This is a genomic window from Bradyrhizobium sp. NBAIM03, assembly GCF_020194055.1.
GTDB lineage: Bacteria > Pseudomonadota > Alphaproteobacteria > Rhizobiales > Xanthobacteraceae > Bradyrhizobium > Bradyrhizobium yuanmingense.
The window spans coordinates 110,892-165,346 of record NZ_JADYVS010000009.1; the positions used below are offsets into that span (position 1 = coordinate 110,892).

The 54,455-nt window shown below is 64.9% G+C and carries 60 protein-coding genes and 1 pseudogene (2 of these 61 cut by a window edge); 27 read left to right on the forward strand and 34 right to left on the reverse strand.

The window, feature by feature from the left end; all coding sequences use genetic code 11:
* On the reverse strand, positions 1-1,082 hold the 5' portion of the coding sequence (locus tag I6F21_RS15940; RefSeq protein ID WP_225139770.1) for an acyltransferase. Its footprint begins 106 nt before the window's first position; 1,082 of the gene's 1,188 nt are visible here — the first part of the coding sequence; it begins with the start codon at positions 1,080-1,082; its stop codon lies off the left edge, out of view.
* Positions 1,083-1,257: 175 nt separating this feature from the next.
* On the opposite strand from I6F21_RS15940, the gene I6F21_RS15945 reads away from it, so the two are divergent.
* On the forward strand, positions 1,258-1,431 hold the full coding sequence (locus tag I6F21_RS15945; protein ID WP_157280741.1) for a DUF1328 domain-containing protein: 174 nt from the start codon (positions 1,258-1,260) through the stop codon (positions 1,429-1,431).
* 105 nt (positions 1,432-1,536) lie between these two features.
* On the opposite strand, the gene I6F21_RS15950 is transcribed toward I6F21_RS15945, so the two are convergent.
* Positions 1,537-1,896, reverse strand: coding sequence for a DUF427 domain-containing protein (locus tag I6F21_RS15950; RefSeq protein WP_225139771.1), 360 nt, complete (start codon positions 1,894-1,896; stop codon positions 1,537-1,539).
* Positions 1,897-2,093: 197 nt separating this feature from the next.
* Here I6F21_RS15950 and I6F21_RS15955 point away from each other — a divergent pair, with 197 nt between their 5' ends.
* Entirely contained in the window at positions 2,094-2,330 is a 237-nt protein-coding gene (locus I6F21_RS15955) for a BolA family transcriptional regulator (RefSeq protein ID WP_011088461.1), read from the forward strand.
* A gap of 41 nt (positions 2,331-2,371) precedes the next feature.
* Positions 2,372-3,565, forward strand: coding sequence for a low temperature requirement protein A (locus I6F21_RS15960; RefSeq protein ID WP_225139948.1), 1,194 nt, complete (start codon positions 2,372-2,374; stop codon positions 3,563-3,565).
* A gap of 9 nt (positions 3,566-3,574) precedes the next feature.
* On the opposite strand, the gene egtD is transcribed toward I6F21_RS15960, so the two are convergent.
* Both egtD and egtB read right to left on the reverse strand, forming a co-directional pair.
* On the reverse strand, positions 3,575-4,546 hold the full coding sequence (egtD, locus tag I6F21_RS15965; RefSeq protein WP_225139772.1) for an L-histidine N(alpha)-methyltransferase: 972 nt from the start codon (positions 4,544-4,546) through the stop codon (positions 3,575-3,577).
* Between the two features lie 48 nt (positions 4,547-4,594).
* Complete coding sequence (egtB, locus tag I6F21_RS15970; protein ID WP_192893155.1) at positions 4,595-5,890, reverse strand: ergothioneine biosynthesis protein EgtB; 1,296 nt, start codon at positions 5,888-5,890, stop codon at positions 4,595-4,597.
* A gap of 238 nt (positions 5,891-6,128) precedes the next feature.
* Here egtB and grxD point away from each other — a divergent pair, with 238 nt between their 5' ends.
* The 4 genes from grxD to I6F21_RS15990 are packed head-to-tail and all read left to right on the forward strand — an operon-like array spanning position 6,129 to position 9,604.
* Positions 6,129-6,455 (forward strand): Grx4 family monothiol glutaredoxin, encoded by a 327-nt coding sequence (gene grxD / locus I6F21_RS15975; RefSeq protein ID WP_018647423.1) that lies wholly within the window; start codon positions 6,129-6,131, stop codon positions 6,453-6,455.
* A gap of 3 nt (positions 6,456-6,458) precedes the next feature.
* Positions 6,459-7,013: an O-acetyl-ADP-ribose deacetylase gene (locus I6F21_RS15980; RefSeq protein ID WP_225139773.1), complete on the forward strand. Its 555-nt coding sequence runs from the start codon at positions 6,459-6,461 to the stop codon at positions 7,011-7,013.
* A gap of 43 nt (positions 7,014-7,056) precedes the next feature.
* Positions 7,057-8,343 (forward strand): serine hydrolase domain-containing protein, encoded by a 1,287-nt coding sequence (locus I6F21_RS15985; protein ID WP_036012922.1) that lies wholly within the window; start codon positions 7,057-7,059, stop codon positions 8,341-8,343.
* 1 nt (position 8,344) lies between these two features.
* Positions 8,345-9,604, forward strand: a complete 1,260-nt coding sequence (locus tag I6F21_RS15990; protein ID WP_225139774.1) for a serine hydrolase domain-containing protein — start codon at positions 8,345-8,347, stop codon at positions 9,602-9,604.
* A gap of 112 nt (positions 9,605-9,716) precedes the next feature.
* Here I6F21_RS15990 and I6F21_RS15995 read toward each other — a convergent pair whose 3' ends face one another.
* From I6F21_RS15995 to I6F21_RS16035, 9 genes are all read right to left on the reverse strand, one after another.
* Complete coding sequence (locus tag I6F21_RS15995; protein WP_036027826.1) at positions 9,717-10,784, reverse strand: threonine aldolase family protein; 1,068 nt, start codon at positions 10,782-10,784, stop codon at positions 9,717-9,719.
* Between the two features lie 38 nt (positions 10,785-10,822).
* A complete protein-coding gene (locus I6F21_RS16000) occupies positions 10,823-11,125 on the reverse strand; it encodes a type II toxin-antitoxin system RelE/ParE family toxin (protein WP_225139775.1) in 303 nt (100 codons plus the stop codon).
* A complete protein-coding gene (locus I6F21_RS16005; protein WP_057029490.1) occupies positions 11,104-11,331 on the reverse strand; it encodes a hypothetical protein in 228 nt (75 codons plus the stop codon). The genes I6F21_RS16000 and I6F21_RS16005 overlap by 22 nt, the downstream gene beginning before the upstream one ends.
* A gap of 115 nt (positions 11,332-11,446) precedes the next feature.
* Positions 11,447-12,064, reverse strand: coding sequence for a 30S ribosomal protein S4 (rpsD, locus tag I6F21_RS16010; RefSeq protein WP_036012915.1), 618 nt, complete (start codon positions 12,062-12,064; stop codon positions 11,447-11,449).
* 222 nt (positions 12,065-12,286) lie between these two features.
* Positions 12,287-13,054: an acyltransferase gene (locus I6F21_RS16015; RefSeq protein WP_225139776.1), complete on the reverse strand. Its 768-nt coding sequence runs from the start codon at positions 13,052-13,054 to the stop codon at positions 12,287-12,289.
* Positions 13,055-13,275: 221 nt separating this feature from the next.
* Positions 13,276-14,049 (reverse strand): aldolase/citrate lyase family protein, encoded by a 774-nt coding sequence (locus I6F21_RS16020; protein ID WP_225139777.1) that lies wholly within the window; start codon positions 14,047-14,049, stop codon positions 13,276-13,278.
* Between the two features lie 61 nt (positions 14,050-14,110).
* Entirely contained in the window at positions 14,111-14,908 is a 798-nt protein-coding gene (murI, locus tag I6F21_RS16025; protein ID WP_036027824.1) for a glutamate racemase, read from the reverse strand.
* 136 nt (positions 14,909-15,044) lie between these two features.
* Entirely contained in the window at positions 15,045-15,851 is an 807-nt protein-coding gene (locus I6F21_RS16030; RefSeq protein ID WP_036012905.1) for a cyclic nucleotide-binding domain-containing protein, read from the reverse strand.
* A 229-nt stretch (positions 15,852-16,080) separates the two neighbouring features.
* Positions 16,081-17,160, reverse strand: a complete 1,080-nt coding sequence (locus I6F21_RS16035) for a preprotein translocase subunit SecD (RefSeq protein ID WP_225139778.1) — start codon at positions 17,158-17,160, stop codon at positions 16,081-16,083.
* 227 nt (positions 17,161-17,387) lie between these two features.
* Between I6F21_RS16035 and I6F21_RS16040 the strand changes: the two genes are divergently transcribed.
* Positions 17,388-19,295 (forward strand): acyl-CoA synthetase, encoded by a 1,908-nt coding sequence (locus I6F21_RS16040; RefSeq protein ID WP_225139779.1) that lies wholly within the window; start codon positions 17,388-17,390, stop codon positions 19,293-19,295.
* 168 nt (positions 19,296-19,463) lie between these two features.
* Positions 19,464-21,296 (forward strand): caspase family protein, encoded by a 1,833-nt coding sequence (locus I6F21_RS16045; RefSeq protein WP_225139780.1) that lies wholly within the window; start codon positions 19,464-19,466, stop codon positions 21,294-21,296.
* A 19-nt stretch (positions 21,297-21,315) separates the two neighbouring features.
* Here I6F21_RS16045 and I6F21_RS16050 read toward each other — a convergent pair whose 3' ends face one another.
* A complete protein-coding gene (locus I6F21_RS16050) occupies positions 21,316-22,488 on the reverse strand; it encodes a M20 aminoacylase family protein (protein WP_036012899.1) in 1,173 nt (390 codons plus the stop codon).
* 164 nt (positions 22,489-22,652) lie between these two features.
* A complete protein-coding gene (gene purB, locus I6F21_RS16055; protein ID WP_225139781.1) occupies positions 22,653-23,960 on the reverse strand; it encodes an adenylosuccinate lyase in 1,308 nt (435 codons plus the stop codon).
* Positions 23,961-24,523: 563 nt separating this feature from the next.
* On the opposite strand from purB, the gene I6F21_RS16060 reads away from it, so the two are divergent.
* Positions 24,524-25,111 (forward strand): TetR family transcriptional regulator, encoded by a 588-nt coding sequence (locus tag I6F21_RS16060; RefSeq protein WP_225183339.1) that lies wholly within the window; start codon positions 24,524-24,526, stop codon positions 25,109-25,111.
* Positions 25,112-25,146: 35 nt separating this feature from the next.
* Here I6F21_RS16060 and I6F21_RS16065 read toward each other — a convergent pair whose 3' ends face one another.
* The 3 genes from I6F21_RS16065 to I6F21_RS16075 form a co-directional block, all read right to left on the reverse strand.
* On the reverse strand, positions 25,147-25,452 hold the full coding sequence (locus tag I6F21_RS16065) for a hypothetical protein (RefSeq protein WP_074448241.1): 306 nt from the start codon (positions 25,450-25,452) through the stop codon (positions 25,147-25,149).
* A 110-nt stretch (positions 25,453-25,562) separates the two neighbouring features.
* Positions 25,563-26,216, reverse strand: a complete 654-nt coding sequence (locus I6F21_RS16070; protein WP_036027820.1) for a response regulator transcription factor — start codon at positions 26,214-26,216, stop codon at positions 25,563-25,565.
* A 7-nt stretch (positions 26,217-26,223) separates the two neighbouring features.
* Entirely contained in the window at positions 26,224-27,594 is a 1,371-nt protein-coding gene (locus I6F21_RS16075) for a histidine kinase (protein WP_036027819.1), read from the reverse strand.
* A 198-nt stretch (positions 27,595-27,792) separates the two neighbouring features.
* Between I6F21_RS16075 and I6F21_RS16080 the strand changes: the two genes are divergently transcribed.
* The 5 genes from I6F21_RS16080 to I6F21_RS16100 all read left to right on the forward strand — a co-directional run bounded on the left by I6F21_RS16080 (position 27,793) and on the right by I6F21_RS16100 (position 32,140).
* Positions 27,793-28,563 carry a MotA/TolQ/ExbB proton channel family protein gene (locus I6F21_RS16080; protein WP_057029496.1) on the forward strand — a complete coding sequence of 257 codons (771 nt, stop codon included), beginning with the start codon at positions 27,793-27,795 and terminating at the stop codon, positions 28,561-28,563.
* The gene (locus I6F21_RS16085) at positions 28,560-29,246 is read left to right on the forward strand and encodes a hypothetical protein (RefSeq protein WP_036012886.1); all 687 of its coding nucleotides are present in this window, start codon (positions 28,560-28,562) and stop codon (positions 29,244-29,246) included. Before I6F21_RS16080 ends, I6F21_RS16085 begins: the two co-directional genes overlap by 4 nt.
* Positions 29,239-29,844 carry a hypothetical protein gene (locus I6F21_RS16090; RefSeq protein ID WP_036027815.1) on the forward strand — a complete coding sequence of 202 codons (606 nt, stop codon included), beginning with the start codon at positions 29,239-29,241 and terminating at the stop codon, positions 29,842-29,844. Before I6F21_RS16085 ends, I6F21_RS16090 begins: the two co-directional genes overlap by 8 nt.
* 118 nt (positions 29,845-29,962) lie before the next feature.
* Entirely contained in the window at positions 29,963-30,703 is a 741-nt protein-coding gene (locus I6F21_RS16095; protein ID WP_057029497.1) for a metallophosphoesterase family protein, read from the forward strand.
* 3 nt (positions 30,704-30,706) lie between these two features.
* Positions 30,707-32,140 carry a bifunctional serine/threonine-protein kinase/universal stress protein gene (locus I6F21_RS16100; RefSeq protein ID WP_225139783.1) on the forward strand — a complete coding sequence of 478 codons (1,434 nt, stop codon included), beginning with the start codon at positions 30,707-30,709 and terminating at the stop codon, positions 32,138-32,140.
* Between the two features lie 27 nt (positions 32,141-32,167).
* Here the strand turns inward: I6F21_RS16100 and I6F21_RS16105 are convergent, their stop codons facing one another.
* The 5 genes from I6F21_RS16105 to rpe form a co-directional block, all read right to left on the reverse strand.
* Positions 32,168-32,356 carry a hypothetical protein gene (locus I6F21_RS16105; RefSeq protein WP_109143246.1) on the reverse strand — a complete coding sequence of 63 codons (189 nt, stop codon included), beginning with the start codon at positions 32,354-32,356 and terminating at the stop codon, positions 32,168-32,170.
* A gap of 20 nt (positions 32,357-32,376) precedes the next feature.
* Entirely contained in the window at positions 32,377-32,556 is a 180-nt protein-coding gene (locus I6F21_RS16110) for a hypothetical protein (RefSeq protein WP_036012879.1), read from the reverse strand.
* Between the two features lie 5 nt (positions 32,557-32,561).
* Complete coding sequence (locus I6F21_RS16115) at positions 32,562-32,702, reverse strand: hypothetical protein (RefSeq protein WP_167361692.1); 141 nt, start codon at positions 32,700-32,702, stop codon at positions 32,562-32,564.
* A gap of 89 nt (positions 32,703-32,791) precedes the next feature.
* Entirely contained in the window at positions 32,792-33,391 is a 600-nt protein-coding gene (locus I6F21_RS16120) for a hypothetical protein (protein WP_225114379.1), read from the reverse strand.
* Between the two features lie 47 nt (positions 33,392-33,438).
* Positions 33,439-34,140: a ribulose-phosphate 3-epimerase gene (rpe, locus tag I6F21_RS16125; RefSeq protein WP_036012875.1), complete on the reverse strand. Its 702-nt coding sequence runs from the start codon at positions 34,138-34,140 to the stop codon at positions 33,439-33,441.
* Positions 34,141-34,394: 254 nt separating this feature from the next.
* On the opposite strand from rpe, the gene I6F21_RS16130 reads away from it, so the two are divergent.
* Positions 34,395-35,144, forward strand: a complete 750-nt coding sequence (locus I6F21_RS16130; RefSeq protein WP_225139784.1) for an EF-hand domain-containing protein — start codon at positions 34,395-34,397, stop codon at positions 35,142-35,144.
* A gap of 13 nt (positions 35,145-35,157) precedes the next feature.
* On the opposite strand, the gene I6F21_RS16135 is transcribed toward I6F21_RS16130, so the two are convergent.
* From I6F21_RS16135 to I6F21_RS16145, 3 genes are read right to left on the reverse strand one after another with little or no spacing between them, the layout of a single operon-like run.
* Entirely contained in the window at positions 35,158-35,370 is a 213-nt protein-coding gene (locus I6F21_RS16135) for a KTSC domain-containing protein (RefSeq protein ID WP_036027804.1), read from the reverse strand.
* A 48-nt stretch (positions 35,371-35,418) separates the two neighbouring features.
* Positions 35,419-36,417, reverse strand: coding sequence for a P1 family peptidase (locus I6F21_RS16140; RefSeq protein WP_128264564.1), 999 nt, complete (start codon positions 36,415-36,417; stop codon positions 35,419-35,421).
* 55 nt (positions 36,418-36,472) lie between these two features.
* Positions 36,473-39,286, reverse strand: coding sequence for a PAS domain S-box protein (locus I6F21_RS16145; RefSeq protein WP_036012869.1), 2,814 nt, complete (start codon positions 39,284-39,286; stop codon positions 36,473-36,475).
* Between the two features lie 233 nt (positions 39,287-39,519).
* On the opposite strand from I6F21_RS16145, the pseudogene I6F21_RS16150 reads away from it, so the two are divergent.
* Positions 39,520-39,904, forward strand: a pseudogene (locus I6F21_RS16150) (response regulator).
* Positions 39,905-39,998: 94 nt separating this feature from the next.
* Here I6F21_RS16150 and I6F21_RS16155 read toward each other — a convergent pair.
* From I6F21_RS16155 to I6F21_RS16175, 5 genes are all read right to left on the reverse strand, one after another.
* Positions 39,999-41,117 (reverse strand): branched-chain amino acid ABC transporter substrate-binding protein, encoded by a 1,119-nt coding sequence (locus I6F21_RS16155; RefSeq protein WP_036012868.1) that lies wholly within the window; start codon positions 41,115-41,117, stop codon positions 39,999-40,001.
* A gap of 151 nt (positions 41,118-41,268) precedes the next feature.
* Entirely contained in the window at positions 41,269-42,006 is a 738-nt protein-coding gene (locus I6F21_RS16160; protein ID WP_025037253.1) for an ABC transporter ATP-binding protein, read from the reverse strand.
* Positions 42,003-42,836, reverse strand: a complete 834-nt coding sequence (locus I6F21_RS16165; protein WP_225139785.1) for an ATP-binding cassette domain-containing protein — start codon at positions 42,834-42,836, stop codon at positions 42,003-42,005. Before I6F21_RS16165 ends, I6F21_RS16160 begins: the two co-directional genes overlap by 4 nt.
* Positions 42,833-44,152: a high-affinity branched-chain amino acid ABC transporter permease LivM gene (livM, locus tag I6F21_RS16170; RefSeq protein ID WP_346656734.1), complete on the reverse strand. Its 1,320-nt coding sequence runs from the start codon at positions 44,150-44,152 to the stop codon at positions 42,833-42,835. Before livM ends, I6F21_RS16165 begins: the two co-directional genes overlap by 4 nt.
* Before the next feature lie 5 nt (positions 44,153-44,157).
* Positions 44,158-45,075 carry a branched-chain amino acid ABC transporter permease gene (locus I6F21_RS16175; protein ID WP_057029507.1) on the reverse strand — a complete coding sequence of 306 codons (918 nt, stop codon included), beginning with the start codon at positions 45,073-45,075 and terminating at the stop codon, positions 44,158-44,160.
* A gap of 262 nt (positions 45,076-45,337) precedes the next feature.
* Between I6F21_RS16175 and I6F21_RS16180 the strand changes: the two genes are divergently transcribed.
* Complete coding sequence (locus tag I6F21_RS16180) at positions 45,338-45,499, forward strand: hypothetical protein (protein ID WP_192893160.1); 162 nt, start codon at positions 45,338-45,340, stop codon at positions 45,497-45,499.
* 230 nt (positions 45,500-45,729) lie between these two features.
* Entirely contained in the window at positions 45,730-46,269 is a 540-nt protein-coding gene (locus I6F21_RS16185) for a hypothetical protein (RefSeq protein ID WP_057029508.1), read from the forward strand.
* Here I6F21_RS16185 and I6F21_RS16190 read toward each other — a convergent pair.
* From I6F21_RS16190 to I6F21_RS16200, 3 genes are all read right to left on the reverse strand, one after another.
* Entirely contained in the window at positions 46,231-46,623 is a 393-nt protein-coding gene (locus I6F21_RS16190) for a carboxymuconolactone decarboxylase family protein (RefSeq protein ID WP_225139786.1), read from the reverse strand. The genes I6F21_RS16185 and I6F21_RS16190 overlap by 39 nt on opposite strands.
* A gap of 110 nt (positions 46,624-46,733) precedes the next feature.
* The gene (pcaD, locus tag I6F21_RS16195) at positions 46,734-47,516 is read right to left on the reverse strand and encodes a 3-oxoadipate enol-lactonase (protein ID WP_197951564.1); all 783 of its coding nucleotides are present in this window, start codon (positions 47,514-47,516) and stop codon (positions 46,734-46,736) included.
* 15 nt (positions 47,517-47,531) lie between these two features.
* Positions 47,532-48,887: a 3-carboxy-cis,cis-muconate cycloisomerase gene (locus I6F21_RS16200; protein ID WP_225139787.1), complete on the reverse strand. Its 1,356-nt coding sequence runs from the start codon at positions 48,885-48,887 to the stop codon at positions 47,532-47,534.
* A 172-nt stretch (positions 48,888-49,059) separates the two neighbouring features.
* On the opposite strand from I6F21_RS16200, the gene I6F21_RS16205 reads away from it, so the two are divergent.
* From I6F21_RS16205 to I6F21_RS16240, 8 genes are all read left to right on the forward strand, one after another.
* Positions 49,060-49,506 carry a carbon monoxide dehydrogenase subunit G gene (locus I6F21_RS16205; protein WP_036043583.1) on the forward strand — a complete coding sequence of 149 codons (447 nt, stop codon included), beginning with the start codon at positions 49,060-49,062 and terminating at the stop codon, positions 49,504-49,506.
* A 149-nt stretch (positions 49,507-49,655) separates the two neighbouring features.
* Complete coding sequence (locus I6F21_RS16210) at positions 49,656-50,141, forward strand: (2Fe-2S)-binding protein (protein WP_014494194.1); 486 nt, start codon at positions 49,656-49,658, stop codon at positions 50,139-50,141.
* A 27-nt stretch (positions 50,142-50,168) separates the two neighbouring features.
* Positions 50,169-50,975: a xanthine dehydrogenase family protein subunit M gene (locus I6F21_RS16215; protein WP_036012847.1), complete on the forward strand. Its 807-nt coding sequence runs from the start codon at positions 50,169-50,171 to the stop codon at positions 50,973-50,975.
* Between the two features lie 62 nt (positions 50,976-51,037).
* Complete coding sequence (locus I6F21_RS16220; protein ID WP_225139788.1) at positions 51,038-51,961, forward strand: MoxR family ATPase; 924 nt, start codon at positions 51,038-51,040, stop codon at positions 51,959-51,961.
* A 130-nt stretch (positions 51,962-52,091) separates the two neighbouring features.
* The gene (locus I6F21_RS16225; protein WP_225139789.1) at positions 52,092-53,294 is read left to right on the forward strand and encodes a VWA domain-containing protein; all 1,203 of its coding nucleotides are present in this window, start codon (positions 52,092-52,094) and stop codon (positions 53,292-53,294) included.
* 10 nt (positions 53,295-53,304) lie between these two features.
* The gene (locus I6F21_RS16230) at positions 53,305-53,628 is read left to right on the forward strand and encodes an XdhC family protein (RefSeq protein ID WP_025037240.1); all 324 of its coding nucleotides are present in this window, start codon (positions 53,305-53,307) and stop codon (positions 53,626-53,628) included.
* A 2-nt stretch (positions 53,629-53,630) separates the two neighbouring features.
* On the forward strand, positions 53,631-54,332 hold the full coding sequence (locus tag I6F21_RS16235; RefSeq protein ID WP_225139790.1) for an XdhC family protein: 702 nt from the start codon (positions 53,631-53,633) through the stop codon (positions 54,330-54,332).
* Positions 54,329-54,455 carry the 5' end (the start) of a molybdopterin-binding/glycosyltransferase family 2 protein gene (locus I6F21_RS16240; RefSeq protein ID WP_225139791.1) on the forward strand. 1,478 nt of this gene lie beyond the right edge of the window, so only the first 127 of its 1,605 coding nucleotides appear in the window; its start codon is at positions 54,329-54,331; its stop codon lies beyond the right edge, outside the window. The genes I6F21_RS16235 and I6F21_RS16240 overlap by 4 nt, the downstream gene beginning before the upstream one ends.

Below are 54,455 nucleotides of genomic sequence, written 5' to 3' on the forward strand. Positions count from 1 at the left end.
AGGTCATAGTCGAACAGCCAGTATTGCAGCCACAGCGCGATCGGATAGTGCACAAGGAACATGCCGAACGCGTCGCCCTGCATTGGATCGAGCAGCCTGGCTGAGCCTGATTGCTTGAATCTCTGGAAAAGGGCCAGGATCAGAAACATGATGGCCACGCTGAAGACGGTGAAGCAGATGGCATAAAGCGCTTCATACCAATCCGGCAACGGCGACGGGTTGCCCAGTATTTCGCGCTTGATGAAGATCAGGCCCCACAACAGGCAATACGGGACGATCGCCAGGACCATCCAGTCCCAGCTGACCTTTGCCATGCGACCGTCGACAGAGAGCAGCCCACGATCCATTTGCGCAACGCCGATGCCGGCACCGAAAAAGAAATAGGTCGCGTACAGCATCACGCGCCCGTGCTGGACCGAGAACGGCCCGAACTCGAACCAGCTGCTGTGTCCGTAGTGAACCAGCCCGGGAATGTAGAACGCGGCGGTGACCGCCAGCATGACCGCAAAGAACACGGCGGGCCGGCGGCGACCATGTAGCGAGAGGCGATTGATCGGATCGAGCAGGTTGGGTGACAGCCGGTACAAAAGGCAGGCAACCAGGTCGAAGGCGAACAAGACCCACAGGAACCAGATCGGCCCGCTCGGCCACGGGCCCTTCGTGACCATATTCCACCAGAATTCCGCAAAACCGATCTCGGGATGGTGCCGCAGGGAGATCGCGTAATACGCGAGCGGAATGACTGTAAAGGCGCAGATCGCGAAGGGTAGGCCAAGCCGAAGCAGGCGATCTGCCAAATAGCTCCGGACTCCCTTCCGGGCGATGCCGGACCAGGCGAACAGTCCCGACAGGAAGAAGAACATCGCCATGAAGAAGCTGTCGGTGGCGAGCACGATCATGTCGAAGCCGAAGAAATAACTCGGATCGGTATGCCCGAAATAGGTATAGGGGATCACCGCGTGATGCAGCAGCACCACCAGAGTGAGGAAGGTGCGGGCGCGATCGATCGCCAAATTGCGCACCTTGCTCGTGGGCGCGGCATGCACCTCCGCGCCGATCGTCGCTGAATGTGACATCGTCATCGTGGCCGCCCCGATCCTGACCTCGGCTGGACTCTGCCGCCGGGAACTCGATTCAGCAAGGGCCGTTTGTTTCGGAGGTCGCCCCCGACTACCTCTAGGAACCAGTTCCTCGCAGCAATGTTAGCGTTCGCCGAAAACAGCGTAGGCCGTGAGACGCGGCAGTTCGGAGCTGGCGATGTCGATCCTGAAATGGGCGCTGATCTTCCTCCTTGTCTCGATCGTGGCCGGCGTGCTCGGCTTCACCGGCATCTCGGCCGCCTCGGCCGACATCGCCCGCTTCCTGTTCTACGTCTTCGTCGTGATCTTCCTGGTGCTGCTGATATTGGGACTCACGATCTTCAGGGCGTAGCTGATTCAGCCCTCTCCGCCGTCATGGCCGGCTCGACCCGGCCATCCACGCCTTACCGCGTGCAGAACGTGGATGCCCGGGCATGACGGTCGTGGGTTGCGGCGCTTATTCCACTTCCTCGATCTTCACCTTGTCCGGATAGAACGCGAGATGGCCTGAAATCTCCGTCATCGCGGGGAAGGGTGTCTCGTAGGTCCAGATCGCGTTGTCCAGCGTCTTGCCGTCGGCCTTGACGCTGTAATAGTTCGCGTCCCCCTTGTAGGGGCAATGGGTGACGCGGTCGGTACGCTCCAACAGGGCCATGTTGGCGTCCTCCCGCGGTACATATTGCACTGCCGGATATCTGGCCTCCTTCAAGGTCAGCGCCTTGCTGGTCTCGGCGATCACGATGTCGCCCGCCGTGACGCGGACGCGCCGGGGATTTGGGGTGATGGTGATCGGGTGGTCGGGCCCTGGAAGCTTCATGATTTCACGCCTTTTCGATCAATCTGCCGCGCGCGGCACTTTGTCGTGCCTTTGTCCTGATGGGATCAGGGATATAGTGCCGGAAAGCGTGACGTAGAAGGCCGTTCACGCTAAGTTTGACCTTGCCGGCGAGGGGACCCCCGGCAGCGATTCGATGATGAGGCTGCTTTGCAGCCGAGATAAGGAGCAAGACCCGAATGCCCATGGACGCCCACGATATCGAGGCGATGATCAAGGCAGCGATCCCCGATGCCGAGGTGACCATCCGTGACCTCGCCGGCGACGGCGACCACTATGCCGCGACCGTGATCTCGGAATCCTTCCGTGGCAAATCGCGCGTCCAGCAGCACCAGATCGTCTACCAGTCCCTGCGTGGCCAGATGGGCGGCGTGCTGCACGCGCTGGCGCTGCAAACCGGCGTACCAGGTACCTGAGAAGCTGCACCTGACCTGACCAGCGCCACGAGGGGACGATGATGGCTGCGGACAATCCGCACGGCGCGATGTTCCGCGTCATTGTGCCGAACCAGCACAGCCGCGTCACTTTCGTCGAGCTGTTCTTCGACCTTGTCTTCGTCTTCGCCGTCACGCAGATTTCGCACACGCTGCTGCACCATTTCACGCCGCTCGGCGCCGTGCACGTCGCGGTGCTGTTTCTCGCGGTGTGGTGGCTGTGGGTTTTCACCGCCTGGGTTACCAACTGGCTCAATCCCGAGCTGACCCCGGTCCGGCTCCTGCTCTTTGCGATGATGTTGGGCGGCCTCGTGCTGTCGACCACGATCCCGACCGCCTTCGAGGGCCGTGGCCTGTGGTTCGCGATTGCCTATGCGGCCATGCAGGTGGGGCGTACCGCGTTCTGGCTGCTCGCAACGCCGCTGCATCGAACAGCGGTGCGGCATAACGCAATCCGCATCCTGACCTGGCTGTCGATCTCCGCGGCGTTGTGGATCGCGGGCGGCCTGGCCGAGGGCGAGAGGCGGCTATGGCTGTGGATCGCGGCGGTTACCTGGGAATACATCTCGCCGGCCGCGCGGTTCTGGGTGCCGAAGCTGGGCTTTTCTTCCGTTGAGGCCTGGGCGGTCGAAGGCGGCCATATGGCCGAGCGTTGCGGTCTATTCGTCATCATCGCGCTCGGCGAGGCCATTATCGTCAACGGCGCGACCTTCGCTGAACTGGAGTGGACCGCGAGCAACATTCTCGCCTTCGTCTCAGCGCTGGTCGGCGCCATCGCGATGTGGTGGATCTATTTCCACAAGGGCGCGGAGGCCGGCTTGGAGCGGATCTCGAAGTCAAGCGAGTCCGGCCGCCTGGCGCGGCTCGCCTACACCTATCTGCATATGCCGATCATCGCCGGCATCATCCTGACCGCGGTCTCGGACGAACTGGTGCTGAAGCATCCGTCCGGCCATTCCGACGCCCGCACGGTTCTGAGCACGATCGGCGGCCCGCTGGTGTTTCTGATCGGCACCATCCTGTTCAAGCACGCGGTCCGCGGCTTCCTCCAGCTCTCGCACGGCATCGGCATCATCGCGCTATTGGTGCTGTGGTGGTTCGCGTCGGAACTGTCGCCGCTGTGGCTGTCAATGGCGACGAGCGCCATCTTAATCGTGGTGGCGGTGTGGGAGTCGGTGTCGCTGGGGTCGAAGGTGGAGGAGGCCGGGGAGCATTGAAGCCCGGCCTTACTCCGCGACCTCCAGCGCGTGCACCGAGAACATCTTCGCCGCATCCGTCCAGCTCTCGCGGACCCGCCAGCCCGCGCCCTGGGCCAGCGCGGCAAAACGCGCGATGCTGTATTTGTAGCTGTTCTCTGTGTGGATGCTTTCGCCCGGGCGGAACGAGAAGCTGGTGCCCAGCAGGCGCACGGTCTGGCTCTTCCTGCTGATCAGGTGCATCTCGATGCGGTGCCGCTCGCGGTTGTAGATCGCGCGATGGGTGAAGGCGGACAGGTCGAAATTGCCGCCGAGCTCGCGGTTGATGCGCACCAGCACATTGAGGTTGAAGCGCGCGGTGACGCCGGCCGCATCGTTATAGGCGTCGAAGAGGATCCGCTCGTCCTTCTCGAGATCGGCGCCGATGATCATCTGCGCGCCCTTGCCGAGGATCTTGCGCGCGCTTTTCAGGAAGGCCTGCGCTTCCTGCGGCTCGAAATTGCCGATGGTGGAGCCGGGGAAGAAGCCGACCTTCGGCATGGCTGCAACCTGCTTGGGCAGCTCGAACGGCGTGGTGAAATCGGCCGCCACCGGATAGATGCCGAGCGCCGGGAAATCCCGCTTCAGGCCGCTCGCCTGTGCCTTCAGGAAGTCGCCGGAGATGTCGACGGGGACATAGGCTGCGAATTTGCAATGATCGAGCAGCAGGCGCACCTTCGTGGTCGCGCCGGCGCCGAACTCCACCAGCGCGGCGTGCTCCGGGATGATGCTTGCGATCTCGCTTCCGCGCTCCTTCAGGATCGATAGCTCGGTGCGCGTCGGATAATATTCCGGCAGCTTGGTGATCGCCTCGAACAGCTCCGATCCGGTCGCGTCGTAGAAGTATTTCGGCGACAGCTTTTTCGGCTGCTGCGAGAGGTCCTCGATGGCCTCGCGGGCAAAGGCGGTGGTCTGCTCGTCGGGAAGATGGGCCTCGGCCAAAGCGCTGGCGTGCACATTCATGATACTCTCCTGAACGCGCTGTCCGGCGCGCATCTGTCGTCGGAATACTTAGTCGTAATCGGCAAGCCGCAACCCGGTGAACTGCCAGCGGTGGTGCGGATAGAAGAAGTTGCGATAGGTGGTACGACTGTGGCCCTGCGGAGTTGCAAGCGAGGAGCCGCGCAGCACCAGCTGGTTGACCATGAACTTGCCGTTGTACTCGCCGAGCGCGCCTTCGACGGCGCGATAGCCGGGGTAGGGCGCGTAGGAGCTGCGGGTCCATTGCCAGACGAGGCCGAAGGCGTCGTTGAGCTGGCCAGCGCGGGCCGCGACCTCCCATTCCATCTCGGTCGGCAGGTGTTTTCCGGACCAGCGCGCGAACGCATCCGCTTCGTAATAGCTGATGTGGCAGACCGGCGCGTCTGGATCGACCGGCTTGAGGCCGGCCAGCGTCATCACCTGCCATGCGCCGTCGACCTCGCGCCAATAGCCGGGGGCTTGCCAGTCTTCCTTGCTGGCCGCGGCAAAGCCGTCCATCAGCCACAGGGTTGCGGTCCGGTAGCCGCCGTCCTGCATGAAGGCGAGCCACTCGGCATTGGTGACCAGATTGCGGGCGATCCTGACCGGGCCGACCAGGGCGCGGTGCGCCGGCTTCTCGTTGTCGAAATGAAAGCCGTCGTCGACATGGCCGACGGTGTGGATGCCTTCGTTCAGCGTCAGCCAGTCATCGCCGCCGCGCGTTGCGGCCGGGAAGCGCCAGGCCGGGTCATACGCCGGATAGATCGGGTTCTGCGCAAAGGCATGCAGGATGTCGGTGAACATCAGCTCCTGATGCTGCTGCTCGTGATTGAGCCCGACCTCGACCAGCGGCGCGATTGCGCGGAGCTTGTCCGCGCCCGCCTCGCGGAAGAATTTGCTGACCGCCGTATCGACGTATTTGCGATAGGCGCCGACCTCGTCGGCGCTGGGGCGGGTGATGTCGCCGCGATGATTGCGAGCATGTCGCGGGCCGGCGCTGACGTAGTAGGAATTGAACAGGAACGCGAAATCGGGGTGGAAGGGCCGGTAGCCCGCAGCATGCTCGCCGAGCAGGAATTGCTCCCAGAACCAGGTCGTATGGGCCCGGTGCCATTTGGTCGGGCTGGCATCCGGCATGGACTGGATCTGCTGGTCCTCGGGCGACAGCGGTGCGGCCCGGCGTTCGGTCTCATTGCGGACAGTCGAGAACGCCGCTTCCAGCCGCTGGGCGAGTTCGTCCTCGCGGGAGGACGGTGACGAACGCAGGGAGGCCGTGGCTGAGGCTTGTTTCGTCACGTTTTTCTCCAGACAGGACAAGAGAACGTTGTTCGCACGACCCGGTTCCATGAACAGGGTTCGTCCTAGATAGGGGCTCCGTTACGGTATGAAAGTCCTCTGCGGCGATGATATTGATGTCATCAGCCTATGGACCCGGCTGGGGTCAATCCGGCCGCGGGGACCCGTCGCCGCCATTTTACTTTGGATGCACAACGGTTTGGGCTACATATATGGGCAGGTATCGGGTTAAATCGGCTGAGCCGGCCCGAAGCAATTGGTGAGGGCTCTGCCCCAGAAGGACACGGATATGAGCATCGCGGAATTCATCGACAATGAAGTGAAGTCGAACGACGTGGTTCTGTTCATGAAGGGGACGCCGCAATTTCCGCAGTGCGGTTTCTCCGGCCAGGTGGTCCAGATTCTCGACCATATCGGTGTCGGCTATAAGGGGCTCAACGTTCTCGAATCCGCCGAGCTGCGCAACGGCATCAAGGAATATTCGAACTGGCCGACCATCCCGCAGCTCTACGTGAAGGGCGAGTTCATCGGCGGTTGCGACATCGTCCGTGAGATGTTCCAGGCCGGCGAATTGCAGCAGCTCTTCTCCGAGAAGGGCGTCGTCGTCGCGGCCTGACACGTGACCCTGCTGACGCGCCGGATTGGCGGCGCGGAGCTCGAGGTTATCGTCGCCGATATCACCACGCTCGGCGTCGACGCCATCGTCAACGCCGCGAACACGTCGCTCCTTGGCGGGGGCGGCGTGGATGGCGCGATCCACCGGGCAGCCGGGCCCGAGCTCGTCGACGAATGCCGCATGCTCCACGGTTGCAAGACGGGCGACGCGAAGATCACCAGGGGCTATCGGCTCAAGGCCGCGCATGTCATCCACACCGTCGGTCCGGTGTGGAATGGCGGCACGCTCGGCGAGGACGATCTGCTCGCCTCCTGCTATCGGCGGTCCATGGAGCTTTGCGGGAAGCACAAGCTGACCTCGGTGGCATTTCCCGCGATTTCGACCGGCATCTACCGTTTTCCTGCCGACCGGGCGGCCGATATCGCCGTGCGCACGACGATCGAAGGGCTGGCTTTGGCGCCGACCGTCGCTCGCGTCGTGTTTTGCTGCCTCTCTGAGCCGAGCGCCGGGCTCCATGCCGAGGCGCTTGCGCGACAGGGCGGCCCTTGTGCCGATTGAGCTGGTCGGTACACTCTGAGGCGCCATGTTCCGGGGAGGGGATATGATTTCACAATTTGGACTGCGTGCGCTCGCCTGCGGCGCGTTGGTGTCGCTTGCCGCGATCTCGCCGGCGCGCGCGGAGGGCACTTACGAGATTCCGGCCGGCGCACGTTTCAACCAGGAGAAGCTCGGCAGGATCACCGAGTTCTTCAAGAACGAGGTTGCGACGGGCAAGATCGCCGGTGCAAACGTGCTGATCCAGCAGCATGGCAAGCCGGTCTATCACGAAGTCTTCGGCGTTCAGGACGTGGTCAGCAAGGCTCCGATCACGGACAAGACCATCTTCCGCCTGTTCTCGATGACCAAGGCGATCACTGCGGTGGTCTCGATGCAATTGGTCGAGGAGGGCAAGATCAAGCTGGACGATCCCGTCTCGAAATACATTCCCTCCTTCGCCAATGTGAAGGTCGGTGTCGAGAAGAAGGCGGAGGACGGCACGAAATCGCTCGAGCTGGTGCCGCCGAAGCGGCCGATGACCGTGCACGATCTGATGACGCACACCTCGGGCATCACCTACGGCTTCTACGGCGACAGCCTGGTCCGCAAGGCCTATCGCGAGGCCAACATCTATGCCGGCGACTTCGATCTGGCCGAGTTCGCCGAACGAATCGCCAAGCTGCCGTTGCACAACCAGCCGGGCGCGCTCTGGCAATACGGCCACTCGACCGACGTGCTGGCGCGTGTGATGGAGGTCGCCGCCGGCAAGCCGCTGATCGACATCATGCGCGAGAAGCTGCTCGATCCTCTCGGCATGGTCGATACCGGCTTCTTGGTCACGGACCCCGCGAAGCAGAAGCTTCTGGCCCAGCCCGTGCCGAACGATGCCGATTTCCGCGTCGGCCGCATCAATGATCCGACGGTCGTCAAGAAGATCCAGTTCGCCAGCGGCGGCATGGTCACGACCATGGCGGATTACAGGCGCTTTTCGCAGATGCTGCTCAATGGCGGCAGTCTCGACGGCAAGACCATCCTCAAGCCCGAGACGTTCAAGCTGATGACCACTGATCAGGTCGGCCCCGGCTCCGGCGTCGAGCGCGACTATTTCTATTTCCCCGGCGACGGCTTTGGCTTCGGCCTTGGGCTTGCGGTCCGTACCGAGCCCGGCAATGCCAAGCCGCCGCCGCCCGGCAACCTCGGCGAACTCAAATGGGACGGCGCCTCCGGCTGCTATTTCGTGATCGACCCCAAGCAGGACATGTTCTTCGTGCTGCTGGAGCAGACCCCGAGCGAGCGCCAGCGCGTGCAGCGGACATTGAAGCAGCTGGTTTATGAAGCCATGGAGAAGTGACATGAACGGGCGCCGCGCGCTGTTCGCGGCGCTCGTTCTTTTGTTCGGCGCCGTAAGTGCGCGGGCGGGCTCGGAGGGCCGCGCGCACAGATTCACGCCCGAAGGCCTGGCAAAAGTCTCCGACTACATCAGGAATGAGATCGCGACCGGCAAATTTCCGGGAGCGATTCTGCTGCTCCAGCAACACGGCAAGCCGGTCTACTGCGAGAATTTCGGCGTCCGCGACGTCGCGACCCAACTTTCGATGAGTGCGGACACGATCTTCCGCCTCTATTCGATGACCAAGCCGATCACCTCGGTCCTGGCGATGATGCTGGTCGAGGAGGGTAAGCTTGCGATCAGCGATCCCGTCTCGAAATACATTCCGGCCTTTGCCGGCATGAAGGTCGGCGTCGAGAAGAAGGCCGAGGACGACAAGGTCTCACTGGAGTTGGAGCCGCTCAAACGTCCGGTGACGATCGAGGATTTGATGCGGCATACCGCCGGGATCCCTTACGGCTATTATGGCGGGGACCTGGTGAACAAGCTCTATGCCGACGCCGGACTGTTCGACAGGAATTCGACCAATGCCGAATTCGTCGCGAAGATCACCACGCTTCCGCTCGCCGAACAGCCCGGCACGATCTGGGACTACGGCCACTCCACCGACGTGCTCGGGCGCATCATCGAGGTGATCTCGGGGACATCGCTGCTCGAGTTCGCGAAGACGCGGCTGCTCGATCCACTCGGGATGAAGGACACGGCGTTCTACGTCGCCGATTCCGCCCAATGGCCGCGTATCGCCGAGCCGATGCCGCAGGATCGGGCGATCAGCCCGATCACGCAGGTTCGCGATATCAGGAAACCGCTGCGATGGGAGTCGGGCGGCGGCGGCCTCGTCGGCACGGTCGGCGATTATGCCCGCTTCTCGCAAATGCTGCTCAACGGCGGCACGCTTGAAGGTCGACGCTATTTGAAGCCGGAAACCATCGCCTTGATGGCGAGGGATCATATCGGTCCCGAAACCCGCGTCGAGCGCGACAAGCACTACTATCCGGGTGAGACCAGCGGCTACGGCCTCGGCTTCGCCGTACGTACCGCAGTGCCGCCGGGCACGAACTGGCCGCTTGGCGAATATCGCTGGGACGGCGTTGGCGGCACCTTCTTCTTCATCGATCCCGAAGACGACCTGTTCGGAATCTTCATGGTGCAGACCCCCTCGCAGCGCGGCCGGATCCAGCTCGAGCTGAAGACGCTGATCTATCAGGCGATGGGGCGGTGAGACCTCTCCCCCTTTGCGTAGCCGGATGGAGCGAAGCGCAATCCGGGACGTCCTCACCGCGTGGATAGATCCCGGATTTCGCTGCGCTCCATCCGGGCTACGGGGCTGAGCTTTACGCCCCGCGCACGATCTCGCGCACGTACCCGATCGTCTCCTCGATCTGGCTCGCATTGACGTCCAGATGGGTGCAGGCGCGGATGCGGCCGTCCATCATCGCGAGCGTCACGCCGCGCTGACGGAGGGCCGAGACCATCTTGTCGCCGGGAATGCCGGCGCCGTCGGGCTTGAAGAACACGAGATTGGTCTCGGGCTCCTGCACCTCCATGCCCGAGATCTGCGACAGGCCGCGGGCGAGCGCGCGCGCATTGGCGTGGTCGTCGGCCAGGCGCTCGACGTGGTGGTCGAGAGCATAGATGCACGCTGCGGCGCAGATGCCGGCCTGCCGCATCGAGCCGCCGAGCCGCTGCTTCCACTGCCAGACCGCGTCGATGAAGGCGCGCGAGCCTGCGAGCACGCCGCCGATCGGTGCGCCCAGGCCCTTGGAGAAGTCGATCCAGGCCGAGTCCCAGCCCGCGGTCATGTCGCGTGGCGAGATGCCGCTCGCGACCGTGGCGTTGAGCAGGCGCGCGCCGTCCATATGGGTGACGAGGTCGTGCTGCCTGGCGATCGCGACGATCTCGTCGAGCACCGCCTTCTTCCAGATCGTGCCGCCGCCGATATTGGCGGTCTGCTCGACGCTGACGACGGTCTGCGGCGGCTGGTACCGCGTGCGCGGATGCAGCGCCTTGCGAAGGGTCTCCGGCGTGAACTGGCCATCGGGGCCCTTGAGCTGGGTGACCTGGAAACCGCCGATTGCGGCATGCGCGCCGCCTTCGCGCGCGATGATATGCGCGGTCTCATGGGCGAGGATCTCGTCGCCGGGGCGGCAATGCACCAGCGTCGCGGTGACGTTGCACATCGTGCCCGAGGGCATGTAGACCGCAGCTTCCTTGCCGAGCAGATCGGCCACGCGCTCGCACAGCGCGTTCACGGTCGGATCGTCGCCGACCTGTTCGTCGCCGACTTCCGCCCGCGCCATCGCCTCCCGCATCCCTGCCGTCGGCTTGGTCTGCGTGTCCGAGAGCAGATTGATGCGCACCGGCGGCGCCTTGGGATCGACGGGGGGAGGGGTGTAGAGCATCAACTTGCTCCTCGAATGGAATGGCACTCTCTCGCGGGTCAGCGAGCTTTGGGTGGACGCCGGGCGGCGTGACGAAACCGCATAATAACGATTTCTGTCGCGGTCACACGATAATCGATCAGATAGGGATAAGGGTTGACCGGCAAGCGACGGACGTATGCACGCGTAGTTGTTCGCCCTGCGTAGGGGTAGTTCTCTAGCAATGCTATGAGAGCGACAATGCGGTCGCGCACATGGCCTGCGCCTTGGGGTGAGCGCACCTCGATGTAAGTTAGAACTTGGTCGATTTGGGCGAGCGCCCGCTTCGTATAACGGACCTTCACAGCCCGTGCTTGGCCCACATTGCGCGGACCTCGTCGGCGCTGGCCAACTCACCGCGCGCGATTTCTGCTTCGGCCTCGGCGAGATCCGCCTCTTCCGCCGCCGTCAGCTGGATCGGTGGCTGATCGATCCCGGCAAGCTCGAGCAGGGCCCGCGCCAGATCGTCCTGCTCTGAATCAGGCAGGCTGGAAACCTTGCTGAAGGCCTCTTCCAGAAGACGAGTCATGCTCAACTCCGCGATGTGGCGACCATAGCACAGATGGCCTGCGACATGGGAATGGCCCGTTCAAACAAAAAGGCCCCGGAGAACCGGGGCCTTTGAACGTCGATATGCCCAATAATCAGCGCGAATAGAATTCGACGACCAGATGCGGCTCCATCTGCACCGGGAACGGCACGTCGGAGAGGCCGGGGATGCGGGCGTACTTCGCGGTCATCTTGCCGTGGTCGACTTCGAGATAGTCGGGGACCTCGCGCTCGGGAAGCTGGCTGGCTTCGAGCACGTGGGCGAGCTGCTTGGAGGCTTCCTTGACCTCGACCACGTCGCCGACCTTGAGCTGATAGCTCGAAATGTTGACCTTGCGGCCGTTCACCTTGATGTGGCCGTGGTTGATGAACTGGCGTGCGGCGAAGATCGTGGAGACGAACTTGGCGCGGTACACGACCGCGTCGAGACGACGCTCCAGCAGGCCGATCAGGTTCTCGCCGGTGTCACCCTTGAGGCGGCTGGCCTCGACATAGATGCCGTGGAACTGGCGCTCGGAGATGTTGGCGTAATAGCCCTTCAGCTTCTGCTTGGCGCGCAGCTGCACGCCGAAGTCGGAGAGCTTGCCCTTGCGGCGCTGGCCATGCTGGCCGGGGCCGTATTCGCGGCGGTTGACGGGACTCTTCGGGCGGCCCCAGATGTTCTGGCCCATACGGCGATCGATCTTGTACTTCGCCTCACTGCGCTTAGTCATCGCGTCCTCTTCAGGTCATGGTTTGAGGAAACGCGCCCTCCTGTGTGACGGGATGATCCCGGCACCGACAGGTCCGATCCCCAAAGCTTAAGGGAGAGGACCACGGGTCGCGAAACGCTTCGCGGGCCGAAATCGGCCCGCGAGCAGGCGGCTTTTAGGGGACTTTGGGGTTGGCTGTCAATTCTTTAGCCTGTCATTCCGGGACCTGCGACGACGGTATTCTTATGTCCTGACCGCCCGGACCGGCTTTGACCCCGCCGCCCGCAATTCGCCAGCAATTTCAGTGTTCAGGACCTGTTCCAGCCGGGTCAGGACCCGCGCGATCGGGGCGGCGTCGGTGACGCGGTGGTCCCAGCGGATCACGACATGGATGGTCTGATCCGGCTCGACCAGCCCATAGCTCAGGACAAAGGGGCCCGGCGTGATCGGGTGGAGCTCGCCGCCGCCGTAGGCGGCGACCGAGCTTACCGCAAAGCTGCCGAACCAGTTACCGCGCTGACGGCCGAAATTCAGACCGATGGCCAAGGACAGGCGCCGCAATGGCAACGGCAGGCGGGTCGCCCGCATGATCTTGCGGTACATCGGAACATCCTCGATCGGGGCCGTCTTGCCGCGTCGGATTTCCGCATCGACTTCTGCCAGCGAAAGAGCCTCGGGACCCGCGATTCGCTGCAGCAGCACGCATTCCTCGCCATCCTCGACCCGCGCGATCGCGACCGTCGCCACGCTCTTTGGAAGCTCATACAGAGCCGGCCAGGGCCATTTGACGTAAAGGGTGCGCAGGATCGGCTCGTCCTTTGCAACCAGGGCGAAAGCCTTGACGAACATCGCGGCCCAGCCGGCGGGCGCGGCCGCGTCCGCGCGGGCCTCCAGCAGGGGGCGGATATTGAGCGAACGGGCCAATGAAACGAAAGGTACGCCCTTCGAGGCGTGCATGAGGTCGCAGATCACACGACGACGCAGCGAAATGGTCTTGGGCGTCCCGCGCATAGGCCTCCGGTTCCAAATCAAAAGATCAAAATATGTGCAACGAGCGGGGCCCGCCTGCTCGCTCTAGCACGAACCAACCCGCTTGGGGCCGGTCGGTTCGCCGCACTGGGCAGCGCCAAAGATGGACCCCCTTTAGACCAAAAAATCATCCATTTTCAATGATTTATATCTCGATCAGGCGCTCTTGGTCGCGTCGGTCGGTCATGCGTCGATCGGCCCGATCAGCGCCTGACCCCCTCGTAGGCCGCCATGATGCCGCGCTGGAACAGCGACCAGTCGAAGCCCAGCGCAATCGCGCGGTAGCCGCGGTCGATCAGCGCATTGGCCTGATCGGCGGTGCGCGCCACCCCGCCGATCGGCACCCCGCTCTTGAGGATGCCCGCCTCGGCGCGCGCGATCAGGTCCAGCAATTGCGGATCATCCATCTGGCCGCGCTTGTTGATGGAGGTGGCGAGATCGCCGGGACCGATGACCGCGACATCGATACCGGGCGTTGCCATGATCTCGTCGATGCGATTGACCGCGTCGACGTGCTCGATCGTGATCATGCAGATCATCTCGTCGTCGGCAGAGGCCATGTAATCAGGCATCGACTGGCCCCAGCGGAACGGCGCGTGGAAGGGACCCCAGAGCCGATCGCCGCGCGGCGGGTAGCGCACGCTGCGCACCGCTTTCTCGGCATCCGCGCGGCTCGTGATCATCGGGAAGTTGATGCCGAAGGCACCGATGTCCATCGGCGCTTTCGCCAGCCACGGCTCGTTGGCGGCGATCCGCACCAGAGGCGTGCACGGCGTGCCCGTGGTCGCGGCGATCATCGCGTGGGCTTCGGTCAATCCGATCGGGCCGTGCTCGAGATCGACGATGATCCAATCGAGCGAGCGCGCCATGATCTGCACCATCTGCACGCTCGGGATGGTCGCGATCGCACCGAAGGCGGGGCGACCCTCGCGCCAGAGCTGACGGAGACGGTTCAGCGGCTTTGCGGGGACCGACATGGAAAATCCTGCGGGACGATGGCGACGGCAAAGCCTAGCAGCGCGCCGCCAGTGCGCAAGCTCAGGCCACCGCGCGTCCGCCGAAGAACGGCGTCAGCGTGGCGCTGAGACCATGCACGCGGTTCGATGTAAAAATCATCTCGGCGCCGGACTGCGCGATGCCGCCGGTCGGCGGGCCGAGCAGGTCGGAGACGCGGCGGGCGATCGCGGGCGCTGGATCGATCCAGTCGACCGGCCAGGGCGCGAGCTTCTTCATCCGGTCGAGCAGAAGCGGGTAGTGCGTGCAGGCGAGCACCACAGTGTCGGTGCGCGCGCTCGCATCCGAGGCGTCGCCGACGAAGCAGGGAGCGAGCTCGGCGAGGATGGCTTCGTCGCTGATCGGGCTACCGCCGAGCGCGGCTTCGGCCAGCGAAGCGAGCTCGGGCGAGCCGACCAGCGTCACCTCGCATCCTTGTGCGAAATCGCGGATCAGCGCCTTGGTGTACTCGCGCTTCACCGTGCCCTTGGTGCCGAGCACCGAAACGCGGCGGGTCCTGGACTGCGCACAGGCCGGCTTGATCGCCGGCACCGTGCCGACGAAGGCTACGGAATAGGCGGCGCGCAAGTGAGACAGGACCAGGGTGGACGCCGTGTTGCAGGCGATGACGACGAGGTCTGGACTATGCCGGCCGATCAGCTCCCCCATCAGCGGCACGACGCGGGCGATGATCTCGTCCTCGCTGTGGTGGCCATAGGGGAAGAAGGCGTCGTCGGCGACGTAGACGTAATGCGCGTCGGGCCGCGCCGCCACGACCTCGCGGAGCACCGTGAGCCCGCCAAGGCCGGAATCGAACACCAGGATCGTCGGAGAATTGGTCACGTCGCCACCCTAGCCCGGCATGGTTACCATTCGGTTTTTAGGGCGATTTTGCGGCGATCCCGCAAAGACCGGGGGGCGTCTCGTGTCACGGACGCGCTGCGTCGTCATCCCCGGCGTCAGATCGGCCGCGCGGCGCTCACGCGATCCTGTTGGTGGTGGTCCCGCGCTCGGTTGCCAGCTGCTTCTGCAGGCGATCGATGTTCTGCAACAGGCGCTGGCTGGTCAGCACCAGGAAGTAATAGCCGAATTGCGGATCCTGGAAGTAGATCTCGAGCAGCCGGTCATAGGTGATGGTCAGCACCTGGCCGTCCTCGATGCATTCGACCGTCCCCGTGCGCCGGTTGTCCGGCGTGAGGAAGCCGAGCTCGCCCATCAGCGCCCCGGGCCCGATCTCGACGTTGATCTCCTTGACCAGGAACTTGCCGGTGACGGTGAGGAACATTTCGTTGGCTGGGTCACGCATCTTGAAGAGGATGTCGCCGCGCCGGTATCTGCGCTCGGTCATGAATGGCTTGAGCCATTCGATCGACATGTCCCCTTCGGCCGCATGGCGCGCCTTCTTGACCAGCTTCAGCATCTGCCGCAGGCGCAGCGCGTTGATCGGAAGCATCAGGAGATAGAGCAGGAACGTCGCGACGTTGGCGGAGAGCGCGCCGAAGAGAGCGAAGAACGCGCAGCCGATCATGTTGGCGACGCGCAGCGGCACCATTGTCCGCATCAAGAGGGTGGCGACGAAGAAGACCGCCCCGACCACGGCGAACAGATTGGCGAGCGTGATGTTGTGGACGAAGATCTCCAGGAGCCGGTTGAAGATCGCCTCGTAGGTGACGCTGTCGGGATCGAGCCCCATCTGGACCAGGATTTTCGCGATCCTGAGGTTGTCCGTGGCCGCTTCGAGGATGCGGTCGAGGATCGACGAAACGTCTGCGCTGCCGGACGGCATGGTACTAACCCCACGTAAGGCATTCAGTCCTGGTCGGCACCCGTATAGCCGAAATCGAATGACGACCGCTTGAATGACGCTTCCGGCCATCGTGCCGCAAGGGGCAAATTTTAGCCTGATCGGGCGTTTCGGCAATTGCCCGTTGGTTGCGCGTCCGACCGCGCAGGCCCGTGATTCGGGCCAGCCGTGCGGGCTTGAGCGTCGCTGACGGGCCCGAAGCGACCTTCGTTTACGGCTTGGCGGCGGGTTGCACGACCCGCTGCTCGACGAGGCCGAGCCGCCCCGGCAGAGAGCCGGCGCGCAGCAGCATGGCGACGCTGTTGGCCTCTTCCAGGGTGAAATTGCCGGAAATCTGGCCGGAGCCGCCGGTGATGGGCTCGCGGATCACGGGCGCGGAGATCACCTTGTCGTCGAGCACGATGGCAAAGGGCTTTCCGACATTCTCTGCCGTGATATGGGCAAAGCGCCGCGTGCCGCGGCCGTTGAAGCGGAACGATGCGATCGGCTCCTTGCTGTCGCCGGTCAATCCCGGGCCGGCATAGCTGATCTCGCCGCCCTCGAGGGCGCTGTCCTTGGCGACGAGATAAGGAAGCTTGTCCTTGAAGCCGAGCAGGACTTCCGTGCCCGCCGGCGGCGTGCCCGATTGCGCCTGCTCCGCGGACATCGAGAGGTCGATCAGGCGGAAGCCGACCTTGACCTTCCTGGCGAAGATCGCGGTGATTTGCTCGGGCTCCATCAATCCGGGCAGGAAGATGCGGATACGGTCCATTCCCTCGGGCTGGACGCTGGCGAGCTTGACGCCGGCGTCCTTGAGGCGCTGCTCGATCATGGCGATGGAATCTTCAACGAGATCGCGCAGCCGCGCGGCGGATGCGGCATCGGTCGGCGCGAGCCTGAGCAGCCCGTCGCCGGCGTCGGTGACGTTGAGCGCGTGTGTCGGCAACCCCTCCGCCGCCGCGACGAGCTTGCGCGTGAGCTGTTCGCTGCCTTTGCCGTCAGCGATCTTCACGTCGACGCCGCCGTCGCGGATCGCAAGTCCGGAGAACGCGATGCGGCCCTCGCGCAGGATCTTGTAGACGTCGTCGCGCAAATCCGTGACGACCGCCTCCCGCAAGGCATCGGTGTCGACCCTGTAGACGATCCGCGATCCGCCCAGCTTCTCCATCTTGTCGGCGATGAAGGCGGCGACCTTGACCCGCACCTTGTCGAGCTGGCTGTCGGCAAGCGAGGCACCGGGCAGGGCGATCGCGGATACCATTGTGAACGCAGCGACCAGCCGTGCGATCCGGTTCCGCAGGGGCGTCGTCATGATGACCTCTTGTCTTGCGGGAGGGCGCTGGCGAGTGAAGTCAGCGGCAGTTCTTGGTCCCTCGATCAGGCGCAGAGGTTCAAGTGGCGCAGCCGGTAGGCAATGGACGAACGGCAAATCATCCATCATTCTGGTCCGGCTCGGCCGAACACGGCCGAGACCTCGCCGAACCAAAACTGTCAAAAGATACGGCGGCGGGGACATGCATCTGAGGGAGGACGGAATTCATGGCGGGCATCCACGCGCTCGATCGGTTGATCGGCAACGACTATCCGGAACTGTTGACGGACGAGGAGGTCCGGGCGTTCGAGCAGGTCCCCTACGCCGACCGCGTCGCGGCCGAGAGCACCTATGACGCCATCAGGCTTGGTGCCGAGCGCAATCCCGACGGGGCGGCGATCCAGTTCCTGCAAAATGCCGATCCCGCCGACGCGCCGCTGGTCGTCACGCACCGCGATTTCATCGCGCGCGTCACCCAGGCCGCCAACATGTTTCACGCGCTCGGCGCCGAGAAGGGCGACGTCATCAGCTTCATGCTGCCCTTGGTGCCGGATGCGTTCGTCACTCTGTTCGGCGCCGAGGCCGCCGGCATCGCCAATCCCGTCAATCCGCTGCTCGAGCCGCACCAGCTCGCCGAAATCCTGGAAGCTGCGAACACCAAGATACTGGTGGCGCTCGGGCCGATGCCGGGCACCGACATCTGGCAGAAGGTCGAGCAGATCCGCCCGCATCTGAAGCATCTGAAAGCCATCGTGCAGGTGTTCGGCGGCGGCGATCCGGCCAATGGCATCTTCGCCTTCAGCGACCTGATCAAGCAGCAGCCGTCGGATCGGCTGGTCAGCGGGCGCAAGATTCGCGGCAGCGACATCGCAGCCTATTTCCACACCGGCGGCACCACGGGTACGCCCAAGCTGGTGCGGCATACCCATGCCAACCAGGTCTATCAGGCCTGGGCACTCAATCTGCTGTTGAAGGGCAAGCCCGGCGCCAACCTGCTGTTCGGCATGCCGCTGTTTCACGTCGGTGGATCGCTGACCCAGGTGCTGACGACGCTGTCGGGCGGGGGCTCGCTGGTCGTGCTGTCGCCGAGCGGCTGGCGCAACCCGAATGCGGTGAAGAACATCTGGCAGCTCGTCGAGCGCTTCAAGCCCGAAGCGCTGTCGAGCGTGCCGACCGTGCTCGCCGCGACGCTCGCGGTGCCGCCGGGGAATGCGGATATCTCGAGCCTGAAATATGCGGCCGGCGGCGGCTCGGCGATTCCGGTCGCGGTCGGCTCGGCGATTCAGGAGACGCTGAAGCTGCCGGTGGTCGAGGTCTACGGCATGACCGAGACCTCGAGCGTGCACACGCTCGCTTATCCGGGCCGGCCGATCCGGCTCGGCTCGGTTGGCCTTCCCATGCCCTATGCGCGCGTGCGCATCGTGCAGCTCGACGCCGACGGCCGCCTGATCCGCGACTGCAAGCCGGACGAGATTGGTGTCGTCATCATGGCCGGGCCCGGCGTGTTCGGCGGCTATCTCAACGACGAGCACAACAAGGGTGCCTTCATTGACGGGGTCTGGGTCAATTCCGGCGATCTCGGGCGGCTCGATGCCGACGGCTATCTGTGGATCACCGGCCGCGCCAAGGATCTCGTGATCCGCGGCGGCCACAACATCGATCCGGCGCCGATCGAGGAGATCATGTTCCGCCATCCCGCCGTCGGCTTCGCCGCGGTGGTCGGCCAGCCCGACGCCTATGCCGGCGAATTGCCGGTAGGCTACGTGCAGTTGAAGCCCGGCGCAAAGGTTGAGCCGGGCGAGCTGGAAGCCTGGGTGCGCGAGCGCACCCCGGAGCGCGCCGCCGTTCCTGTGCAGGTCATCCCGATCGATCCAATGCCGGTGACGGGCGTCGGCAAGGTGTTCAAGCCGCAGCTGCGCTGGGACGCGGCCGCGCGCGTGTTCACCAAGGTGCTGGCGCCGCTGGTCGAGCGCGGCATCGATTGCAAGGTGAAGGTCGGCCCGCACGGCAGCCACGGCTCGATCGCGACCGTGACGCTGACGGGCCTGCCGGCTGGGCAGCGCGAAGCGGTGGAGGGGGAGGTGCACGCACTGCTCGCACCCTTCGTGATGCGCCACGAGGTGGTGCAGGTGTAGGTCCGCGCCTGCGGGGCGAGGGCTGACTGCATTAGCTATAAGCCGCGATCGAGGAGTTTATGTGATGGGCCTCACATAGAAAAATTTGGCTTTCATCGACGCTCCGAATAGTCTCAGGGAATTGCATCCGAGGGGGCTGCAGTGATTCCGTTTCGGCTATTTGGTTTATTGATTTTTGCGACCTTACTGGCCTGCGGATCGGCACACGCCGATCGGCGGGTCGCGCTCGTCATCGGCAATTCCGCCTACAAGAGCGCGCCCAAGCTCACCAATCCCGCGAACGATGCCACGCTGATTGGCGGCATGTTCAAGAAGGCGGGCTTCGATTCCGTCGACGTCAGGCTGGATCTCAGTGCGAGCGAGATGAGGCGCATGTTGCGCGAGTTCGCCGGCAGGTCACGCGATGCGGACATGGCGGTGATCTACTATGCCGGCCACGGCATCGAGCTCGACGGCAACAATTATCTCATTCCGACCGACGCGACGCTGGAGACGGATGGCGACGTTCTCGACGAAACCATTCCTGTCGAGCGCGCATTGTTCGCGGTCGAGCCGGCCAAGCAGCTGCGCCTGATCATCCTCGATGCCTGCCGCGACAACCCCTTTGCGAAGACGATGAAGCGCACGCTGGCCTCGCGGGCGATCGGACGCGGCCTCGCTAAGGTCGAGCCAACCAGCCCGAACACGATGATCGCCTTCGCCGCGAAGGCCGGCTCGACCGCATCCGACGGCGATTCTCGCAATAGTCCGTTTGCTGCCGCGCTGGTCGAGCACCTGCCGAAGCCGGGCCTCGATCTGCGCAAGGCGTTCGGCTTCGTGCGCGACGACGTGCTCAAGACCACCGGCTACAAGCAGGAGCCTTATGTCTATGGCTCGCTCGGCGGCGACGACGTGCCGCTCGTAATGAAGCCGGCCGCAACCGGTCCGCAGGCAAATCCCCAGGACGCGGTTCGCAGGGACTACGAGCTCGCGCTCCAGCTTGCGACGCGCGATGCCTGGGAAGCCTTTTTGGCGACCTATCCGGACGGCTTCTATGCCAGCCTCGCCAAGGGGCAGTTGAACAAGATCGGTGCCGAAGAGACGCGTCTGGCTGCCGAGCAAAAGGCCAAGGCGGCCGAGCAGGAAAAGGCAAGGCTGATCGCCGAGCGCGCCCAGAAAGCCGAGCAGGAGAAGGCGGCTGCTGCGGCCAAAGCCGCTGAAGAGGCGCGGATCGCTGCGGAGAAGCAAAAGCAGATCGAACAGGCCAGGGCGGAAGCGGCCGAGCAGCAGCGCAAGGCCGCCGAGGCGGCGGCCGCGAAAGCGCTGGCCGAGAAACAGGCGGCAGAGAAGGCCAAGGCCGAGTTGGCGGCCAAGCAGGCGGCAGAGAAAGCGGAGCAGGCTGCAAAGCCGGCCGCCGATCGGCAGATGCCCGAGGTCGAGAACCAGAAAGTGGCCGCGCTCGCGCCCGGGCCCGGGCCGAAGACGACCTTATCCCCGGCCGAACTCACGAAATCCGTGCAGAGCGAATTGCGCCGCGTCGGTTGCCTGACCTCGTCTGCGGAAAGCGAGTGGAGCTCGGCCGCGCAGCGCTCGCTGACGCTGTTCAACAAATATTCCGGCACCAAGTTCGACGTGAAGCTGGCCAGCGTCGACGCACTCGATGCTTTGAAGGCCAAGCCGGGACGGGTTTGTCCGCTGGTGTGCAATTTCGGATTCAAGGCCGACGGCGACCAATGCGTGAAGATCACCTGCCGGGCCGGTTATCGTGTCAACGACGATAACGAATGCGAAAAGGTGCAGGAGAAGAAGCCGGTTGCGACGCGCGAGAATTCCAGACCGCGAGACGATGAGCGGAAGGCAAGCGAGTCCGCGCCGTCAAAACCGCAGGCGACCGGTCAGGTCTTTTGCAACAGTGCAGGGTGCCGGCCGGTCCGGCAGGGTTGTCGGCTCGAGACGTGGGGCAATAGGACTGCCGGCCAAACGGCCGGCGGCGGCACCAGCATGGTCGAAGTCTGCAACTGAGCTGGTGATTGCCCGCCTGCTACCCCGCAGGCATTCGTGTTTCCACCAGCCGCGCCCAGAACGAGGCGCCGTGACCCAGAATGTTGTCGTTGAAGACGTAAGCCGGGTGGTGACACTCGTTGCCGTCGCCCATGCCGACCAGCACCATCGCGCCGGGGCGTGCTTCCAGCATGAACGAAAAGTCCTCGGCGCCCATCATCGGGACGAACTTGTCGTTGACGCGCTCAGTGCCGACGATGTCGCGCGCGACGTCGGCGGCGAGTGCGGCCTCGCGGGCATGGTTCATCGTCACCGGATACATCCGCGTGTATTTCGTTTCGGCCGAGCCACCATAGGCGCGGGCGATGCTGTCGGCGACTTCGCCGATGCGGCGTTCGACGAGATCGCGCACTTCGGGGTCGAGCGTGCGCACGGTGCCGGCGAGCTCGGCGACCTCCGGGATGATGTTGAAGGCGGTGCCGGAGTGGAATTGTGTGATCGAGATCACCGCCGATTTCAGCGGATCGACGTTGCGCGCCACGATCGATTGCAGCGCGTTCACGATTTGCGAGCCGATCAGCACGCTGTCGACAGATTTGTGCGGACCGGCGCCGGCGTGGCCACCCTTGCCGCGGACCGTGATCTGGATGTTGTCGGAGGAGGCGAGCATCGCACCCGGCGTGGTGGCGAAATGGCCCTCGGGCAGGTTCGGCATGTTGTGCATGCCGTAGACCTCCTGGATGTTCCAGCGCGTCATCAGTCCGTCCTCGACCATCGCCTTGCCGCCGCCACCGCCTTCCTCGGCGGGCTGGAAGATCATCACGGCCGTGCCGTCGAAATTGCGCGTCTCGGCGAGATATTTGGCCGCGCCCAGCAGCATCGCGGTGTGGCCGTCATGGCCGCAGGCGTGCATCTTGCCGGGGACCTTCGAGGCATAAGACACGCCCGACGTCTCCATGATCGGCAGCGCGTCCATGTCGGCGCGCAGGCCGATGGTCTTGCCGGAGGCCGACTTGCGGCCGCGGATCACGCCGACCACGCCGGTGCGGCCGATGCCCGTCACCACCTCGTCGCAGCCGAATTCGCGCAAGCGATCGGCGACGATGCCGGCGGTGCGGTGGACTTCGTAGAGCAGCTCGGGGTTCTCGTGGAAGTCATGGCGCCAGGCAGCCATTTCGTCGGAGAGGGCGGCGACGCGATTGACGATGGGCATGAGGGAATCCGCTTTCTGGTTGTCGTTTGTAGGGTGGGTTAGCCCCGATGCGCAAGCGCATCCACTTGGCGTAACCCACCACGATTTCCGTGGGAGCGAAAGAGGTGGGTACGCCCAGCGGACTGCGCTTCGCGCAGGCCGCAAGGCTAACCCACCCTACGATCCTACGCTTCCCCGAACACGCGCCTGAAGATCGTGTCGACGTGCTTGAGGTGATAGCCGAGGTCGAACTGCTCCTCGATCTCGGCGTCGGTGAGATATGTCTTCACCTCACTGTCCTTCTTCAGCAGCTGAAGGAAGTCGCCTTCGCCGCGCCAGACCGGCATGGCGTTGCGCTGCACGAGCTTGTAGGCGTCCTCGCGGCTGGCGCCCTTCTGCGTCAGCGCCAGCAGCACGCGCTGCGAATGCACGAGGCCGCCGAGGCGGTCGAGGTTCTTTTGCATGTTGGCGGGATAGACCAGCAGCTTGTCGATCAGGCCGGCGAGGCGCACCAGCGCGAAGTCGAGCGTCACGGTGGCGTCCGGGCCCATCATGCGTTCGGCCGAGGAGTGCGAGATGTCGCGCTCGTGCCAGAGCACGACGTTCTCCAGTGCCGGCGTCACATAGGCGCGCACCATGCGGGAGAGGCCGGTGAGGTTTTCCGACAGTACCGGGTTGCGCTTGTGCGGCATGGCGGAGGAGCCCTTTTGTCCCTCCGAGAAGAACTCTTCGGCCTCGAGCACCTCGGTGCGCTGCATGTGGCGGATCTCCACGGCGATGCGCTCGATCGAGGAGGCGATCACGCCGAGGGTCGAGAAATACATCGCGTGACGGTCGCGCGGGATCACCTGGGTCGAGATCGGCTCCGGCACCAGGCCCATGGCCTTGGCGACATGCTCTTCGACGCGCGGATCGATCTGCGCGAAGGTGCCGACGGCTCCGGAGATCGCGCAGGTCGCGACCTCCTTGCGCGCCGCGATCAGACGTTCCTTGGCACGGGTGAATTCGGCATAGGCATAAGCGAGCTTGAGGCCGAAGGTCACGGGCTCGGCATGGATGCCGTGGCTGCGGCCGATGGTCGGCGACATCTTGTGCTCGAAGGCGCGCTTCTTCAGCGCGGCCAGCACCTTGTCGAGGTCGGCGAGCAGCAGGTCGGCGGCGCGGGTGAGCTGGACGTTGAGGCAGGTATCGAGCACGTCGGAGGAGGTCATGCCCTGGTGCACAAAGCGCGCCTCGGGGCCGACGATCTCGGCGAGGTGGGTGAGGAAGGCGATGACGTCGTGCTTGGTCTCGCGCTCGATCTCGTCGATGCGGGCGACGTCGAAGATGGCGTCCTTGGCCTTGGCCCAGACCGTCCGGGCGGCCTCCTTGGGGATGCTCCCGAGCTCGGCGAGGGCGTCCGCCGCATGCGCCTCGATCTCGAACCAGATCTTGAACCGGGTCTGCGGCTCCCAGATCGAGGCCATTTCCGGGCGGGTGTAGCGGGGGATCATGGGGCGGCTCCAGGAAGGTGGGCGGGCGGTCCCGAGAACGGCGGCGCCGGCCAAAATGCTTTTTACGCCGTGATGTAACAGAGCAGGCAGGGCGAAACAAACGGTCTGGGCCCCGGAAGAAGGGCATCGCCGACCTTTCCACCGGACCGGCCGGCCGGGATGGCGGCGCCTGGCCGCAGATATTAACTGTCAATCACGGATCATTGACTGACAGATATTGAAATTTGTCAGCGGGACGTGTATATCCGTTCTCGGACGCTCCGATTGGGCGTCCCGCGACAAGCCCCGGGGAGCCCGACATCCGAGCCACGCTCGGATCGGAGGGCGGATTGAAGAGCGGGGACCGCGGACGAATGGAGACTTAGACAATGACGACCGAAATCCTCAATTTCACCGGCGTGATTGGGCATTGGCTCAATTTGCTGGTGGCGCGCCAGATCGCGGCGCAGGCTGCAAAACTGCCGCATTAAGGCATAGGCTTTCCGAAACGACCGGCCAGGGCGCTTCGGAAGCAGCCCTACTGCCGGAGTAAACTGAGCCCTGAACGGGAACATGGTGCTGGCATGAATGAAGCTGTTGTCTTGACGCCGGAGCGGATCCTCGAAGTCACCGAGGACGTGCTCAGGCGTTACGGACTTGCCAAGGCCACCGTGGTCGACGTTGCCCGTGCGCTCGATGTGAGCCACAGCAGCGTCTACCGTCATTTCCCCAGCAAGGCCTCGCTGCGCGAGGCCGTTGCCAAGCGCTGGCTGGACCGCATCGACGCCCCGCTGCTGGCGATCGCCAGGGAGCAGGGCTCGGCGCCCGACAGGCTCGACCGTTGGCTGCGCACGCTGTTCGCGGCCAAGCGTTCGCGTGTGCTCGACGATCCTGAAATGTTCGAGACTTATCTGACTCTGGCGCGTGAGGCCTGCGCGGCCGTCAAGTGCCACAAGGACACTATGATCGACCAGATCGCCGCGATCCTGACCGACGGCGTGCAGCAGGGCGAGTTCGCCGTAGGCGACATCAAGGTGACCGCGCGCGCGATCTTCGATGCGACCGTCCGCTTCCACCATCCGGCCCATGCCGAGGAATGGAAGGACGCCGATCTCCCCGCGCGCCTCGATGCGACGCTGGCGCTGCTGCTGCGTGGGCTGAAGGCGGCCTAAGGCCGCAGAACCCGTTCAGCCCTGGGTGCTGTCAATCAACCTCGCGTTTTCTGGAGAGCGGCGCCGTCGCGGGGCAAGGGTGCGGATGCCGAATGTCTGCGCGTGTGGAAGGCAGGATCGGACGATGGCACGACCGGCGGACTATCCGGATAAGCGTTGACCGCGATTTCGACGGCATCCTTCGATCGCCTTCGAAGCCGGTAGAATGTCAGCTCCTGATCGAACATCGGGCAGCGAAAGTGGACGATGGCGGTGTCCGGCAGACGGCAAAGTTCGTCGATGAGCTCGCCTACTGTGATGATGGGGGGATGGTCGACTGCTTTGGGGTGACCCTTACTCATGACCCTTTACTCCTTGTCTGCCGTACTAACCGGAGCCGGATCGGAACCGTTCCAATTTCGTTCGGCAGATTGAGGATCGCGAGGGATGAGCCTGTGCGGCAGCTTTGCTGCTAGATCCTCGTCAGCCCGCAGGTCGCGGCGAGCCGCACCAGCTGCGCATCGGTGCGCGCGCCGGTCTTCGACTTGATCAGGTAGTGATAGTTCTGCACGGTCTTGACGCTGAGATTGAGATGCGCCGCGATCTCTTCGGTGGTGGCGCCGCCGGCGAACTGGCGCAAAATCTCGATCTCGCGCTCGCCCAACTGGTCCAGCACCGAGCCGGTCGGCGACAGGCTGTCCTCCGCCAGCACATGTGCGATGTCATCGCTCATGGCGCGCTCGCCGCGGGCGACGCTGCGAATGGCGTTCACGACCGCGGACGGCTCGCTGCTCTTGGTGACGAAGCCGGAGGCGCCAGCGCCGAAGGCCGCCTTCACCAGCACGGCCTCATTGTGCATGGTGAAGACGAGAATGCGGGCCCGCGGGCTGCGGGCGCGGATGTTGCGGATCGCCTCCAGCCCGCTCGCGCCGGGCATCGAAATGTCGAGCACCACCACGTCGGGGTCATGCGCCTTGAACGCGCCGTAGGCGTCGGCGGCGTTGTCGGCTTCCGCCACGACATGCAAATCGCCCTGGCTCTCCAGCACGCGCCGATAGCCTTGCCGCACGATCGGATGGTCGTCGACCAGCAGCACGGAGATGCCTGTTGCCGCCACCTCGTTCATTCCGGCCTCATGCAGCGAGCGGAATGGTGGCGGCGATGCTGAGGCCGCGGTTCGCGGGCAGGATCGACAGCGATCCGCCGGCGGCCGTGACGCGCTCGCGGATTCCGGTGAGGCCGAAGCCGGCCGATTGCGCGACACGCTCCGCATCGCCGCCGCCGTCGTCCTCGACGCGGATCAGCAGCGCATCGTCCTCGCCGGCGCGCCGCTCGACGCGGAGCGAGATCTCGCGCGCTGCACTGTGGCGCAGCGCGTTGGTCAGGCATTCCTGTGCGACTCGATAGGCGGTGGTGGCGGCCGGGCCGCTGATATCGGTGAGGTCGCCCCTGAGATCGAGCTGGATCGCCGGCCGCGCGGCGCTGTGCGAGCGCCAGCTGTCGACGAGATTGACCAGGCTCGCCTCGAGCCCGAGCTCCTCCGGCAGCGGATTGCGCAGCCGGTTCAGCGCGTCGCGCAGCGAAGCCATCAGATGGTGCGTCGCCTGCGAGATCATGCGCGCGTCTTGCGCGATCCCATCATCCTTGTGCCGCTTCGTGCTCGCCGTCTCGATCGTGTTGGCGAAGGCGAGAATGGCGGACAGATTCTGCCCGAACTCGTCGTGCAGCTCGCGGGCGAGCGCGCGGCGCTCGTCGTCGCGGATCTCGATCAGGCGGCGCGTCAGCGCGGCGCGCTGCTCGGTCGCTTCCTCCAGCCGGCCGCCGAGCTCGCCGACGGCGCTGCCGATCATCGCCAGCTCCATCGAGCGGAAGCGCGGCAGCCTGGTGCGATACTGACCGCGCGCCATGCGCTGAAGCGCGGTGACGATCGCGCGCGCCGGCGCCAGCGCGTGCGCGATGGCGAGCGAAGCAAGCAGGGCGATCGCCGCCGCCATCAGCAGCGCGACGTCGATGACGTTGAGGACGTAGTCCCAGGCGAGCGCGATCGCGGCGGCCGCATGGGGCGTCGCAACGACGGCGCCGGCGGCTGCGGCGCGGGGACTGACGGGCCGCACCACCTCGGCGTGGCTGCCGAGGAAGCTCGGCACGATGGCGGCGAACCAGCGCGGCGGCGTCTTGCCCAGCCCCTCGCTCTGGCCGCAGAGCGGCTTCTCGAAGGCCGCCGCGGGCTGGAACTCGACGCAGACGCCGGGCGAGATCAGCTTCATCGTCTCCAGCGTGCGCCACTCCGGAACCGGCAGGAGATGCTCGCGCGCCCTGCTGCTGCGCAACAACAGCTCGCGCCAATACAGCGCCTGAAGCGCCTGCGCGACCCGCTGCGCCGACGCCGCCGTCGCCCGATCGACGCTGCGATAGGCATCGAACGTGGCCCATACGGTCGCGGCTCCCAGGCACAGCGCTACGATTAGAAGCAGGCGAGCTACAAGCTGAAGCACGAGGCGCATGCGATCACCCCCGACGTTTGCTAAGGTCAGCCTAACAACGCCGCCGTGCCTTGCCAATCGCAGAACGCTAGGGATTGCAGCTCGGGCAAATTTCCCAAGCCGGATTGGGCATGGGTCTTTGGACCTGAAGCGGCGGCTTTGATCTAATCGGTGAGGACACGTTGCAGGCCGGCGCCTGCAAGCCAGGAGCGGTGCAGCATGAGTTCGATGACGATTGGACCAATCGCAAGCCAGGCTGCCGATCCATCCGAGCGCAGCGCGCTGCTGTTCTGGATGATCTTCACCGGGCTGTCGATCTTCGCTGTCGTGCTGCTGTGGCGCTTCGGCCTGATTCACCTGATGCTGACCTCGGATCGCACCTACATTTCAGCGGTGATCGCGGCGCTCTACGTCCTCACCTGCGGCCACTGCTTCCTGCGGACCCGGGCCATCGCGCGGGAAGGGGCGGCGACGCGGCGCTGCCGCGCGGTGCTGTCGGCAGCGGGCGGCAGCAAGGCGCTCGATGCGAGCGCCGTGGCGCTGCCGCGCGGTCTGGTGCGCGACCACATCGAAAGCCTGGTGACCAAGGCCGCGGCGCAGGACTACCGGCCGGTCGACCAGACGCTGCTGCTACGTAATCTCGCCGATCGCTTGCGCGGCTCCAACGGGTTCGGCGCCTTCGTCTCCGATACGCTGATGAAGCTCGGTCTGCTCGGCACCATCATCGGCTTCATCATCATGCTGGCGCCGATCGCGGGGCTGGACGCCGCCGACAAGGTCGCGATGCGCTCCTCGATGGGCTTGATGAGCGACGGCATGGCGATCGCGATGTACACGACGCTGGCCGGCCTTGTCGGCTCGATCCTGATCCGCATCCAGTACTACATGCTCGACGCCGCGACCCAGCGGGTGTTCTCGGACGCGGTGGTGCTGACCGAGACTTATGTGACGCCGGTGCTGGAGCGCAAGGGTTCGGGAACGCCGTCATGATGGATGATTTCGGTCTCTATCCGCGCGAGGAGCCGTTCGACCCGCTGGGCGTGATGCTGTTCAAGGCGCTCCAGGTGATCGCCTTCCTGTTCTTCCTGGCGCTGCTGGCGGTCTCCCCCGACGCCAAGGACGGCAAGATCGATTCCAAGGCGGAGTTCATGATCACGCTGGACTGGCCGGACAACCACCCCGACGATCTCGACCTGTTCGTGCAGGATCCCGCCGGCAACATCGCCTGGTATCGCCACCGCGAGGCCGGCTTCCTCACGCTCGACCGCGACGACCGCGGCGGGGCCAACAATTTCATCATCGTCAACGGCAAGAAGATCGCCTCGCCGATCCGCGAGGAGATCGTCACCGTGCGTGGCATCCTCGCCGGCGAGTACGTCGTGAACGTCTCGCATTTCGTCGCCACCACGGGCGAGCCTGTGACGGCCGGTGTGAAGGTGCAGAAGCTCAATCCGACCGCGCAGGTGATCTTCGACAACAAGTTCACGCTGGACCACACCGGCGACGAGAAGACCGCGGTCCGATTCCGGATCGATGCGGAAGGCAAGGTCGTCGATGTCGATCAGCGGCCGAAATCGCTGTTGGAGACGTTCCGCAGCAGCTGGCGCAACGGCGGCGATCTCGATGCCAGGACCGGTGTGAGCAGGAACGCTACGAGGGTACGCCGTGAGTAACCTGCAAACGGTCATCCTGACGCTATCGGTCGCGTATGCCGTCATCGGCGCGCTGCTGCTGGTCGTTCTGGTCTATGCGCGGCTGCACTGGTCGCTGAAGGCGGTCGCCGTGGTCGTGACCAGCACCTTCTACATCGTCAGCTTCACCGAAATGCGCGGCCTGCTCGGTTGGGCCAGCACGGAGCGGCTGCCGACCACCTTCAAGCTGCTGAAGGCCCGCATCGTCGAGCCGCATTCGCTTGAGGGCGATCCCGGCTCGATCTATCTCTGGGTCGAGGCGCTGGACGAGGACAATCGCCCGAGCGGCATCCCGCGCGCTTTTCGTGTGCCCTACAATGACCGGCTGGCCGACAAGACCCACGCCGCCGAGAACGAGATCGCGGCCGGACATCCGCAAGGAGGGCGCGCGGCGGATTTCGGCGGCGGCGACGGCAGCCTGATCGACTTGGTTCGAGAATATGTGACGCCGAAGACCATCCTGGAGACCAGCGGCGGCGATTCCTCGACCGGCGAGTTCACTGCGCCGCCGGCCGGTGCCCAGGACGCGGTGTTCACGCCGATTCCGCCGCCCCGGATGCCGCCGAAGGACGAGCAATAGGCCCATCACCATCATCGTAGAGCAGCGCTGGCAAACGGCCCAGTGCTGGCGCATCCTGTTGACCTCCCTCAATTTGGCCTCATCGGCCCCGAATAAGAATTTGAGGGGTGGAGGGTGCGTGCTTCTCGCTGTCTTCTCGGATATCCATGGCAACAGGCAGGCGTTCGAGGCCTGCCTGAAGATCGCGCATGCGAAGGGCGCAGAGGGCTTCGTCCTGCTCGGCGACTTCGTCGGCTATGGCGCCGATCCGGAATGGGTGGTGGACACCGCGATGGAGCTGGTCGCGCAGGGTGCCGTCGCGGTGCGCGGCAATCATGACCAGGCGATCAATTCCACGGCCGAGACGATGAACGCCGAGGCGCAGATCGCGATCGAATGGACCCGCGGCCGCCTCGACACGGCGCAGCGGCGGTTTCTGGCCGAATTGCCGATGCAGGTGGAGGACGATGGCCGCCTGTTCGTGCATGCGGAAGCCTCGCATCCCCAGCGCTGGCACTATGTCCGCTCGACCGTGGACGCCGCCAAGAGCCTGATTGCGACACGGGCCCACGTCACCTTTTGCGGCCACATCCACAGGCCGGCGCTCTATTCGATGTCGGTGACGGCGAAGATGACGAGCTTCGTGCCGAAGACCGACGTCCCCGTGCAGCTCCTGCGCGGACGGCAATGGCTCGCCGTGCTCGGCTCGGTCGGCCAGCCCCGCGACGGCGATCCGTCGGCGGCCTTCGTGCTGTTCGACACCGAGTCGTGCCAGATCACCTATTGCCGCGCGCCCTATGACGTCGAGACCGCAGCGAGCAGGATCCGCGACAACGGCCTGCCGCCTTGGCTTGCCGACCGCTTGTTGCAGGGGCGCTGACGGATGCCGAAACCCCTGGTCAAGTCAGGCGCGGAGATCGACGGTTTTACGATCGGCGAATGCGTTCATGCCGGCGGCATGGCGACGCTGTGGACCGTCACCCATCCCGGCATCGACGTCCCCTTGCTGATGAAGATCCCGCGGGTGTCGGAGGGCGAGGACGCCGCCGCGATCGTTTCCTTCGAGATGGAGATGATGATCCTGCCGCGGCTGGCGGGGCCGCACGTGCCGGCCTGCTTCGGCACCGGTGATTTCGCCCGCCAAGCCTATGTCGTGATCGAGCGCATTCCAGGTGCCACGCTGTACAAGCGGCTCCCCGACCTGCCGCTGCCCTATGACGAGGCGCGGCAGCTCGTCGCCAGGATCGCCACGGCGCTTGCGGATCTGCACCGGCAGAACGTGATCCACCACGACATCAAGCCGAGCAGCATCATGTTCCGCGAGAGCGGCGAAGCGGTGCTGATCGACTACGGCCTGTCGCATCACAACCACCTGCCGGACCTGTTGCAGGAGGAATTCCGCCTGCCTTACGGCACCGCGCCCTATATGGCACCCGAGCGGCTGCTCGGGGTGCGCGACGATCCGCGCAGCGATGTGTTTTCGCTCGGCGTGCTGCTCTATTTCTTCACCACCGGCGAGCGGCCGTTCGGCGAGGGCGAGACGCTGCGGGCGATGCGGCGCCGGCTGTGGCGCGATCCGCATCCGCCGCGGAAGCTTCGTGCGGATTATCCGCCCTGGCTTCAGGAGGTGGTGTTGCGCTGTCTGGAGATCGAGCCGGTGTGGCGCTATCCGACCGCGGCCCAGCTTGCCTTCGATCTCGCTTATCCGGACCAGGTCAAGCTCACCGCGCGCTCGGAGCGGGTGAAGCGCGATTCCCTCGGCATCGCCTGGCGCCGGCGCTTCAACCAGGGTGTCATGGCGCCGCGCGCGAAATCGGATGTCGCAGCCCAGATCGCATCGAGCCCGATCCTCGCCGTTGCGCTCGACACGGCGGAGGGCGCTCCGGAGCTGAACGAGGCGCTGCGCGTGACCACCGAGCGCATCCTCGCCACCTTGCCCTCGGCGCGGCTTGCCTGCGTCAACGTGCTCAAGCTGAACCGGATTGCGATCGATCGGACGTTGGACGAGCAGGGCTCCAACAAGCATATCGATCGTCTGGTCGCGCTCAGGCATTGGGCAACGCCGCTCAAGCTGGACGAGAGCCGGCTGTCGGCTCATGTGCTGGAGGCGGTCGATCCCGCCGCCGCGATCCTGGAGTTTGCCAAGGCCAACCAGGTCGACCACGTCATCATCGGCGCGCGACAGAGCTCGTTCCGGCGCATGCTGCTCGGCAGCGTGTCGGCCAAGGTGGCCTCGGAGGCGAGCTGCACCGTCACCGTGGTGCGGCCGCCGCGATTGGCGGGGGACGGCGGCGGGCCGGAGGCCGGCGAAGGTTAGGCCGGCCGGGGCGATTTGCGGGCCGGATCAGGCCGCGTGGACGGCAAACGCGCGCTTGCGGCGGATCGGCCAGGCGAATTGCGGTCCCGGCTCGCCGTGATCGGCGCTGCCGCCGAAATACTGGATGATCTCGCGGCAGGGCTCGCAATTGAACAGGTTACGCGACGCGGACGCCTTGGTCATTTCCTTCAGGCAGTTCGGGCAATGCGGTTTCATGGGTGGTCCGGAAAGGAGTCTCAGTGTCGGCGCGGCGAGCCAAGCGAACGGTCGAGGTCCGAATTGTCGAGCCCGGCATCGTCGTCCAGCGTGCCATCGGCGCGCTCGAGGCGGCCGAAGAAATAATCGAGGCTCGGATGCGGGCGCCGTGGAATCCGGCACCGGCGCTTCGGCTGACGCCTCACGAGTGCGATCTGCATGGACGTCAGCCCCTGGTGCGGTCGCGGCGGATGTTGCGGGCCGGACGTGCCGGGGCCTCGACCGGTCCGGCCGAGGGACCGAACACCACAAACGCACTGAAACCAATCCACAACGCCACGCCAGTCCAAACCAGGGTCGTCGTCATGATGTGCTCCCGCGAAACAGGCAGGAATCACTTGCAGTGATTTGCGCGAATCAGGGAAGTCCGGATGAGTACGGACCAAGGCTACAATTTTAAGCTTTGCGCCTTGCAGAACCCGTGGAAGCCGCAGTTCTTCCCGCGTGCGACCGACGTACTTTGCCGGTGCGCGCATGATCGAGGATATCCCGGATGCGCCTTGCGTCTCGAACACAGCGAAACCCATAGCGCCCGGTGTAGTCGGTATCGGGCGAACGGGTCGAGCGCCCTGACGCAAAGTTCAGGTGGCCGACGCCGCCGCCGATGTCGAGGATTTCGAACACTTCATCCATGGCGTCGAACGAAGTAGCGGTCACGCTGCGTCTGCTCCAGGCCGTGCGCACGATCAGCGCGCGGCGGTCGGTGATCACATAAAGCGTCTGCAGGTCTTGCAGCAGCATCACGAACGGAGCTGCAATCATCCCAACTCCAATCATTGCCAGAGGTTGGGTCGCTTGGTCGATCCAATCGTTGCTGACGGCGATGACGGTCAGCAACAACCAGGGAAATCCGATCCACCAGAGAAATCGCCACATTGTCGCGTTGGCGATGGCGTCGGGCTGCCCCTGCCAGACCACTTGCTCTCCATCCTGAAGGGACTCGGCGAGAAGACGAAGCAGGCCGGCAGTAAACGGAGTGGCGCGGAGTTTATCCATTCCACTTGGTCGTAGCGGCCGCGGCTCCGGTTCGGATAGCGATGATCTCAGATCGCCTCGCCGCGTGCCCCAAGTGCCGCGTTGCGGATCGCGGCGATGTTGGTCTTGTAGGCCTCCTGCGTGCCGCCTTTGAACACCGAGGTGCCCGCGACGAAAGCGTTGGCGCCGGCCGCGGCGAGCGCACCCGCAACATCGGGGCCGACGCCGCCGTCGACCTCGATATCGATCGGGCGGCCCGCAACCATCGCGCGGATGTCCCGGATCTTGTTGATCGCGGAGGGGATGAAGGCCTGGCCGCCGAAGCCGGGATTGACCGACATCACCAGCACGAGGTCGACGAGGTCGAGGACGTATTCGAGCGCGCTGATCGGCGTCGCCGGATTGAGCGAGACGCCGGCCTTCTTGCCGAGCGCGCGGATCGCCTGGAGCGAGCGGTGCAAATGGGGACCTGCCTCCGCGTGCACGGTGACGTGGTCGCAGCCGGCCTTCGCGAAGGCCTCGAGATAGGGATCGCAGGGCGAGATCATCAGATGCGCGTCGAAGATCTTCTTGGTGTGCGGGCGCATCGCCCTGATGACGTCAGGGCCGTAGGAGATGTTCGGAACGAAGTGCCCGTCCATCACGTCGAGATGGATCCAGTCGGCGCCCGCGGCGTCGACGCTGCGCACCTCCTCGCCGAGCTTCGAGAAATCCGAGGCCAGGATCGAGGGCGCGATGGCCAGGGGGCGGGGGGCGAAAGCTTGGGTCATGGCGCGTTTTCCCGGGGGCGTACGGACGACGAATGGCCTCGCCTAACATGGGCCCTTGTGCCGGGCAATGCAGGAGGGCGGGCTTCCTGTGGGCGGAAATTTCTGCCGCCGGCGGCATGAATTGCCGATGTTCCCGCGGCCTGCACGACCCGACGGATGCGGAATTCGTTGAGATTTTCGCGATGGCACGGCGCTTGCTGACTTCAGCCGCAGAACATTGGTCGCGGCATGCCGCATCCTGTTGGAGTTGTGCAATGTTGTTCGCCCTTGGTGCGGTATCGAGCGCGCTCGACGCGATCCAGTCGCTGACGAACGCGAAATCGTCGTCGGCGGCGCACAAGTCGGGCTCCTCGCAGAGCGCGCCGACCAATCCGTTCGCAACCGACAGCGGCAGCAGCACGACCGGCGCGACCTCATCGGTCAATGCAGGTAAATATCCGCAGATCTCGGCGGAGACGATGAATGCGCTGTTCGCGGCGCAGGGCCAGTCGGCCAACGGCACATCCTCGTCGTCGAAGAGCCGGGAGGCTGCGCTGAAGGATCTGTTCTCGCAGATCGACGCTGACGCCGACGGCAAGATCACCAAGTCCGAGTTCGAGGACGCGCTCGGCGCGGGCGGCACCAACCTGGCCCAGGCCGACGACGTGTTCTCGAAGATGGACGCGAATGCGGATGGCAGCGTCAATCTCGGCGACATGACGAAGGCGCTGAGGGGCGGTCACGGCCGTGATCACGCGGAAGGCGCGGGCGATGGCTCGGATTCCTCGTCGCAATCCAGCCGCGGCTCGACGTCGACCACGACGACCAATGCCGACGGCTCGACCACCACCACCGTCACCTATGCCGACGGCTTCAAGATGTCGACCACGGTGCCGGGCGCCGCCAGCTCGTCGAATGCGAAAAGTGGCGGCAATTCGCCTTATGATTGGTTCGGGCAGATGATGCAGCGCCAGGCGCAGGCCACTGCGGGATCAGCAGCTTCATCGATGTCGATCAGCGTGTGAGCGCGTCCCGAAGTTACCCGGCAAGTTCGTGCGTGATGTCACGACAGGCATAGCGGTCGCGGATCTCGCGATTGAAGAACGTTCCTTTTGCGCGCGCATCCCTGAACGCAGCAGCGATCTCGGGCGGAACATCCTCATAGACATAGAGGCGCCCGCTGACGAACGTCACCTTCAGTTCGCGTCTCTCTGGCGCATAGCGAAAAAAGCGGATCACGGAAGAGGGCATGGCCGCGCACCTTGTCCGCCGGGTAACGCTTGGGTGACGGTTTCGTTTCTAGCCGAACCGGTCCTTCCAAGCCGCCTGCGCGCCCGGAAACGGTAGGGCCGTCGCGCTGTAGACGCCGCGGGCGATCGCGCGGGCGACCACGTTGGCGGCGATCGTGCCGAGCTCGGTGAGGCCAACCAGCGGCTCGATCGGCTTTTCGCACGTGGCGGCGGCGAACAGCACGTCGCCGTCGGTCGGCGCATGCACCGGATAGATCGCGCGGGCGAAGCCGGTATGCGCGATCATCGCCAGCCGCTTGGCCTGGGGCTTGGTCAGCACCGCGTTGGTCACGACGGCGCCGATGGTGGTGTTCTCGCGCGCGCTCGCGGCAGGACCGCCCTTGATGCGCATGCGGAGCATGTCCTCGGTGAACTTGTCCGGCAGGCCGCGTCCACCGAATTCGCTGTCCACCTCGAACGGCGCCGCCCAGAACCACGGGCCATTGCCGACGGTGACGCTGCCCACGGCGTTGACGGCGACGATCGCCGCGACCTTGATTCCGCTCGGCGTCACGGCCGATGCCGAGCCAAGCCCGCCCTTGAACGTCGCGGTGGTGGCGCCGAAACCGGCGCCGGCGCTGCCAAGCGCGAAATCCGCGCTGGTGGCGGCAGTCGCCGCGGCATAGCCGAGGTCGCGATACGGCGAGAAGCGTCCCCAGGCCTTGTCGCCGCCATTGAGCAGGTCGAACAGGATCGCCCCCGGCACGATCGGGATCAGCGCTTCGCGAACCCGGTGGCCGCGGCCCTGCTCGGCGAGCCAGGCCTGCACGCCGCCGCCGGTGTCGAGGCCGAAGGCCGAGCCGCCCGACAGCGCGATAGCGTCGACGCGCTCGACCGTGTTGGCGAGATCGAGCAGTGCATCCTCGCGCGTGCCGGGGCCGCCGCCGCGCACGTCGATCGCGGCGATCGCAGGAGAATCGAAGATGATCGCGGTCGCACCGGAACCGACTTTCGGATCTTCGGCGTGGCCGACCCGGACGCCGGCGATATCGGTGAGAAGGTTCTTCAAGGCGGCCTCGTGTTTGAGAATTCACGATCTGCGATAGCGCAGCAATGCCGCAGGCTCAACCGGCGAGCGCGGTCCTCAGCATCTTGGCGAGCTCGGACTTGCGGTAGGGCTTGGCCAGCAGCAGCACGCCGGAATCGAGCCGGCCGTGATGGACGATGGCGTTCTCGGTGTAGCCCGAGGTGAACAGCGTCTTCAGGTCGGGGCGGCGCTTGTGGGCTTCGTCGGCCAGCTGGCGGCCATTCATGTTGCCGGGCATGATGATGTCGGTGAACAGCAGGTCGATGGTCTCGTCGCTGTCGATGATATTGAGCGCCTCGGCGCCGTTGGCGGCCTCGAGCGCGGTATAGCCGAGGCTCTTGACCTGCGTCACGACATACTGCCGCACCAAGGCATCGTCCTCGACGATCAAGATCTTCTCGTTACCGCCGGTGATTGGCGCATTCTGGAGCGATTCGAACTCGGTCTCCTGCACACCGGTCGAGCGCGGCAGGTAGATCTTCACGCTCGTGCCGTGGCCTTCCTCACTGTAGATCTTGATGTGCCCGCCCGATTGCTTGACGAAGCCAAACACCATGCTGAGGCCGAGGCCAGTGCCCTTGCCAACCTCCTTGGTCGTGAAGAAGGGATCGAATACCCGGTCGATCAGCTCGGCAGGAATTCCGGTGCCGGTGTCGCTGACCGCGATCATCACGTAATTGCCGGCAACGACGTCGGGGTTCATGCTGGCATAGCCGTCGTCGAGGAAGATGTTGCGGGTCTCCAGCACCAGGGTGCCGCCCTCGGGCATGGCGTCGCGCGCGTTCAGCGCGAGATTGAGGATCGCGGTGGAGAGCTGGCCCGGGTCGACCAGTGTCGGCCAGGCATCCTCGGTGAGCTGCGGCATGATGGTGATCTGCTCGCCGAGCGTCGGATGCAAGAGCTTGGCGGCTTCGAGCGCCAGTGCGTTGACGTCGATCTCGCGCGGCTGCAGCGGCTGCTTGCGGGCGAAGGCGAGCAGGTGCTTGGTCAGCTGCGCGCCGCGCTCGGCGGCGTCGTCGATCAGCTTGGTGATCGCGGCAAGATCGGGCCGGTCGGCGACCGCGTCGCTGAGAATGCCGATCGTGCCCGTGATCACGGTCAGCACGTTGTTGAAGTCGTGGGCGACGCCGCCGGTCAATTGGCCGATCGAGTCCATTTTCTGGACCTGCCGGAGCTGGGCTTCGGCGGCCTGCTTGTCGGTGAGGTCGCGGCCAATGAAGAAGTGGCGTTTCACCGGCTCGGACCAGGTGCCCATCCAGTTCAGCGTGACCTCGTGACCGTCGTAATGGTAGTAGCGCGCCTCGAAGCTGCGCTTGACCGCGCCGCGACGGGCCGCCCGCATCTCGCTCCGCGTCTTCTCGAGGTCGTCGGGATGGATGAACTCGATCGCGCTGTGCCCGACCATGTCCTCGGGGCTGTAGCCGAGAATGTTCTGCACGCTCGGGCTGACCTGGACGAAATTGCCGTAGCCGTCGGTGACCAGGATCAGGTCCTGCGATGTCTCGAAAATCCGCTGGCGTTCCTCGGTCTCGCGGCGCAGCTTCTCTCTAGCCTGCTTTTCTTCCGTGATGTCGTGGGCGATCTTGGAAGCGCCGATGATCTCTCCATCGTCGGTCCGCAGCGGCGAGACGTTCAGGACGACGTCGAGCGGGCGGCCGTCTTTGCGGATTCGGACCGTCTCGTGCTGGGCGATCGATTCATTGCTGGCGATCTGGTTGAGGGTGCTTCTGATCTCGCCCTTGCGATCCGGCGGCACGATGATGTCGATCGGCTTGCCGACGGCCTCGGCGGCGGAGTAGCCGAATAGGTTTTCGGCGGCCTTGTTCCAGCTGGTGATGATGCCGTCGAGCGACTTGGTGATGATCGCGTCATTGGAGGATTCGACCACGGCGCCGTACAGCGCGAGGCGCTTGCCGAAATAGTCGCGTTGCGAGGCCGATTGCTGGCGCAGCTTTCCGACGAGGCCCACTGTATGCGCCTGGAGGCGGACATTCTCGATCAGAAGCACCGCGAGCACGAAGGTCGCCGCGGCGAGGCCGTAGAGCCGGCCGGCATAGAATCCGAGATCGAAGCGCGCGACGTTGACGATCGCCGACAGGGCGATGTCGAACAGCCAGGCGCACATGACCACCATGAGCCAGATGTCGATTACCGTATGTGGCCTGCGGAACCAGAGCGAGACCAGCGCGGCAAAGCTCAGCGACCACACGAAGGACACGACGCCGATCATGGTCGCCGTGTAGCGGCCCTCGCTCAACAGGACCGGCAACAGATCGTGCTGCGCGGTGACGATCCAGGCGAAGACCGCCATCGCGGCGACGACGCCGAGCCCGCAGGCATAAATCGCGGTGCTTACCGCGCCGCGGATCCGGGGCCCACCGTCTTTCTCCTTCAGCCAGGCATATGCCATCACGCAGAGCGGAAAGCCGGCGTGCCAGATCATGTAGAGCCACACCGTGGTCTGTCGGCCCGCGCCCAGGAGTCCGGTCGGGGTGAACAGCCCTGGGAAGGTGAGGGCATGAACCAGCGCCGCCGCGGCGGTGAAGAGATAGCCGCTGGCGAGCCACAGCAGCGCGCGGGTGCGCAGGATCGCAAATTGCGACAGCAGCAGCACTGCCGTGACGATGTCGCTCACGGCCAGCGCGGATTGATAGCTGGCGACGAAGGCTGGCACCGGCAGGAGCGGGGTACCGGCGAAGGGCACGGCTGCGGCGAACAGGAGCGAGGACACACCGACAATCGTCAATGCTGCAGTGCGGTCGGCCGACGTGGCCGGCAGGGTCGACAGAAATGTGCTTCGGTCGATCGGCGCAGGCACGTCCATTTCGCGCGAGTAGATGGGCTTGAGCATCTCCGCTAGTCTCATTCGCCGGCAGTCCGTTTATCGTAGCGGGTTCTGGGCGCAGGTGGTCACGGAACCGGTTTACGACTCAACCGAGGGTTACAGCTTACCTAATTTCGGTGAGAGCACGGAACAGGGATTGGTAAGGGGCACTTTACTGGGCGGTGTCATAATGCCCTGCCGCTGCGGCCGGTTCCAGGCTTGAAACAGGCGATTTTGATTTCGAGATCGGGAGTTTGCCCATGCCCCGCGTTCTCATCATCGACGACCAGAAGGACGTCCGCGCGATGGTGGCGATCGTGCTTCGGGTACCATTTCGAGGTCGTGGAGGCCGAAACCGGCGCGGCGGGGCTGAAGGCCTTTGCGGAAAGCCGCTTTGACGCGGCGATTGTGGACATCTTCCTCGGTGATACCAGCGGCGTCGACGTCATCACCGCCTTGCGCGAACGCGCGCCGGCGCTGCCGGTGATTGCGGTATCCGGGATGACGGCACTCGATTTCATGGACCAATCGCCCCACCTCGCCAACGTGGTCGGCCTGCAAAAGCCGTTTCGGCCGAACGATCTGCTGCAGGCCCTGCGGAAGGCCCAGGCCGCGGCCGGCGACGAGATTTCGGCCGCGGTCTGACCGGCAAAAGAACGCCCCGGCAAGCCGGGGCGTGGTCGCGATGGCGGGAGCCTTCGGGCGATCGCTGATCGGGATCCCCGAAGAGCATTCTCGATCAAGAGCCCTTGGCGCCGAGCTCGGCGTAATTGCCCTTGGCGTCCCACTTGTAGACGACATAGTCGATCTGCTTGAGGTCGCCCTTGGCGTCAATTTCGATCGGGCCGAGCACCGTGTCCCACTTGCCGGCCTTGATGGTCTCCATGACCTTCTTGGCGTCGGTGGTGCCGGCCTTCTTGACCGCCTGCGTCCAGACCTGCAGCGCAGCGTAGGTATAGAGCGTATAGCCTTCCGGATCGATGCCCTTGGCCTTGAACGCCTCGACGATCTTCTTCGCGGTCGGCTTGTTGCGCGGGTCGGGACCGAAGGTGAACAGCGTGCCTTCGCCGGCGGGACCGGTGATGGAGGCGTACTCCTTGTCCGCGAGCGCGTCGCCCGACATCAGCACCGTCTTCATGCCCTGATCGCGCATCTGGCGGAGGATGAGGCCGGCTTCCTGATGGTAACCGCCGACATAGACGAGCTCGACATTGTCCTTCTTCAGGCGCGAGACGATCGCGTTGAAGTCCTTGTCGCCCTTGTTGTAGGATTCGTACATCTTCTCGGTGATGCCGGCCTTGTTGAGCGCCTTCTTGGTCTCGTCGGCAAGACCCTTGCCGTAAGTGGTCTTGTCGTTGAGGATCGCGATGTTCTTGCCCTTGTAGTTCTTGGCGATGTACTGCGCGGCGATCAGGCCCTGCTGGTCGTCGCGGCCGCAGACTCGCGCCACGTTCCACAGCTTGCGCTCGGTGAAGAGCGGGTTGGTCGAAGCCGGGGTGATTTGCAGGACGTTGCCGTCCGCATAGGCTTCAGAGGCCGGGATCGAAGACGACGAGCAGAAATGGCCGGCGACGAACGGGATCTTGGCGCCGGCGATCTTTTCCGCGATCGAGCGGGCCTGTTTCGGATCGCAGGCGTCGTCCTCGGCGTTGAGCGCGAGCTTCTTGCCGTTGACGCCACCGGCGGCGTTGATGTCGGCGACGGCCATCTCGGCGCCGTTCTTCATCTGGCGGCCGAAGGCGGACTCGCCGCCGGTCATCGGGCCTGCGACTGCGACGGTGACATCCTGCGCGAATGCCGCGCTCGATAGCGCGAGCGATGCGCCGAATGCCAGACCGATGAGCTTCAGTGATTTCATGAGATACCTCGCGGGTGGTCGCCTGTGGAAGTTGCCGGGCATGCCCGGTTCAAACCGGCGCCATTCTTGAATGAATTCGAGGAGAAGTCACCGGCAAAATACGGGCATACGCCAAGATATCTAGCCGCATTCTCGCGCAGGGCGGGGCCGGTCAGTGCCGGCCGCCTTCCAGATAAGCGGCGCGGATTTCGGGGCGCTGCAGCAATTCGGCGCCGCTGCCGGCCAGCGTGATCAGGCCGTTGACCATGACATAGCCGCGATGGGCCAGCTTGAGGGCGTGGTTGGCGTTCTGCTCGACGATCAGCACGGTCAGGCCGTCCTGCCGGTTCAGTGTGCGGATGGCGTCGAAAATCTGCCGCGCGATGAGCGGGGCGAGCCCCAGCGAGGGTTCATCGAGCAGGAGCAGGCGAGGGCGGCTCATCAAGGCGCGGCCGATGGCCAGCATCTGCTGCTCGCCGCCGGACAGGGTTCCGCCGCGCTGGGCGAAACGTTCCTTCAGGCGGGGAAACAGGGCGAACACGCGCTCGAGTGTGCTCTCCCGTTCCGCCGGCGTGCTCTCGGTGACGTCGGCCCCCATCTGGAGGTTCTCGGCGACGCTCATGCGCGGGAAGATGCGGCGGCCTTCGGGCGACTGCGCGATGCGCAAATGGGCGATCTCGTGGGTCGGGACGGCCGTGATGTCCTTGCCCTCGTACAGGATCTGCCCGGCGCGGGCGCGCGGCTTGCCGAAGATCGTCATCATCAGCGTCGACTTGCCGGCGCCGTTGGCGCCGATCAGCGCCACGATCTCGCCGGAATTGATGTCGACGTCGACGCCCTTCAAGGCCTCGATCTTGCCGTAGGCCGCGCGCAGGCCCCGGATCGCGAGCAGGGGGGATGCCGCCGTCACGATCCGCTCTCCATGACGGCCACGGCCTCTTCCTCGTCGGCGCCGAGATAGGCGGCGATCACCTTGGGATCGTCGCGCACCTCGCGCGGCGTGCCTTGTGCGATCTTCACCCCGTGATCCATCACCACGATGTGGTCGGAGATCTCCATCACCACCGACATGTCATGCTCGATCAGGAGGATCGACGTTCCCAGGTCGTTGCGGATCGAAAGCAGGAGCTCGTTCAACGCGGCGCTCTCTCGCGCGTTGAGGCCGGCAGCCGGTTCGTCGAGGCACAGAAGTGCGGGCTCGGTGCACATCGCGCGCGCGATCTCGAGGCGGCGCTGATCGCCATAGGCGAGATTGCCGGCGGCGTCGTCGGCGCGGTCCAGCAGGTTGACCCGCTTCAGCCAGTCGGAGGCGAGATCAATCGCGCGCTTTTCTGCGTCGCGATAGGCGGGCGCGCCGACAAGGCCGAGCAAGGTGAAGCCCGAGGCGCGCATCAGCATATTGTGCTGCGCCACCATCAGGTTTTCGAGCACGGTCATCCCGGGAAACAGGCGGATGTTCTGGAACGTGCGCGCGACCTTGGCCTGTTTGGCGATACGGAAGTCGTTGAGCCGCTGGAGCGCGATTTCCTTGCCGTCATCGTGGGTGAGGCGGATGGCGCCGCCGGTCGGCTTGTAGAAGCCGGTGATGCAGTTGAACACCGTGGTCTTGCCGGCGCCGTTCGGCCCGATCAGCGCGGTGATCTTCTTCCGCTCGGCGGCGAACGAGAGATCCTGCACGGCGACGATGCCGCCGAAGCGCATCGTCAGCCGGTCGACGCTGAGGATCTTGTCGCCGCTCATCCGTGTCCTTCCTTGACGAGGTCGGAGGAGATGGCCTGCGCCTTCTTCAGATAAACGGTCGGCGCGCGATGGCCGACCAGGCCGCGTGGCCGCCAGATCATGATCAGCACCATGGTCCAGCCGAACACCAGCATACGATAGGTCTCGAGGCCGCGGAACAGCTCGAAGCCGCCGATCATCGCCAGCGCGGCGAGCGCGACGCCCAGCTGCGAGCCCATGCCGCCGAGCACGACGATGGCGAGCACCAGCGCCGATTCCTGGAAGGTAAAGGATTCCGGGCTGATGAAGCCCTGGCGGGTGGCGAAGAACGCACCGGCGAAGCCGCCGAACATGGCGCCGGTCGCAAATGCCGTGAGCTTGGTCGTCGTGGTGTTGATGCCGAGCGCGCGGCAGGCGACCTCGTCCTCGCGCAAGGCTTCCCAGGCACGCCCGATCGGCAGCCGGCGCAGGCGGATCGTCGCCCAATTGGTGAGCAGCGCCAGCGCCAGGATCAGATAGAACAGGAAGACGATACGGTGGGTCGGCGAAAACTCGATGCCGAGCTTGGCGGCCAGCCCATCGTCGCTCCTGTCGAGCGGAATGCCGAACAGGGTCGGACGCGGAATACCGGACACGCCGTTCGGTCCGCCGGTCAGATCCTGCCAGTTGATCAGGACGAGGCGGATGATCTCGCCGAAGGCGAGCGTCACGATGGCGAGATAGTCGCCGCGCAGGCGCAGCACGGGAAAGCCGAGCAACACGCCCCAGAATGCGGCGAGGATGCCGGCGAGCGGCAGGCAGATCCAGAACGACCAGCCGAAATTGGTGGCGAGCAGCGCGTAGGAATAGGCGCCGACGGCATAGAATGCGACGTAGCCGAGATCGAGCAGGCCGGCGAGCCCGACCACGACGTTGAGGCCCCAGCCCAGCATCACATAGGTCAGCACGAGAATGGCGAGATCGAGGATATAGCGCTGGTCATAGAAGATCACGGGCACCAGCAGCGTGAAGATCAGCAGCGCGGGCGCAAGGTAGCGGCCGACCAGCGACACGCCCTTCTGCACCACTGGCGGCACCAGCTGCTCGGTGCCGGCCGGGCCGATCCATTGCCTGAGCAGCTCGATCACGATCGAGCCGCCGAACACCGCGGCGACGAGGGAGGCGAGCTCGCCGAATCGCGTCCAATAGGTGAGCTGGCCGTCGGAGCCCGCCTCGGTGCGGACGCCGACCATCAGCGAGAACAGCACCAGCGCGATCACTGCGTTGATGAAGGCGGTCTTGAGGAGAGCGGGGATGCCCGTTGCAGGTTTGGTCGTGTGGGTGGAGGGAGCTGTCACGCGCGTCAGACTTTTTCGACTTCGGGACGGCCGAGCAGGCCGGTCGGCATGAAGATCAGCACGACGATCAGGATCGAGAACGCCGCAACGTCCTTGTACTCGACCGAGAAATAGGCCGACCAGAACGTCTCGATCAGGCCGATCGCAAGGCCGCCGAGCATGGCGCCGGGCAGCGAGCCGATGCCGCCGAGCACCGCGGCGGTGAAGGCCTTGATCCCGGCGACGAAGCCCATGAAGAAGTCGACCAGGCCGTAATAGAGCAGGTACATCAGACCCGCAACGGCGGCGAGCGCCGCGCCGATCACGAAGGTCATGGAGATGGTGCGGTCGACGTTGACGCCGAGCAGCGCTGCCATGGTCTGATCCTGCTCGCAGGCGCGCATGTCGCGCCCGAGCCGGGTGTTCGACACCAGCCAGGTGAAGATCGCCAGCAGCACGATGGTGGTGATGACGACGATGATCTGGATGTTGGAAAGCTGGATGACGAAGCCGTCCGCGCTTTCATGCAGCGTATAGCCGCCGGTGATGACCGGCGGGATCGGCTTGACCCGGGCGCCTTGCGCCACTTGCGAATAATTCGTCAGCACGAAAGACATGCCGATGGCCGACAGCATCGGGGCGAGGCGGAAGGAATGGCGCAGCGGCCGGTAGGCGATGCGCTCGATGGTCCAGCCATAGAGCGCGGTGATCGCCATTGAGACCAGCAGCACCACGAGCAGGATCAGGGGAATGGCCGTGAGGCCGAGCGAGATCAGGATCAGGAAGGTGATGAGGGCGATGAAGCCGCCGATCATGAAGACGTCGCCATGGGCGAAGTTGATCATGCCGACGATGCCGTAGACCATCGTGTAGCCGATCGCGATCAGGCCGTAGATCGAGCCGAGCACGAGGCCGTTGATGAGCTGCTGGGCGAAATAATCCATAAGCTGCCGTACCCAAACTTGACGCGGCTCAAAGGGAGCTCTTGCAGAGAGTTCTTGGGCCCCGGCAGCCCTTGAGCATTTGGGTTTTGTAACAGGAGGGAACTGGCGGCTGCAACTGGCCCGGGCTCCACCTTAAGGCTTGTACAGAGATCATTTCGGCGCCGGGTTCCCTGGGTCCTGCGAGGAACCCGGTTCCCGAGGCAACCAAAGTGGATGCCGGCCGTTGTCTCCCCTCTGACGTCCAATAAGGGAGTTTCCCCGAATGACGAAGCAGCAGAACCAGAATCCGGGTCAGCAGAATCAGAATCCCGGCCAGCGCAATCCGCAGCAGGGTGGTGGCCAGAAACCCGGACAGCAGCAGCAGGACCCGCGCCAGGGCGATCGCCCGGGCCAGCAGCAGGGCGGCCAGCGCGATCAGGAATAGCGAGTTTGGGAGCCCGGTAGTGAGGAGAGGTCCCGCCGCGAGGCGGGGCCTTTTTCTTTGCGGAAGAGTCATTCCGCGTCTGGTGCTGCGCACCACCCCGGAATGACGCCGCGCGAGAGGGCAGTTAAGGTAAACAAAGGGTTTAAATTGCCGCCACAGTCTGATGCGAGTTAGCTCCGGCATGGCCGCCGCCTTCCATCGAAGGCTCGGCAAATCAGGCGGGAAGCGGCATGTTCAGGAATTGGCGGATCGGCTCGGTCAACGGCGCGCTGCTGGCGGCCTATTTCATTCCCGTCTGGAGCCTCATAGCCTTCAGCATCATCGTCGCGCCCGTGCGCGGCCTCTACGAGCGGCCGAGCGTCGCGGTGGCGCTGTACCTGAGCGACCATCTGCAGATGGCGGGCATGGACACGGTGCGTGCCGCCTGGCTGCTGGCGCTCGGAAGGCTGACCGTGGTGGCGTTCTTTGCGATCTACCTCGTGCTGCTCTGTATTCCCCGCACCCGTAAGGGCGGCGGCAGTGACGAGGCGCTCGGGATTGCGCTGGCGATCGGCAGCCTGATCTCCTTTGCCAGCATGGTGATGGCCTCGAAGGTCGGCGAGCTGGCTGCGCTTCGGCTGCACGCCACCGAGCTCCTGATGCTGCTCGGTGCCGCCGTCGTGCTCGTGATCGAAAAGCCGGCGGCTGCGTCGAAGGCGGCCGAGGTCGCCGCGCCGCCGAATCTTCAGCCTCTAGGTCTCGAGCAGGCCGAGCTCCTGCACAATCGCTGAGACTTCCTTGACGGCGTGGTTCGCCGCCGGCACGCCGCAATAGATCGCCTGCTGCAGCAGGATCTCCTTGATGTCGTCGGGCGTGAAGCCGCCCTCGGCCAGCGCCGCACGCACGTGCAGGCGGAATTCGTCCCATTGCCCGAGCGCGACCATGGTGCCGATCACCAGCACGCGCCGCGTGCGCTCGTCGAAATGCGGCCGCGTCCAGATCTCGCCCCAGGCGTAGCGGGTGATCAGGTCCTGGAAGTCGGTGTTGAAGGCATTGCGGTTCGCGATCGACTTGTCGACCCAGGCATTGCCCAGCACCTTGCGGCGCACATTCATGCCGGCATCGCGGCGCTTCTGGTCGTCCATTCTGTTCCTCCTCTTTCGTCATTGCGAGCGCAGCGAAGCAATCCAGAAATGTGTCCGCGGAGACGGACTGGATTGCTTCGTCGCTACGCTCCTCGCAATGACGGTTGTTGCTAGCGCTGCGTCAGGAACCCCACCACCGCATCCGTGAACGCATGCGGCTGCTCGACGTTCGAAATGTGCGCGGCGTCGATGATGGTCATGCTGGCGCCGGGAATGCTGGAGCGGATCAATTCGGCCGCCGAGATCGGCGTCGCCGCGTCGTGGCGGCCGGCGATCACCAGCGTCGGACTCTTGATTTTCGGCAGCAGCGCGCGCTGGTCCAGCGTCGACAGCGCCTCGCAGCAGGCGAGATAGCCCTCGACGGGCGAGGCGAGCAGCATCGACTTCATCTTCGCGGTGATCGCAGGCTCGCGCTCGCGGAAATCTTGGGTGAGCCAGCCCGCGATCACAGCGTCCGCGACCGCCGCGATGCCGCCCTCCTTTACCGCCTTGATGCGGTTGTGCCAGTTTGTTGGATCGGGATAGTAGCAGGACGTGTTGGCGAGGATCAGCTTGCCGAACCGTTCGGGCGCATTGGCGCCGAGCCATTGCCCGACCATGCCGCCCATCGACAGGCCGCACCAATGCACCTTCTCGATGTTGAGGTCGTCGAGGATCGCGAGCACGTCGCGGCCGAACCGCTCCATCGTGTAGGGGCCAGGCGGGACGTTCGACTTGCCGTGGCCGCGGCGATCGTAGCGGATGACACGGAACACCTGCGTCAGCGCCTTCATCTGCGGCTCCCACATCTGCAGCGTGCAGCCGAGCGAGTTCGACAGCATCAAGGTCGGCCCGCCGTCGCGGCCCTCGACGGAGACGTTGAGCAGGCATCCGTCGGCATCGATCATGGGCATGCGGCGTCTCCGTTCTTAATCTTGATCGAGGTTGTCGAGCAGCCGGTCGATCAGCGCCTGTGACGCCCCTTGATAGGCCATCGGCTCGAACAATGCCGCAATTTTTTCCGGCGAAAGGTGCGCGATGACTTGCGAATCGGCCGACAGCACCTCGCGCAGATGCTTCTTCTCGGCGACGGCACGCTTGCTCGCGGCCTCGACGAGATGATGCGCGTTGCTCTTGCCGATGGCTTCGGCGAGCGCGAAGGTGACGGCCTCGGCCATGATCAAGCCATGCGTCGCATCGAGATTGCGGAGCATGCGCGCTGCATCGACCTCGAGACCCTCGGCGATGTCGACGACGGCAGCCAGCGCGCCTGATGTGACCAGCATCAATTGCGGCAGCGTCGGCCATTCCGCGTGCCAGGGACCGGCACTGCGTTCGTGGTCCTGCACCTGGGCGGCGAAGATCGTCGCGGCGAGCTGCGGGGCCATGGTGGCAGAGCCCAGCGCGCTTGCGGCGGCGACCGGGTTGCGCTTGTGCGGCATGGTCGAGGAGCCGCCGCGGCCTTCGCCGGCGGGCTCGAACGCTTCGGCGACGTCGGTCTGCATCAGCAGCGAGACGTCGCGCGCGATCTTGCCGCAGCTGCCGGCGAGAATGGCGAAGCAGGATGCGGCCTCGGCGATGCGGTCGCGATGGGTATGCCAGGGCGCCTCGGGCAGCGGCAGGTCGAGCTCCTGCGCCAGCCGTTCGGCCACCGCGAGCCCCTTGTCGCCGAGCGCAGCGAGCGTGCCGGCAGCGCCACCGAATTGCAGCGCGAGGCCCTCGCGGGAGAGCCGCCGCAGGCGGCAGCGGGCGCGCGCAAGGCTCGAGGCGTATTCGGCGGCCTTCAGCCCGAACGGCATCGGCAGCGCATGCTGGAGCCAGGTCCGCGCCACCATCGCGGTGTTGCGATGGCTGCGCGCCATCGCGGCAAAGCCCTTGATGGCACGGCTGAGGTCGGCATCCAGCGCCGCGATGCCGGCGCGCAGCATCAGCATGGTCGCGGTGTCGATGACGTCCTGGCTGGTCGCGCCCCAATGCACGTAGCGCGCGGCCTCCGCGTCATTCTTGCCGACATTGGCGGTTAGCATCTTGACCAGGGGAATCGCGAGATTGCCCGACCGCGTCGCGGCCTCGGCCAGTGCGGCCATGTCGAAGCCATCGGCCTTGCACGCCGCCTCGATCGGTCCGACGGCGGATGTGGGAATCACGGCGGTGGCCGCCTCGGCGCGTGCCAAGGCTGCCTCGAAATCGAGCATGTTCTGCAAGGTCGACCGATCGTCGCAGACCACGCGCATGGCGGCGCTCGACAGCATCGGTGCGAGCAGGGGGGAGAGGGATGTGCTCATGTTGCGCGCGACCTAATCATCATGGCCCGGCCGTGCCAATCCCCCACCGCCCGCACACGTCATTTTGCAGTTGCGAATATGCATTGCACGTGACCGGGCGCCGGCCTTTTCTTTGCCGCGCCGCTGCGTTACTTGATCAGCACTATAGTTACGCGATCCGGGAGGCACCCTCATGGCCATGACGATGAACGGCGAAGTCCAGCTTGCAGCGCCGCGCGAGGCCGTGTGGGCCAAGCTCAACGATCCCGAGGTGCTGAAGGCCTGCATCCCCGGCTGCGAGGAGCTGGAGAAGACCGACGACGGCGGCTTCCGCGCGACGGCGAAGATGAAGGTCGGCCCGGTGTCGGCGCGCTTCAAGGGCAAGGTCACGCTGTCCGATCTCGACCCGCCGAACGGCTACAAGATCTCCGGTGAGGGCGAAGGCGGGGTGGCCGGATTCGCCAAGGGCGGCGCGACCGTCAAGCTCGCCGAGAAGGACGGCGGCACGCTGCTCTCCTACGACGTCGAGGCGCAGATCGGCGGCAAGTTGGCGCAGCTCGGCCAGCGCCTCATCAACGGCGCCGCCAAGAAGCTTGCCGATGAGTTTTTCGCGAACTTCGCCAAGGCCGTACAGGGCTGAAGGTCCAATACCTTTAGGGTAGCGCCTTCGGCATGGCGCCTTGCGCCCGGGGCGATGTTGCCCCGGGGCATAATGGCCCATATGATGGGTTGGAATAATTATAAGAACCGCTTCGACGGGACCCGTCGGGGTGCTGACAGAGAGTGCTTATGGCAAAAATCTCCCTCATCGTGAACGGCAATCCAGTCACCGCTAATGTCGATCCCCGCACGCTCCTGGTGCAATTCCTGCGCGAGAATCTGCGGCTGACCGGCACCCATGTCGGCTGCGACACCTCGCAGTGCGGCGCCTGCGTCGTGCATCTCGACGGCAAGGCCGTGAAGTCCTGCACCACGCTTGCGGTGATGGCCGATGGCCACGAGGTCAAGACGATCGAGGGGCTGGCTGCGGACGGCGCGCCGCTGCATCCGATGCAGGAGGCCTTCCGCGAGCACCATGGCCTGCAGTGCGGCTTCTGCACGCCCGGCATGATCATGACTGCGATCGACATCGTGCACCGCAAGGGCCACGAGCTCGACGACCACACCATTCGCGAGGAGCTCGAAGGCAATCTCTGCCGCTGCACGGGCTACCAGAACATCGTCGCCTCGATCTCTGCCGGCGCGAAGGCGATGGCCAAATCCGACCTCGCGTAACGCGCCTCCCGCGATCAGGACATACAGATGTACGAATTCAAATATCATCGCCCTGGGACCGTTCGCCAGGCGGCCAACCTCCTGGTGAAGAACGAGGACGCCAAGGTGATCGCCGGCGGCCACACGCTGATTCCCGTCATGAAGCAGCGCCTCGCCAGTCCCCCGCATCTGGTCGACCTCTCCCACATCGAGGGGCTCAATGCGATCGAGATGAAGGGCCGCTCGCTCGTGATCGGCGCCACCGCCAAGCATGCCGAGGTCGCGACCTCCGCCATCGTCGGTGAAGCCATTCCTGCGCTGGCGAACCTTGCCGGCGGCATTGGCGATCCGGCCGTGCGTCACAAGGGCACGATCGGCGGCTCGCTCGCCAACAACGATCCGACTGCCGATTATCCGGCCGCGGTGCTCGCGCTCGGGGCCACCATCGTCACCAACAAGCGCCGCCTCAAGGCGGAAGAGTTCTTCCAGGGCCTGTTCACGACCGCGCTCGAAGCGGATGAGATCATCACCAAGGTGATGTTCCCGCTGCCGAAGAAGGCCGCTTACGTCAAGTTCCGCAACCAGGCCTCGCGCTATGCGCTTGTCGGGGTGTTCGTGGCGCGGCGTCCTTCGGACGTGCGCGTTGCGGTCACCGGTGCGGGCTCCGAAGGCGTGTTCCGCGTCACCGCATTCGAGGAAGCCTTGAAGAAGCGCTTCGCCTCGAAGGCGCTGGAGGGCATCGCGGTACCGGCAGAAGGCCTCAACAGCGACATCCACGGCAGCGCCGAATACCGCGCGCATCTCATCGGCGTGCTGACGCGGCGCGCCGTCGATGCCGCCAATGCCAAGGAATGAGCTGACCTCATTCCTCGGTCCAGACCTGTCCCCGGTGAGGGCGTAGTAAGACTGGCTTTTCCATGACTTCAGCGGCCACTTCTTCCGGTGCTTTGCCGGCATCGGTCGATGCGATGCTCGAACTCCTGACGTCGCGCGGCTATCTCGCTGAGCGCTCGCTGGCGACGGTGACGTATCTGTCGCTGCGTATGGGCCGACCGCTGTTCCTGGAAGGTGAGGCCGGCGTCGGCAAGACCGAGATCGCTAAGGTGCTCTCGGCGGCGCTGGGGCGGAAGCTGATCCGCCTGCAGTGCTATGAAGGCCTCGACGTCTCCTCCGCGGTGTATGAGTGGAACAGCGCGTCGCAGATGATCGCGATCCGGATGGCGGAAGCCGCGGGCGACACTGATCGCGATCAGCTTTCGAGCGATATCTTCGCCGACCGCTACATGATCAAGCGGCCGCTGCTCCAGGCGCTGGAGCCTGATGTCGCCGGTCCGCCGGTGCTGCTGATCGACGAGCTCGACCGTGCCGACGAGGCGTTCGAAGCCTACCTACTCGAAATCCTCAGTGACTTCCAGGTGACCATCCCTGAGTTCGGCACCGTGAAGGCGCCGCATCCGCCGATCGTCATCATCACCTCCAACCGTACCCGCGAGATCCACGACGCGCTGAAGCGGCGCTGCCTCTATCACTGGGTCGACTATCCCGCTGCCGAGCGCGAGCTCGCGATCGTCAAGACACGTGTGCCCGGCATCTCCGCCAAGCTGTCGCAGCAGGTCGTCCGCTTCGTGCAGGCACTGCGCAACCAGGACTTCTACAAGTCGCCGGGCGTTGCCGAGACCATCGACTGGGCCACCGCGCTGTCGGAGCTCGATGCCCGCTCACTGACCCCGCAAGTGGTCGGCGACACGCTGGGCGCGCTGCTCAAGTACCAGGACGACATCACCCGCATGCAGGGCGACACGCTGCAGAAGGTGCTGAAGGACGTGACGAGCGAGAATTGATCTTCACGTCATTCCGGGGCGCGCGTTAGCGCGAACCCGGAATCCATCGGGCCGCAGAGTTGGTGGATGAATGGATTCCGGGCTCGATGCTGCGCATCGCCCCGGAATGACGACCGAGGGTGCTGAACCAATGGCCATCAACCACCTTGCCCCCGAAAAGACCGAGCAGTTCGCCGACAACACCGTCGGCTTCGCCCGCGCGCTGCGTGCGGCCGGCCTGCCGGTCGGGCCGGGCGCTGTCATCGATGCCATGAGCGCGCTGCAGGTGATCGACATCGGCAGCCGATCCGACGTCTTCACCACGCTGGAGGCGATCTTCGTCAAGCGCCATGAGCATGCGCAGATCTTCAAGCAGGCTTTCAACCTGTTCTTCCGCGTCTCGGAAGAATGGAAGCACATGCTGGATTCGGTGCCGCTGCCGGACGAGGCCAAGAAGAAGCCCCAGGCCGGCGCCCGCCGCGTCCAGGAGGCGATGGCGCAGCCCCGTATGACCGAGACGCCGCAGCACCAGGAGCAGGATCTGCGCCTGTCGGTCTCCGACAAGGAGATCCTGCAGAAGAAGGATTTTGCGCAGATGAGCGCGGCGGAGATTGCCGAGGCGCTCCGTGCCATCGAGCGGATGAGGTTGCCGCAGGCCGAGCTCCTGACGCGCCGGCGCCGGCCCGATGCGCGCGGCCTGCGCCTCGACCTCCGCCGCACGCTGCGCGCCTCCTTGCGCACCGGCGGTGACATCATCGACATTCATCGCCTCGGACGGATCGAGAAGCCGGCGCCGATCGTGGCGCTGCTCGACATCTCGGGCTCGATGAGCGAATACACCCGCCTGTTCCTGCATTTCCTGCATGCCATCACGGATGCCCGCAAGCGCGTCTCGGTGTTCCTGTTCGGCACGCGCCTCACCAATGTCAGCCGCGCGCTGCGCCAGCGTGACCCGGACGAGGCGCTGGCGAGCTGCTCGGCCTCGGTCGAGGATTGGGCCGGCGGCACCCGGATCTCGGCCTCGCTGCACAACTTCAACAAATTGTGGGCGCGGCGGGTGCTGAGCCAGGGCGCCATCGTGCTCCTGATCTCCGACGGGCTGGAGCGGGAGGCCGATTCCAAGCTCGCCTTCGAGATGGACCGGCTGCACCGCTCCTGCCGGCGGCTGATCTGGCTGAACCCGCTGCTGCGGTTTGGCGGCTTCGAGGCCAAGGCGCAGGGCATCAAAATGATGCTCCCCCACGTTGACGAATTCCGCCCGGTACATAATTTGAGTTCGATCCAGGAGCTGATCACGACGCTCTCCCAGCCGCTGCCGCCGCATCACCGCAGCCTGATCCGCTCCGCAGCTTGAGAGGCCAGCCATGCTCGATCGCGACGAGGACATCCTGAAGGCGGCGGAGGACTGGCAGAAGGCCGGCCGTGGCGTCGCACTGGCGACGGTGGTGGAAACCTGGGGCTCGGCGCCGCGCCCGGCGGGCTCGAGCCTCGTTATCAACGACGAAGGCACGTTCCTGGGGTCCGTATCCGGCGGCTGCGTCGAGGGTGCGGTGGTTACGGAGGCCATGGATGTGATCCAGAGCGGCAAGCCGAAGATGCTGGAGTTCGGGGTCGCCGACGAGACCGCCTGGAACGTTGGGCTGTCCTGCGGCGGCACCATCCGCGTCTTCGTCGAGAAGGTCGGTTAGCCGTGAAGCTCGACATCCTGCACGAACTCAATGCCGAACGCGCCGCGCGCCGGCCCGTGATTCTGGTAACCGACACCGAGAGCGGCGAGCAGCGGCTGGTGAAGGCGAAGGATTTCGCCAAGGATCCGCTGCGCGCCGAGCTGGAGAAGCAGCTTCGCATGGGCAAGAGCGCCAGTGTCGAGGCCGGCGGCAAGAAGCTGTTTCTCAACGTCTACGCCCCGACGGCAAAGCTCGTCATCATCGGCGCGGTCCATATCAGCCAGGCGCTCGCGCCGCTGGCGCGCTCGCTCGGCTATGACGTCACCGTGGTCGATCCGCGCACGGCCTTTGCGAGCCCCGAGCGCTTTCCCGACATTCCGTTGATCGCCGAATGGCCTGATACTGCGCTGCCGCCGCTCAATGTCGATGCCTACACCGCGTTCGTGGCGGTGACGCACGATCCCAAGATCGACGACCCCGCGCTGCTGCACGCCTTCGAGCGCAACTGCTTCTATATCGGCGCGCTCGGCTCGCGAAAGACGCATGCCAAGCGTGGCGACCGGTTGCGGGCGCAAGGCGCCAAGGAAAACGACATCGCGCGCATCCACGCGCCCATTGGGCTAGCGATCGGCGCGGTCTCGCCGTCCGAGATCGCGGTGGCGATCATGGCCGAGATCACGGCCGTGCTTCGGCTGCCTCCCAAGGAAAAAGAAGAAGCGGCATGAAGTTCGGCCCGGCGAGTCCCAGGGATGCGATTGGCGGGGTGACCGTCCACACCCTGCGCCAGGGATCGCTGGTGCTGAAGAAGGGCACGACGATCGGACCTGCCGAGGTCGAGGCGCTGGAGC

What these genes read in the sequence shown, in the direction of transcription:
- I6F21_RS15945 (WP_157280741.1), top strand. Translation starts at nt 1,258, where the DNA reads ATGTCGATCCTGAAATGGGCGCTGATCTTCCTCCTTGTCTCGATCGTG.
- I6F21_RS15950 (WP_225139771.1), bottom strand. Translation starts at nt 1,896, where the DNA reads ATGAAGCTTCCAGGGCCCGACCACCCGATCACCATCACCCCAAATCCC.
- I6F21_RS15955 (WP_011088461.1), top strand. Translation starts at nt 2,094, where the DNA reads ATGCCCATGGACGCCCACGATATCGAGGCGATGATCAAGGCAGCGATC.
- I6F21_RS15960 (WP_225139948.1), top strand. Translation starts at nt 2,372, where the DNA reads ATGGCTGCGGACAATCCGCACGGCGCGATGTTCCGCGTCATTGTGCCG.
- egtD (WP_225139772.1), bottom strand. Translation starts at nt 4,546, where the DNA reads ATGAATGTGCACGCCAGCGCTTTGGCCGAGGCCCATCTTCCCGACGAG.
- egtB (WP_192893155.1), bottom strand. Translation starts at nt 5,890, where the DNA reads ATGGAACCGGGTCGTGCGAACAACGTTCTCTTGTCCTGTCTGGAGAAA.
- grxD (WP_018647423.1), top strand. Translation starts at nt 6,129, where the DNA reads ATGAGCATCGCGGAATTCATCGACAATGAAGTGAAGTCGAACGACGTG.
- I6F21_RS15985 (WP_036012922.1), top strand. Translation starts at nt 7,057, where the DNA reads ATGATTTCACAATTTGGACTGCGTGCGCTCGCCTGCGGCGCGTTGGTG.
- I6F21_RS15990 (WP_225139774.1), top strand. Translation starts at nt 8,345, where the DNA reads ATGAACGGGCGCCGCGCGCTGTTCGCGGCGCTCGTTCTTTTGTTCGGC.
- I6F21_RS15995 (WP_036027826.1), bottom strand. Translation starts at nt 10,784, where the DNA reads ATGCTCTACACCCCTCCCCCCGTCGATCCCAAGGCGCCGCCGGTGCGC.
- I6F21_RS16005 (WP_057029490.1), bottom strand. Translation starts at nt 11,331, where the DNA reads ATGACTCGTCTTCTGGAAGAGGCCTTCAGCAAGGTTTCCAGCCTGCCT.
- rpsD (WP_036012915.1), bottom strand. Translation starts at nt 12,064, where the DNA reads ATGACTAAGCGCAGTGAGGCGAAGTACAAGATCGATCGCCGTATGGGC.
- I6F21_RS16015 (WP_225139776.1), bottom strand. Translation starts at nt 13,054, where the DNA reads ATGCGCGGGACGCCCAAGACCATTTCGCTGCGTCGTCGTGTGATCTGC.
- I6F21_RS16020 (WP_225139777.1), bottom strand. Translation starts at nt 14,049, where the DNA reads ATGTCGGTCCCCGCAAAGCCGCTGAACCGTCTCCGTCAGCTCTGGCGC.
- I6F21_RS16030 (WP_036012905.1), bottom strand. Translation starts at nt 15,851, where the DNA reads ATGCCGTCCGGCAGCGCAGACGTTTCGTCGATCCTCGACCGCATCCTC.
- I6F21_RS16035 (WP_225139778.1), bottom strand. Translation starts at nt 17,160, where the DNA reads ATGACGACGCCCCTGCGGAACCGGATCGCACGGCTGGTCGCTGCGTTC.
- I6F21_RS16040 (WP_225139779.1), top strand. Translation starts at nt 17,388, where the DNA reads ATGGCGGGCATCCACGCGCTCGATCGGTTGATCGGCAACGACTATCCG.
- I6F21_RS16050 (WP_036012899.1), bottom strand. Translation starts at nt 22,488, where the DNA reads ATGCCCATCGTCAATCGCGTCGCCGCCCTCTCCGACGAAATGGCTGCC.
- purB (WP_225139781.1), bottom strand. Translation starts at nt 23,960, where the DNA reads ATGATCCCCCGCTACACCCGCCCGGAAATGGCCTCGATCTGGGAGCCG.
- I6F21_RS16060 (WP_225183339.1), top strand. Translation starts at nt 24,524, where the DNA reads ATGAATGAAGCTGTTGTCTTGACGCCGGAGCGGATCCTCGAAGTCACC.
- I6F21_RS16065 (WP_074448241.1), bottom strand. Translation starts at nt 25,452, where the DNA reads ATGAGTAAGGGTCACCCCAAAGCAGTCGACCATCCCCCCATCATCACA.
- I6F21_RS16070 (WP_036027820.1), bottom strand. Translation starts at nt 26,216, where the DNA reads ATGAACGAGGTGGCGGCAACAGGCATCTCCGTGCTGCTGGTCGACGAC.
- I6F21_RS16075 (WP_036027819.1), bottom strand. Translation starts at nt 27,594, where the DNA reads ATGCGCCTCGTGCTTCAGCTTGTAGCTCGCCTGCTTCTAATCGTAGCG.
- I6F21_RS16080 (WP_057029496.1), top strand. Translation starts at nt 27,793, where the DNA reads ATGAGTTCGATGACGATTGGACCAATCGCAAGCCAGGCTGCCGATCCA.
- I6F21_RS16085 (WP_036012886.1), top strand. Translation starts at nt 28,560, where the DNA reads ATGATGGATGATTTCGGTCTCTATCCGCGCGAGGAGCCGTTCGACCCG.
- I6F21_RS16100 (WP_225139783.1), top strand. Translation starts at nt 30,707, where the DNA reads ATGCCGAAACCCCTGGTCAAGTCAGGCGCGGAGATCGACGGTTTTACG.
- I6F21_RS16105 (WP_109143246.1), bottom strand. Translation starts at nt 32,356, where the DNA reads ATGAAACCGCATTGCCCGAACTGCCTGAAGGAAATGACCAAGGCGTCC.
- I6F21_RS16110 (WP_036012879.1), bottom strand. Translation starts at nt 32,556, where the DNA reads ATGCAGATCGCACTCGTGAGGCGTCAGCCGAAGCGCCGGTGCCGGATT.
- I6F21_RS16115 (WP_167361692.1), bottom strand. Translation starts at nt 32,702, where the DNA reads ATGACGACGACCCTGGTTTGGACTGGCGTGGCGTTGTGGATTGGTTTC.
- I6F21_RS16120 (WP_225114379.1), bottom strand. Translation starts at nt 33,391, where the DNA reads ATGGATAAACTCCGCGCCACTCCGTTTACTGCCGGCCTGCTTCGTCTT.
- rpe (WP_036012875.1), bottom strand. Translation starts at nt 34,140, where the DNA reads ATGACCCAAGCTTTCGCCCCCCGCCCCCTGGCCATCGCGCCCTCGATC.
- I6F21_RS16130 (WP_225139784.1), top strand. Translation starts at nt 34,395, where the DNA reads ATGTTGTTCGCCCTTGGTGCGGTATCGAGCGCGCTCGACGCGATCCAG.
- I6F21_RS16135 (WP_036027804.1), bottom strand. Translation starts at nt 35,370, where the DNA reads ATGCCCTCTTCCGTGATCCGCTTTTTTCGCTATGCGCCAGAGAGACGC.
- I6F21_RS16145 (WP_036012869.1), bottom strand. Translation starts at nt 39,286, where the DNA reads ATGCTCAAGCCCATCTACTCGCGCGAAATGGACGTGCCTGCGCCGATC.
- I6F21_RS16155 (WP_036012868.1), bottom strand. Translation starts at nt 41,117, where the DNA reads ATGAAATCACTGAAGCTCATCGGTCTGGCATTCGGCGCATCGCTCGCG.
- I6F21_RS16165 (WP_225139785.1), bottom strand. Translation starts at nt 42,836, where the DNA reads ATGAGCGGCGACAAGATCCTCAGCGTCGACCGGCTGACGATGCGCTTC.
- I6F21_RS16175 (WP_057029507.1), bottom strand. Translation starts at nt 45,075, where the DNA reads ATGGATTATTTCGCCCAGCAGCTCATCAACGGCCTCGTGCTCGGCTCG.
- I6F21_RS16180 (WP_192893160.1), top strand. Translation starts at nt 45,338, where the DNA reads ATGACGAAGCAGCAGAACCAGAATCCGGGTCAGCAGAATCAGAATCCC.
- I6F21_RS16185 (WP_057029508.1), top strand. Translation starts at nt 45,730, where the DNA reads ATGTTCAGGAATTGGCGGATCGGCTCGGTCAACGGCGCGCTGCTGGCG.
- I6F21_RS16190 (WP_225139786.1), bottom strand. Translation starts at nt 46,623, where the DNA reads ATGGACGACCAGAAGCGCCGCGATGCCGGCATGAATGTGCGCCGCAAG.
- pcaD (WP_197951564.1), bottom strand. Translation starts at nt 47,516, where the DNA reads ATGCCCATGATCGATGCCGACGGATGCCTGCTCAACGTCTCCGTCGAG.
- I6F21_RS16200 (WP_225139787.1), bottom strand. Translation starts at nt 48,887, where the DNA reads ATGAGCACATCCCTCTCCCCCCTGCTCGCACCGATGCTGTCGAGCGCC.
- I6F21_RS16205 (WP_036043583.1), top strand. Translation starts at nt 49,060, where the DNA reads ATGGCCATGACGATGAACGGCGAAGTCCAGCTTGCAGCGCCGCGCGAG.
- I6F21_RS16210 (WP_014494194.1), top strand. Translation starts at nt 49,656, where the DNA reads ATGGCAAAAATCTCCCTCATCGTGAACGGCAATCCAGTCACCGCTAAT.
- I6F21_RS16215 (WP_036012847.1), top strand. Translation starts at nt 50,169, where the DNA reads ATGTACGAATTCAAATATCATCGCCCTGGGACCGTTCGCCAGGCGGCC.
- I6F21_RS16220 (WP_225139788.1), top strand. Translation starts at nt 51,038, where the DNA reads ATGACTTCAGCGGCCACTTCTTCCGGTGCTTTGCCGGCATCGGTCGAT.
- I6F21_RS16225 (WP_225139789.1), top strand. Translation starts at nt 52,092, where the DNA reads ATGGCCATCAACCACCTTGCCCCCGAAAAGACCGAGCAGTTCGCCGAC.
- I6F21_RS16230 (WP_025037240.1), top strand. Translation starts at nt 53,305, where the DNA reads ATGCTCGATCGCGACGAGGACATCCTGAAGGCGGCGGAGGACTGGCAG.